The following is a 55,338-nucleotide window of genomic DNA, read 5'->3' on the forward strand; positions in this document are numbered from 1 at the left end:
GTGGGGAGTTAACACGCAACTAATATTACTAACATTTAAAGGGGAGGTGAATGACATGAAAAAATGGATTAGCCCAAAAATGGACGCGCTACAAATCACAAAGTTCGATAATAAAATTTTATCAATCGAATCAGCTCTATACGCAAGCGGAGGACACCGTGGGGAGTTAACACGCAACTAGTTTTACATCCTAAATGAAGTAGAACTTTGTTTGTAAAATTAGTTGATTTAATTGAGGTGATCAAATGAAGAAATGGATCAGTCCTGAAATAAAAACTTTATCAGTTAAAAAGTTTGATAATAGGATGTCGTCAATTGAAACTTCACTATATGCAAGCAGCAGTAGTGATCACCATAGGGAGCTTACAAGAAATTAATGTTATTAAGAAATGGCTGTGTTAAAGGTTATTGTTGATTTTGTGTATTGACTAGTGCAAGAGCGAAACGCCTTTAATACAGCCTATATAATAAAAAAGTGAGGGATTAATATGGAAAAGTATGAGTATATTGAAACTGGAAATACAGCAGTAGTAGATATTGATGGAAAAGATCCAGTATTTTTAAATGAAACGGCATCAACAATAATTAAAATGCATATTAATGGAACATCACTCGAAGAAATAAAAAATAAGTTAATGAAAGAATACTCAATTCCTGAAAATGAAGTTAGAGATTTTGAAAATCAAGTTGAGTTAACAATTAGAGACTTTGACAATATGTTAGAGAGTGATGAGTGAGTCGATAGATGGTGGAGAGTTTAAAGATAAATTTTAACTTTTTCGGTGATGTAATAAATATAAAATGTAACGATTCTTATTTACTAAAGCAATTAGTTTATATTTATAAAGAGTATGTAGATTATCAAGCAACATCTATTGATTATTATATTAAAATTGATAATCGTTCTTCTTATAACATAATGGTTAGTGATATGTTATCTAATGATAAACTAGTAATTCTACACGGATCTAATGAAAATTCACTTGAAAGATGGGTTGATGAGGCTACATTTCTACCTCCAATCACAGTCCCCTTTTTTAGAAAGAAGTATTCATTTTTCCATGGATGTGCAATTAGAGTTAATAATAAAACAATCGCTATTTTTGGTCCGAGCCGTTCGGGTAAGACAACATTAATTATGGAATTACTGGAATATGGTCACCTTTTAATTAGTGATGACTTATTAGTAATTGATAATGAAACAGGAGAGATTCTCCCTTTTAAAAAACCTATAGGTCTTAGAAATACTACAAAAGAGTATTATCAAGATAAATTTAAAAAGATAGTAGAGAAACTTCCTAGCGAAATGCCAACTTTCCACATTGAAAACATTGGATTAACAACAGAGTTAATTCATATTAGTGACGTTCCAGGTTGGAAATATTATGACAATGTAAGTAAAATAGATTCAATATTTTTCGTAGACAAGCAAACTGAACTAGTAGATAATCCATATGATTTTTTTGAATTAATTAGTAATCAAGCTTGTTTATCTGATAACCCCTTTAAAACAGTATTAAAGATTTTTAGAAACTTAAATACGACGTCTATGAGATTGAATATTCGCGACCTTAATGTTAGCTCTCAGATATTACGGAGCATTGAGGATAAATGCTTAAATTAATTAGTAAAACAGATATAAAGCATTGGATGATGAATTTCCCAATGCTCTTTTTTATTTCTAAAATAAAGACATAAATCTAATTTGCGAAAAATAGATTCTAATTTTGGTTTTATAGACATTTAATATATTACCGTATCTTTTGAAAAATAAAGGAGGAGAATGAGATAAATGAGATGCATCTCTTTATAGAGAACGTAAAAGGTGTAACTTTTATAATAATATTACTTTCAAGTTTTATTTATCAAAGACAACTGAAACTAACGAAATGGCAAAGAAAGCTGTCCAAGGGCGAAATGGTAATGTATTTACTTACTTCAATAGCACTTCCTATTTATTTGATTATTTATTGGGTTCAGCTTTTGGGGACGTAATAATAGGTTATTTTTTCTCCTATTTCCAAGCAAACAAGTTCTCGAACTATCTTGCTCAGATAGAACTGTAGCTTTGCTTACTTCCTACAACGGGGGGACATTTCATCAAACAGAAGCATAGGATAATTTTATAATCTGTGAGAGGATTGAGAAAATGTACTATGTTCCTTATTATGTAAATGTACCAATGTATAGCTATGGCAATCAGCCTATTCAATGGCCAGTTCCTCATGAGGTAGTACTTCCTAATCAAGCTGGCTATGGTAATCACAATCAAATGACAACCGATTTTGGACAAAAACCTTTAGTTGTTGATATGGAGGAGGCAACTAAGCTCAACAATATGTACCGCACTGCTATATGGACAGGGAATCATATGCAAATTACGGTCATGAGCCTCAATGTTGGGGAGGATATTGGTTTAGAAATGCATCCACATGTCGATCAGTTTTTATATATTGAACAAGGGCAGGGGGTTGCTCAAATGGGTGCTAGTAAAGATCATTTAAGCTTTACTAGAAATATTCATGATGATTATGCCATCGTGGTACCTGCTGGAACATGGCACAATGTAACCAATATAGGAAATGGACCATTAAAGCTGTTTTCAATCTATGCTCCTCCTAACCACCCATTCGGAACTGTTCATGCTACGAAAGCAGATGCAGTGGCAGCAGAAGAGGGTTATGGTCATTAGCAAATAATAAATTATGAATGATAGGCAGAGTTGTTGATGTATTGCAACTTTGCTTTTTTTATGCCAAGAAAAACAATTGTTAGCAGGACGATTGACGAAATAAAAAATAACGTGTTATAATTATCTCGAATTCAAGATAAATTAATTCGAGATAATAACGAAGCTTTACGAATTGTTTTTTGTTAGCAGTTTGAAGTAGCACATAGTTAGAAAATATAAACAAGAGTAAACAATAAATTATTTACGAAGGAGAATCGTCTTATGAGCAAACATACAGAAGGTATACACCATATCACAGCAATTGTTGGGCATCCACAGGAGAATGTTGATTTTTATACAGGAATTTTAGGTTTACGTTTAGTAAAACAAACGGTCAACTTTGACGACCCAGGAACATATCATCTTTATTTTGGTAACAATGCTGGGAAACCAGGTACCATTATTACATTTTTCCCATGGGCAAACGCTTATAAAGGACGCATCGGTGATGGGCAAGTTGGCGTTACAACATATGTGGTACCAGAGGGGGCATTGCCTTTTTGGATTAATCGGCTTGCGAAATTTTCTATTCCATTCAAAAAAGCCGAACGCTTTGGAGAGCAAGTCGTTCAATTTGATGATCCACATGGACTTCATATTGAATTAGTTGCACGTGCAGAAGGCGAATTAAATAATTGGACATTTGGCGAGGTTACACCAGAGGTTGCAATCAAAGGCTTTGGTGGCGCAACACTTTATTCAAGCCGTCCACAAGAAACCGAGAATGTATTAACAGATGTAATGGGGCTTGAAAAAATAGCAACAGAAGGCGAATATGTACGCTTTCAATCAAGTGCCGATATCGGAAATATTATTGACTTAAAAACTGTACCGGGCATACGTGGTCAAATGGGTGTCGGAACAGTGCATCATATTGCTTGGAGAGCAAAGGACAATGCAGATCACTTAGAGTGGCAAGAGTATGTAATGAATCGTGGGCAACATGTAACGGAAGTAAAGGATCGTAATTATTTTAACGCTATTTATTTCCGTGAAGCAGGTGAAATTTTATTTGAAATTGCGACAGATCCACCAGGATTCGCACATGATGAAACACTTGAAACAATGGGTAGTCAATTAATGTTACCATTGCAGTATGAGCAACATCGTGAACAACTGGAAAGAACATTAATACCAATTAAAGTTCGGTCGGTAGATTGATAAAAAGGGGGACGAATCTTTTGATTTCGATTGATCCTAAGAAAAATACAGAACGTGAAAACTATAAATTATTAACTGGTAGTATTATTCCGAGACCTATTGCTTTTGTGACGACAAAGTCAGAGCAAGGTGTTATTAATGGCGCACCGTTTAGTTATTTCAATATCGTATCATCAAACCCGCCGATGATTTCTTTAGCAATTCAAAGATCGAAAGGGTACTTAAAAGATACTGCTCGTCATATTCAGTATCAAGGGCAATTTGTTGTGCATATTGTAGATGAAGATAATGTTAGCCAGGTTAATGAAACAGCGGCTACTTTGCCTGTAACTGAAAGTGAAATTGAAAAAGCCAACTTTACAGTTATAGACAGTCATTGTATTAACGTTCCTGGTATTAAAGAGGCGAAAGTTCGAATGGAGTGTCGCTTAGTACAGACAATCCCCTTACTAAATGGGAATGAGCAGACAGGTGATTTATTTATCGGTGAGGTCGTACAATTTCATTTAGATGACGCGATTTATTGTGAAGGAAAGATAGATCCAAGAGCACTAAAGGCAGTTAGCAGGCTTGCTGGATCGAGTTATGCTAAAATAGGAGATCTTTTTGAAATAGAACGTCCTAAATAGTCAGATCGAAAAATTCGATAAAAGAAAATACGCTTGTGAATGGAGCGTACGAGAAATCAACGTACCTCCATTCATGAGCAATTATCCTCCTTGATCGGTTAAATTCAACGTCCAATTACCTCTATTATTTCATTTCCTGACATGCCCAAGCATCAATCTCTACCTTGAATGCTGGCGCAGCAAGTGCTACTACATACAACATCGTCATACATGGGACGTGATCGCCAAAAAAGTCATTCATCACTTCTTTTCTTTCTGTTGAATCAAAATCCCCAACTAAGTAAAAAACCACTTTTGTTAAATCATCAACAGTCATGCTAGCACTTTCAAGATTTTTTTTAATATTGTTAAGTGCTAATTTCAATTGAGCGATTGGATTTTCAGGCACAGTGCCATCCACTGTCATCCCTATTTGACCTGATAATGTTAGCCATTTATTTGGACCCGTTATTTCAATCTGGTGAACGTAAGGAGCAACAGGTTGATGAATTTCCTTGGGATTTCTTGAGATTTTCATTTAATCAATCCTTATCTAGACGAATTTAGTGAAACTTCTAAAATATCGTACGAAAATTAACATAAAAACGTTATTTAGATGCTGTTTACCAAAGAAGTTACTTTTGATATCGCAGTTTATAGGGTTATAATAGAATTAATAAAATTCAGGCTTTAACGCTAGTATAGCTTTCAATACACTATGATTAATAGTATTGTCTTTCATATTAATTCGAAAAGAGTAAAAAATCTATTGTATATGGATTTACTCTTGGATTAAGGATTGTTATGAGCAAGATAACGCCATATTGTTATATTTTATGGGGTAATAGAAATAATCTTCTATCCCTTAAGCTCAAATAATGACATGAAAATTATATATATTGATAACTAATATGTTGTCTGCTTGCTTAATATTATCGTATTTTGTAAGTTGGCAGTTGAGGCGAAGCTGTTTTGTGGAAGGAGCGAATGCATGAGTAATTTTTTTCGAAGTAATGGATTTAAACGTTTTATTATTCTAGCTGGGATCGCTGTTGCATTATATTTAATGCGCAGTATGATTAACCTTATTCTTCTCACATTCATTATGACCTACTTAATGAATGAGCTCTCTACTAAGGCGACTAAAGAGTTTAGACGTATTGCGCCAATCAATGAAAAAGCGATGATAGTTACGCTTTATCTGCTACTTGTTGCCGGGATTATTGCTGTCATTTATAAGTATTTGCCAGTTGTGACCCAACAGATTACACAGCTTTTTGATTTGATTGCAGCTTTTAATCTCAACCCGAATGATAACGAGATTGCGAGATATTTAGCTCCGACATTTGAGAAGATTGAACTCGGTAAATATTTGGAGCAAGGCGTAGACATAACGCTTAAAAATTTAACGAACATTGGTAAAGTCATTTTGCACGTTTTCATTGCACTTATTTTGAGTTTGTTCATTCTTCTGGAGAAGAAACGAATTATTGAATTTACTGCAAAATTTAAAGATAGTAAAATTGGTCCGCTTTACGATGAGTTAACGTATTTCTCTAAAATATTTATTCGTTCTTTTGGTAAAGTAATTGAAGCGCAATTTATAATTGCTGCTGTGAATTGTGTTTTATCTGTTATAGCACTCTCAATCATGGGCTTCCCGCATTTAATTGCACTCGGAATAATGCTTTTCATCTTAGGTTTAATTCCTGTAGCAGGGGTTATTATTTCATTGTTTCCGCTTAGCATTATTGCCTATAGTATTGGTGGCCCGATGTACATTGTCTACATTCTTATTATTGTAGTTGTGCTACATGCGATCGAGGCATATTTCTTAAATCCAAAGCTTATGTCTGCCAAAACGAATCTTCCTATTTTTTATACATTTATCGTAATCCTTTTCTCTGAGCAATTTCTCGGGGTATGGGGGCTAATTATCGGGATTCCGTTGTTTATGTTCCTGCTCGATGTTCTAGGTGTTACGTCCACTGAGGGAGAACCTAAACAATCTGTAGCTATAAAAGTAAATAAGTAAAATCAAAAAAAGGAAGCATCGCTTTATGCGTATGCTTCCTTTTTTGGGTGCCAGGCACTCAAACAATTTCCTAGTTAATTGGAGCAGTGGGCGGCGACTCCTGCTCTGAACAGCACAGAATGTAAGACACCTGCACTCCGCGTGTTAGCGAGGGATGCGGCTTACGATGCGCCGCGAAAAGCGCCCGCACGTAGCAGAAATCAACGGCAGTAGATATTATTTTTGTATTCCCGCTTAGTTTGAAAAAACCGCACGTGGCTTTCTTCTGATATATAAGAAAATCAGCAATGCAGTAATACTTTCAGCGACGGGGAAAGTCCACCAAATTGCTTGTGCTCCTAGGAATTTAGGTAGCAATAAGAGCGCTGGAATAAATAAAATAATACTGCGAAGTAACATAATAGTTGTTGCAAGGCGAATTTTTTCAATAGATTGGAAAAACTCTGCAAGTACCATGTTTAAGCCTAAGAAGACATAGCCAATTGCAAATTGAACAAATCCTTGGGTTGCTATATGGCGAATTTCAAATGTACTATCGCCGAATAACGCTATTAACTGTGAAGGGAATAGCATAGCAATAATGGCAATGCTTAATCCTAGAATAAGAGCAGTCGCTAAGCCAATTTTCAATAGCGCTGTTAAACGCTTTGTTAATCTGGCACCATGGTGGTAGCTGACAAGAGGTTGTAGAGCCATACCAATACCTAGGAATACAGTTAATAATACTGTATGAATATAGTTAACCATTGCATATGCTGTTACACCGTTTGCGCCAAGGTAGTGCAAAAATGATACATTATATAAAATAACGATAATCGCCATAGAAGCTTCTACGATAAAGCTTGGTAAACCAATGGCAAATATTTTCTTTAAATCGGATAGGCTGAAAAATGAAGATACAAATTTTAATTCAGACTGTTTTCTGAAGAAATGGAGACATAGCACCGACATGCCAATGATTGTAGAGATTGCTGTAGCTAAAGCGCAACCTTTTACACCGTAATGGAGCACGAAAATAAATACGTAGTTTAATAATATATTTAAAATGGATGTAGTGATTAAGCCCATCATTGCGAGCTTTGGATTTCCATCATTGCGAATAAAAATACTTAATAAGTTTTCAATTGTGTAAAAGACACCAAATATCAAAATCACATGCAAGTATTCTTGCACATAAGGATAAGTAACATCACTTGCCCCAAATATATAGGCAATTTCCTTTAAGTTTACTAAAAGTAATAGCACCAACGTTAAAACTACTGCAAGCATCGTTGTAAATGAGAGTGTGAAAATCTGATGTGCTCGTTTTTTATTGCCTTCTCCAAGTGAAATGGAGTACAAAGTGGCACCTCCCATACCAATCCACAGAGAAATTGATAATAAGATGGAGAAAATTGGAACAGCAATATTGACACCTGCTAGAGCAGTTGGGCCAACCCCATGACTGACAAATATACCATCAACTAAAATGTTTACTGACATGAGTAGCATACCAATCATCGCTGGAAATAAGTAGGATAAAAACAGTGGCTTTAACGGTCTTGTTTCAATTGGATTAATTGTCGTCATGAGTAATTACCTCTCTTACCATGACCTTTTCGCCCTTTTCATCTAGTTCACCGTTAAAGGCGAATCCAAACTTTTTATAGAGCTGAATGGCTACTTTATTGTTGTCATAGACGCTTAAAAATATTTTTTGGCAGTTGTATTTTGTTTGTAAGAAACTGATAAGCTGCTGTAAAAAGTACTTTCCAAGCCCTTTATGCTGATAACGCTCATCAATTAAATAGCGGTCTAGCCAAACGCGTTGTGTATCGTCCTCGTGAGGAAATACACCATACATTGCGAAGCCTACCGGGATATCCTCCTTGTACAAACCAACTGGAATAAATCGTCGATCTTCTTGTGCCTCGTCTAAGCATTGCTGTGTACTTTCAATAAAGTCCTGCTGATTGTCAGCGATGTGTAAAGCTAATACTTCTTCTTTGTTTAAAGCTGTGATGTCACGTATTTCCGTGAACATAATGTCAAAACCTTTCTAAATTTATTGTGAATAGCTACAATCTAAAGTATATAGTAACTATATAGTCAAGGAAGGAAACTTAAAATGCTTAATAAAAACGTAAAATATTTTACAACAGGTGAATTTGCCAAGCTTTGTAAGGTAAATAAACAAACGCTCATTTACTATGATCAAATTGGCCTTCTATCACCAATTATGAAAGATAGTAAGGACTATCGTTATTATTCCATCGCTCAATATGATTTTTTTAGCGTTATTGAATTGTTAAAAACGCTAGGTATGTCTTTAAAAGAAATTCAAAAGTATATGGCAGATAAATCACCAGAAAATTTTTTAGATTTGATGCGTCAGCAAAAGGAACTTGTGGCGAAAAAACGGCAAGAGTTGGAAATGATTGAAAGTATTATTGAGGTAAAAATCGAGACAACAGAAGAAGCGATGCATATAGATTTTGACAGCATTACTATCGGGCATTTCCCGGAAGAGACATTATATTTAAGCAAAAATATCGAAGATTCCACAGAGGAACAGTTTGTAAAGGCTGTCTCGGATTTTATCGATGAATTGGATCGCTCGCAGCTTGATACAGGCTATCCGATTGGGGGCATCACAAAAAGAGAGCAAGTTTTAGCTGGTAACTATGATAATTATTGTTACTTATATATGGAACAACCACATCCTCAAGAAGGGCATCCTTATTTTAAAGCGATTGAAGGAGATTTTATTATTGGTTACCATATAGGATTATCAACGACGCTAGGCCAAACATATGAACGATTATTTAAGGTGATGGATGAAAACGGCTATGAGCTCGGACAGTACGTGTATGAAGAATATATTTATGATGCTGTTATTAAAAATCGTGAGGAGGACTATGTAACGAAAATTATGATGGAAATTGTCAAAAGGGCAAAGTAGTCTTGCAAAAAAGGAGAATCTACGACGTTGCGGCTACTTACGCAATGAGGTAGATTCTTGTGTGCAAAGGTTTATTTGTAATGATAAGTGCTAGCTCTTGAATTATTGCGTTGAATTTTATTAAACCATGCTTGATCTTTTTCTTCTTGCTGTAAGGTATTAACGATGGATGAGGAACAGTTAACGCAAATTTTTGCTTGTGTAATTTTACCGCATCGTTCACATGGCGCACCAAGATTAGGGAAGATTGAGGTTTTTAATTTTCCTGTCTTCACCCATTTAAAAAGTAAGTCCGATGAAATGCCTGTTAATGCAACAATTTCATCATTCGTTAAGTGCCGATTATTTTTTCTTAATAAAAAATGATGTAATTCCGAAAAAATATCCTCTTCTCGAGCGTCTATTTTTTTTCCGAACAGCAGCATTCGATTCCTCTCCCTTCTCAATTATTTAATGATTTCTTGTTTATTTTCAGTGACATTGTTAGGGTATTCATCATATTTATAATTTTCCCAACGATTACGCGCTAATTTGCGATATTTATTGGAAACATTGCGATCTGCGATTAATCTCGAGAAGCCTTTTTTGGCTTCTACAATATCGCCGAGGCGAAGGCTTAATTCGGCATGTAAATATTGAATTCGTTCGCTACCTTCTTGATTGGACGCAAAAGATTTACTGTAAAAGTCTCTTGCTGCATATAAGTAGTGCGTTTCAGATTCGCTTTCATTTTTTAAACGATACAGCCAAGCTATCTTTAGTGCGATATTAGCCATTAAAAGTGCCTCTTCCATTGAGGCCTTTGCTACGAGATAGGCCAATTTATAGCTAACGATAGCATCGTCAATAGTGCGTTCGCGACAGATGTCCATTGGCTTATGTAGTTCTTTAATATACAATTCATCGATCAGTAGCAAGAACGGTCCATACGTTCTCGTCATCGATTTATGGTAAGCATATCCGCAATGCGGGCATACAGCAACTTCATAAAGTAATGGATTCAAGCCTTCATAAACAGGCATAAAATCCGTTTGTTCTTCAACTATTTTAAAACGATTTGGTCGTACCTTATATGTTGTATATTGTTTTTTGCAAAATTTACAATCCACATTACTTTCGTAGTAGTAAATATTAAAACCCATATGAACCAACTCCTCTGTGTCGAGTTTTTAACATTTCTTTAGTTCTATTTAAATTGGGGGAATACTCGTTCAATATATTTAATGGATTTTCTACTATTTTAGCAATTCTATGTTTTTTGGTATACTCCTTCAATATGATTAAAGTAGTAAAAAGAAAATATTAATTTTTTTATGTAAAGGGAATGCTTGCTTTAAATATACTGGCAATAGTATTTATCGGTGGTGCAAAGGGAAAAGTTAAATGTTTTAGTTTACTTTATTAAATTAAGTCTGACATATCTAGAATGCTCATTTTTATAAAAAATTTTAGTAGTTTTATTATAATACATATAGGATAAATTTACTATTCAATAATATGTTGATTGATAAGGAATTTTAGGCAGTAGAAAGCTATTGTTTTTTTATTTTCAAAGTATAATAATTACTATATTTTTCTATTTAATTTAAAGGGGCTAGATTGAAATGGACTGTAAAATTATTTTCTTTGATGTGGATGGTACGCTCATCAATTACGGCAATGGTTGTATTGAAAGGAGTACGAAGAACGCTTTACAAATATTAAGAAACAAAGGTATTCGATTAGTTGCTGCAACAGGAAGACCACTATCCATGTGTCATGATTTGCAAGAACTAGGGATTGATACATTTATAACTGCTAATGGTGCTTATACTCGGCATGGTGATCGATTAATCCATACCATCCCCATCGCACAAGAAATCGTACAAAGCGTAAAAGCTTTTGCTGATGACAATAACAATAGTCTGTCATTTTTCACTGATCAACTATCAATGAATAATGTTCGCCATCCTGCAACACTAAAGGCAATGAAGGAGACATTATCTTTAGATGAGTATCCTCCTACTACTAATATTTTAAGCGAGGAAGTCTACTTAATGTGTTTATATGTCGACGAACAAGAAGAGAAAAAGTACATAACACAATTTCCACATTTGAAGTTTGAAAGATGGCATCCGACGATTATGAATGTGCTACAAGACGATGTATCAAAGTCCATCGCTGTTAAAGCAGTGCTAAAATATTTCAACCTACTTCCGAAAGAGGCAATTGCTTTTGGAGATGGAGATAATGATATTGATATGTTAAAGCAAGTTGGATATGGTATTGCGATGGGAAATGGCAGTGTCGCATTAAAAAATATCGCTAATTATATCACGATGAAATCAGATGAGGGTGGCATAGATTATGCATTACGTAAGCTACAGCTTATCTAAGGTAATAAATATGATAAAGAATGAAATAATATCGCCATCGTAATCACGTCTATTGGAGAATATCTCTCGTTTTTTCTTTTTGTTGTCTATTTAAAGATTATTAGTCTACATTAGCTAGCTATAGATGGCTTTTTGCCATAGTATGTGCACAGTATTGATTATATTTTGTTGGATAGACAGGAATGTTATTAGATTGTATGAATAAATTATAGATAATGATTGTGGTAGATGTTCTAGTTGCCATTGTCGTAAGTATTGTTTTTTTAGTCAGCACATCAGTCACTAATGAAATAAGGCGTTTTGACTTGAGCTACAGTAAGGGATATGGAATCATCATAAATAGAAATTAGCGCTGAAAGAGATACGTAGATACGGTAGAGAGGGTTTTTTGTGAAAACTGAATTTAACAAAAATAAAGTTGTGATGATTGTACAATATTGATATACATGCAATAATGATTAAACCTATGCAAAAGTGATTGTTGGAAATAATTGACTTTAAGAGGCTTATGTTAAGCTAAGGTAATGGGAAAATTAAGGCTTTAGGTGGGGTAAAAAATGGTGCATCACGTGCAATCTCTTATTGAACATTACGGGTATTTTGGGATTATTCTTATACTAGTTGGAGGGATTGTCGGGCTGCCACTTCCTGACGAAATTTTTTTAACCTATGTAGGGTATAATGTTTATCGAGAAAATTTAGAGCATATTCCTGCATTAATAAGTGCTGCGGTGGGAGCTGCAGGAGGCATCACTCTCAGCTACTTTGTTGGTCGTCGATTCGGTTTGCCGTTATTACAAAAATATGGGCCGAAAATTCATATAACTGCAAAAAAAATTGAGTTTACGAAAAAATTGTTTGAAAAGATAGGGCCTGTACTATTATTAATTGGATACTTTATACCTGGCGTTCGTCATCTTACAGCATATATTGCAGCAATTAATAATTATCCTTATAAAAAGTTTGCTGTTTATGCGTATGCAGGTGCAATCGTATGGACTTTCACATTTATTACTTTAGGGAAAGTGCTAGGAAATAAGTGGCGTTTTGTTGGTATGTATTTATCTCAATACAGCCTATTCGCAATATTGTTATTTATAATACTAATGCTGATTGTGTACTATTTATTTAAAAAAAGAAATACTATTAAATGAATACAGCCTGTTAAAAGTAGGTCTGCTACAAATGTTTATAATGGCATTTGAGGCAGACCATTTTTGTATAGAATTAAGGCAAAATCGCAAATGAACGTACAGGGAATCCAGATGCTTTTTCAGGCTTTGGCACAATATTGAAAATGACTGCTCCTTTTGCTGGTAGCTTATCTAAATTCGTCATTAGTTCAATTTGATATGTATCCTGATCTAGTACAAAGTATTCGCCATCCAGCGTACCGTTTTTACGGAAATCTGCCGCTGAATCTGTATCGAACGTTTCGTGACCAATTGCATTGATATTTCGTTCTGTAAATAAAAACTGCAACGCTTCTAATCCCCAACCTGGAATATGGTTATGACCGTCTTTATCTTTATTATTAAACAAATCCTTATCTGGCCAACGTTTACTCCAATCAGTTCGCAGTGCAACAAATGTACCTGCTTCAATTTCTCCATATTCTGCTTCGAAATCTAAAATATCTTGTACACGTAACGTGAAGTCATTGTCCAATTCAGCTTCCTTAGACTTATCAATAACAATTAGCGGTAGGACAAGTTCTTTTAATTCTAATTCGTCTAAGTAGCGTGTATCTGAAACAAAGTGGATAGGTGGATCGATATGTGTTCCATATTGCCCGGGAAACGTAAATTGTTGAGCAAGGAAGCCGTCATTATGCGAAAATAGCGTTTCAAATTTGGCATCTTCAAACATAAAGAAATGAGGCGAGTTAGGTCCGAATGTGTGTGTTAAGTCGACCCATTGCTTAGATTTTAATAGCTGCAATGCTTGTAAAAGTTCATTTGTCATTTTTATTCCCTGCTTTCTTTATGATAAGTGGTGAATCAATTTCATCATTAAATACGAACATTGAAGAAAAAAATATGATTATTCCCATCATTACGCTAAAGGCGGATGCTTTTTGCAGGCAGGCACCGAGCCGCATGGGTCGCCGCCTTCCGCTTCCGCTCCATTCAAATGTTCGTGATTTCTCTTATAAAAACTATTATGAAATTAACTCTTGTTTAAAATAAAATAAAAAAAGAGCCCTACTTGTAGAAGAGGACCCTCGTGTAACTGAAGTCAGTCTCCTCATCTTTTTGCGAAGTTCGCAAATTGGAATTAGCACCATGCCTAAGACTGGTTGCTGAGACTTCATAGGGCCAATCCCTCCATCTCTCTTGATAAGAAAAATATATGAATTTTCAGAAATAGTAATACCAAATACTTTAGCATAATTATAAATAGTTTACAAGTTCTATAGGATTGCACGGTTATAAAAAATAAGAAGCCTTCTTTATCACCAATATAAAATTACCGCTATACTACAGCACCCACCTTCTGATAATACAATTCGAATATTATCTGGCGTATATTTCGCTTCAAACTTCGCCGTAACGCCCGCTGAAGAAATGAGTTTTTGCACTTCATCTTGCTTGGAAAGCTGTGCGGCATTCTTAAGATCATGTGCAAATTGATCAGACCCTTCAATTTTCTCTGTCAGTAATTGGGCCTGCTGCATAATTGGCTGAATTTGTTTGGCAGATGTCTTCAACTTCAATGTATTAATAGGCGGGTACGGATTAGGGTTTGGAGATGTGGGCATCGCAAGTTGTCCCGGCAAATGATGCGGTAAAGGCGAATTAGAAATGCCCCAATTTGGATAATGATTTACATAAACATAATACGGATAAGGATTGTAATACAGCAGAATTCCTCCAATCCATAGCTAATATCTTAGTGTATCTTATGTAGCAGCATTATGTTTTGTGTTGAGGGTCATCTTTTATATGGAGCGTGTACCATGGTCGTGGAGATAAAGGGAAATTAACTAAAATAGTAGAATAAGTAATAGATAATGTAGAAAAGGGGCAGATGGGATGAATCGTTTAAATTTAATTACATTGGGTGTAAAAAATATGGTAGAATCGTTGGCATTTTATCGTGATGGCCTTGGGTTTGAAGTAGTCGTCTATGGGGATGAAACAAATCCAGATGTTATTTTTTTCAATAATGCAGGAACAAAAATATCTTTATTCCCAATTGAGCGCTTAGTAAAGGATATTGATGAAGCGAATCCACCCGCTGTAGGCAATGGCTTTAATGGCATTACACTTGCCTATAATGGAAAGTCTAAAGAAGAAGTCGATGAAGTATTTTTGTTAGCAAAAAAAGCTGGGGCGAATATTGTAAAAGAGCCTGAAACAGTGTTTTGGGGAGGCTATAGCGGCTATTTCCAAGATCCAAACGGCTTTTATTGGGAAGTTGCACATGGTGATATGTGGCAATTCGATGAAAATGATATGTTAATTATTAAGGAATAGATTAAAGGCGTGCTTTGATGAAATAGGTCAAAGCACGTTTTATATACTTAGTCTATAGAGGAGATAAGAAAGTGAAACCATTTTGGGAGAAAGATTACTTAGCAGATACGCATTATGCTTTTGGTAATCCTAGTGAGGAAGTGGTTGAATGGGCAAATAGGTTACAAGCAGGTGCACGCATTTTAGATATAGGATGTGGTGATGGTAGGCACGCAGTCTATTTAGCAAAGCTTGGGTTTGAGGTTGAAGCCATCGATATTTCGGAGGCAGGTATTGCTAAAATCAATAGATACAAAGAGTTGCACCAATTACATAACTTACAAGCTATTGTGCAAGATGCTACTACATATGAGTTTAAACATTCCTATGATTGTATTATTTCACATGGCTTGTTCCACTTTTTAGAGCGTGAAGATTGGCATAGCATTATGCATTCCATGCAAAAACATACGAAGATACAGGGCATCAATATTATTACCGTATTTACAGACGAAGTAGATATTCCAGAAGATTTAGCACCATTTATTAAAGGAATATGTAAAGAAGGTGAAATCAAAGATTTATATCATAGTTGGTCAATTCAATATTATCGTTCCTACCAATTTGAAGATCAGCATGATAACAATATTAAACATTGTCACGCAGCAAATAAATTAGTCGCTGTAAGAAAATAATAAGAAAAAACGAGGCATCATTGTTATTTTAGGTTATTTTAAGGTTTTATATTTAAGTTAAGTATTGAAAACTCCTCTTTTGTTAAGGATAACAAAAGAGGAGGTGTGATACGATGGCACAACAGATTCTATGTGAAGTCAATAACTGCACGTATTGGGGCTCTGGTAACAAATGTACTGCAGAAGCTATTTACGTTGTAAGTCAAAAAGGTCAGCATGCATCCAATAGTGAAGAAACAGATTGCAAAACATTTACACCTGAAGAGCATTAATGGCGTTAGGGTAACCCTTTAGGGGGCTACCCTTTTTTTATGTCATAACTGGTACATATCTACTTTGTCTTTCTTGAACAATAGGGTATGAGCATTTTTGACCTTTTCCTCTACATAATCTAATGAATAATTGCCAAAGGCGTCTGTTAAATCACCAATTGCACGAGATAAATTATCAATGACAGGTATTAATGTTTCGAGCTCATTCAATTCTTTTCCTGCGTTCATCTCATCCATAATTTCATGAGCAAGATGTTGAATTTTCCGAAGGCGTTTGTTTTCCGCTTGCATCATATCCTCCTTTAAGCATCATCTTTTATACTGACTAAATATATGATGGTTGCTTGTAGTTCATGAGTGAATACTTTTACTCATATTTGTTATAACTGGTAAAATAAATATAGCGATTTTTTTGAAATGGGAGGGGGAGCGAAATGAAGAGGATTTACGTAATTAGACATTGCGAAGCACAAGGGCAATCTTCAAATGCGCCTTTAACAGAAAAAGGGCACGAGCAGGCAAAGCGTTTAGCTGACTTTTTTCATACTTATAAAATCGACCGAATCATTTCGAGTCCTTTTTTACGTGCCATCCAATCGATAGAACTATTAAGTAAAACAACAAACAAAAAAATTGAGTTAGATGAACGTCTTTCAGAACGTATATTAAGCACGGATACTTTACCAGATTGGTATGAAAAACTAAAAATAACTTTTACTAATTTGGATTTAAAATATGAGGGTGGGGAGTCCAGTCAGGAGGCAATGGAACGCATCAAGAACGTTGTAAAAGAAGTGGCTGAGAGAGGAACTGAACATACGGTTATCGTCAGTCATGGTAATCTCATATCCTTACTATTAAAGAGTTATCAAAGTGATGTAGATTTTCAGTTTTGGCACAGGCTAAGTAATCCAGATGTCTATCAAATAAGCTATATTCATAACGAAGCGGTTATCGAACGTATTTGGGGACGCACAACAATAGAAGACAAGAAGCCGGACTACATTATGATAAATGGAGTCTGGCTTTGTTTGACGTTCCGAAACTATATTTAGTATTGAAATGTAACGCGAACAGTGGCACTAATAGTGATTTGCCCTTGTTCAATAGGTGTTACCATTGACGAATCTGCCATTGCCATCGATTTATATAGCACAGGACCACTTTCGTTTTCTTCAACAATTTCTATCGGCTGAGGATGCACAGATAATTGCATCGTCTGTGCTATCGTGTTAGCTTTCATTTGGGCATTATGAAGTGCCAAGCTAAGTGCCTGCTGGTAATATACATCCGCATTATCAATTTTAAATTGAATAGAGGAAATACGATTTGCTCCATTTTCCACAGCCGTATCAATAACAGCCCCAACAAGATTTGTATCAGGTATTTTTACTGTAATAGCATTTGCCACCTCATAGCCTTTAAATACCTGTTTGCCATCTACATAATCATAAATAGGCGCAATCGTATAGGTGGCAGTTTGTATATTTTCCTTTGGAATAGTTAGTGCCACAATAGATTGAATTACACGATTCATAATACTAGCATTTTCCTGCTGTGCTTGCTGCACATTTTCTCCTTGCGTAGTTACCTCAATTTGAAGCTGAACATAACTTGCATTCGCAACTACTTTTCCATTTCCTGTTACAGTCATAATTCGCGATGCAGGGAGAGAATGTGGATTTGCATGTTGGTAATACATTTAATACCACCCCCCCGACTGGTCTTTAGTAACGTTTTAAATCATTTTTAACAATGCTTCTACTCCAGTCATTCCTGCGAATATGCCTAGTTGCTCTGCCTCAAATGTAACGGATTCAAGTGGGGCTGTTAACAGCTCATCTATTGTTTTCACTCCAACCGCTCGACCTGCGATGATTTTTCGATCTAATAAGCGACTATTTAAAAGACCGACATCTAATGCACCACACATGATGTAGCCCGTATCATTCGAAATAGTTAGTAGTGTCGTTTTTGGTAAATGTACAATTACAGCAGTGAAAAAATGACCTTTAATCATAATAGGTTCAATTGTCACCATGAACATCACACTCCTTTTCTCTCTATACATATGGCAATAGATAAAAAGGTGTTCGGTATTTCCACTAAAAAAGTGTGTGTGACGTTAATTGTTTGAGAATTGTTTGTGTGCCTGGCACTTATTTTGTATAAGAAAGCAATGCAGTTTGTTGTATATTTTTTAACGCTAATTTAGCCTCATCTTGCGTAGTGTACTCGAACATACGGTATGAATCTTGTTCAAAAACAGTAATAACCCACATTTTAAAATCCCCTTTGTATGCAAATTTGTAATATAACAGTAATCAAATATATTATCGTTGTTATATATCAGTTTATGCACCTTATTTTACACCGATTTTGTAAAAAATAAAGTGTTAAATGAAAGGTTTCACATTTCGTTCAAAAATTGTCGCTACGTTTGTGGAAATTATTTAAAAATAAGGATGTTGAAAAAAGTTTAATTAAACAAGTTATTAAAGTATGGAGAAACAGTTTATTAAATGATTTTTCAATATAATGTTATAGAGGGTTTAAGTAAAATCCGGCAGTCTTTTTGAAGTATAATTCAACGTGTTTCGTAAATAGTAAGATGAGCTGTAATATGCAATAAAATGTGGGAGGTGATACTGTGATACGTAAAAATGTATTGTTTTTGACGGCTTGCTTTTTATTCATTTCTATATGTTTTACAGGAATGAATACCTCTGCAGAAAAAGGGCGTAGTGAATATGAGGAGACTGGTGAGGTTGTGTGGGATATTAACACAAAGGATAAAATTGTTGCCTTAACCTTTGATGATGGCCCAGATCCGAAGTATACCTCACAGGTGCTAGATATTTTAGCTAAATATGAAGCAAAGGGGACCTTTTTTATTATTGGTCAAAATGCAGAAAAGTATCCAGATGTTGTTTCAAGAACTTATAAAGAGGGTCATGAACTTGCCAACCATACTTACACACACCCATTCAAAGTTTCCGTATCTAAATTACAGGAGGAACTACAGCGGACAAACGAAATGATTAATAATATTACTGGTTTTTCACCTGTATTATTTCGTCCTGTAGGTGGTAATTATAACGATAAAATAATCAATACTGCCGTAAAAAATGGTTATCAGGTCGTAATGTGGTCTTGGCATCAAGATACACAAGATTGGAAAGAACCAGGAGTAAATAAAATTGTCCATAAGGTGCTTGATGGAACAAAGCCAGGGGATGTTATTTTATTTCATGACGGAGGCGGCAACCGCACACAAACAATTAAAGCCCTAGAAGAAATAATACCTACATTAAAAAAACAGGGCTATACATTTGTAACTGTATCGGAATTAATTGAAAGAAAACAGCAACAAGAGAAAATCCAATAAAAAATAAGCCATTTCAATATATTGAAATGGCTTATTTTTCTTTATAAGAAAAGAATATTCTACGTATTTAAACTAGAAAAATAATAAAGGTGCTAATGCAATTCCGGCAATTGCGCCAAGGGCAATTCCAACGCCAAACCCGCCAAACCCTGGTCCTCCGAAACCCCAACCCCAAAAACCTAAACCATATCCTCTGTTTTGTCTATCAGGTAGAATCCATACCTGTCTTCTATCCACTCTAGTTATTTCTCCGACATGAACATTCCCAGATGTATCAGTAATTTTTACACGTTTACCGTGATATTTACAGCAAAGATTATAGCATTCAGCTGGATTCACAGAATCTCCTCCTTTCTTAGTCCTTACAAGACAATATATGCCGTTGGATACAACTATCACTAGCCGAATGTCTATTGGAAACATAAGCTATTGCAAGGGGGTGAACGTATGTCAGTCATATCAACTGATGATTGGCTTTACGAGTTAAAGACTAGTCAAAAGTTAAACAACAGTAGAGATTTTGAAGATTTGCAACGTACTATTCTTTGTAGCCGATTAGTAGAACATTTTAATGGTGGAACACCACATGAAATACAGTTTGAATTACAGCAACAAGGGCTATTTCGAGCACATGAAAAAATTGATATTAAGAAGCTACAAGATCAAAATACTTGGGAAATTGTTCGGGAAGAATATTTTTATTTAAAGAAACGTTGGGGCGGGCCAGATATACCAATCTATATTTTCCCACTAACACAGGAGCAAAATATTACAAACAAAAATGGTGTTGCATATCCAGATGCTTTATTTTTATTTATAGGAGAGCTAGAAAAGGAAGAACTTAAAGCTTTATTTGCACATGAATACAATCATGTTTGCCGACTGCACTACTTAAACAAATCGTTACGGGAAGTAACGCTATTAGATTCATTAATTTTAGAAGGTTTAGCAGAATGTGCAGTAGAGGAAATTTACGGGTCTAAATGGTTAGCGTCTTGGTTGAGCAATTATTCATTGGAAAAAATGCTAGCCATTTGGAAGACTCAGTTTTTGCCCAATATTAATGTTCAAGGCTTAAATAATCATGTTGAATTTTTATATGGTGGAAAACTGCCACCCTGGATTGGGTATTGTATTGGTTATGAAATTGTAAGGACATATATTGAAAATCACTCGGCTAAAGAGCTTCTTAAAAAAAGTTCAAAAAATATACTTACGGGCTCTGCATTTCCTTTATAGCTACGAAAAACCAGTTGTCGATATTTGAATTGACAACTGGTTTTGGTCTTTAGATAGAGATTATATCCATTGCTATAGCAATGCCAAGTAAAACAATACTTAACCCCCACATCCAAAAGAAAGAGTATTTTAAGTGTCTCCCCATTTCTAATCCTGATAAGCCTAACGCTAACCAGACAGCTGGGGCAAGTGGCGATACAAATGTACCTACAATATTACCAATAACCATTGCATAAGCAGTTGAAAGGGAATCAATATTGAAAGATAGGCCAATCTGTTCAACTACAGGGAATAAGGCAAAATAGTAGGCATCAGTACTTAACAACAAATCAAATGGTACGCCTAATACACCGATAATAATATGTAAATACGATGATAGGGCTGACGGTAAAATAGTTACGGCATTGTTGGCAATAGCCGTTAACATTCCAGAGCCATTGAGGATGCCTAAAAATAAGCCAGCGGCAATAATAATGGACGCCATCGTTAAAGCACTTGGGGCATGTGTTCGTACCCGCTCAATTTGTTCATTCGGTGTACGATAGTTAATTGGCAGAGCGATGGCCACGCCGATTAAAAAGGCTAATCCTGCTGGTACAATACCTGCCACTAAAATCCCTATTACTAAAATAGTAATTAACGCATTAACCCATAATAATTTTGGCCGACGTAAGGCTATGTCTACTTCTGCTGACCCAACTACTTGATTTAAATTAGAATCATCGTGCGTAACATCGAGTGTGCCATACTGTTTCAGAATGCGTTTTTTTTCTCTAAAGCCTAGGTATAGTGCTAAAACTAGCATTAGTCCAATACCAATAATTTGAATTGTAATTAACGGATACCATAGTTCAGTAACATCCACTTCCAATACTGATGCAACACGACCTAACGGACCTCCCCAAGGTACCATATTTACAACGGCTGCAGCTCCAGCAATTAATAAAAGTAATAAGTATGGATTCATTCGTAATCTTAAATATAAAGGTAATAATGCAGGGATCGTAATTAAAAACGTAGAAGCACCGGAACCATCTAATTGAGCTACTACAGCAATAAGTACTGTAACAACAGCAACGATAACAATATTTCCTTTTGAAAGCGCAATCATTTTGTTGATCAATGGTTCAAACAGTCCTACATCTTGCATAATACCAAAGAAAATAATTGCAAAGATAAACATAACAGCGACACTCATCACAGAGCTTAGTCCGGAATTAAAGAATTCGCCTAGTTCATCAAAATTAAAACCAGCGATTAATGCAGCTATTATCGGTGGAATAACCATTGCTACAAGTGGCGATACACGACCACTGATGAGTAGAGCAATAATAATCATAATGGTGAAAAAGCCAATTACACTTAAGCTCAAAAAAAGCCCCTCCCTTTTAATTGAGTATTCTGACTATTTAAAGTTAGCATGGTGCTGGTGGGAAGGGAATAATATGGCCATATGTTAAATAAGAATCAAACTATTCATTTTGTTCATAAGTTCCATGATAAATATATTTCCTTTCAGGTCTGCCAATCGTTCCGTAAATGGGCTTTATGTGCAAAAATTGTTCGCCAACTAAGTATTCTAAATAGCGGCGAGCTGTTGAACGACTAGAACCGATAAGCTCACTTAATTGTGAAGCAGTAAGCTCCTGCGCTTGAGGATTTTCAAATATACTTTTAACAGTTTGTAACGTATGTAAATCGATTCCTTTTACGAGCTTATCTTCCGTAGTAATGGATTCACGATAGAGTAAGGAATCAAGGTCATATTGCGTGATAGTCATGCTATTTTGAAATAAATGATGTTCATTCAAATATTTTTTAAATGCTTGTTGAAGTCGTTGTTGTTCAAACGGTTTAATTAAATAATCTAAAATCCCCAAATCCACGACGTCTTTGATTAAACTTCTTTCTGTAGCAGCTGAAATAATAATTATTTTAATAGAAGGATAGTGATGACGTATATGGCGTACTAATGAACTGCCTTCAACATCAGGGATATACAAATCCGTTAAAATAATTGCCGGCAAGCTAGAGGTTAGGTTTAGTTTTTTAATCGCCTCTTGTCCTGTACGAAAACTTTCAGTAACACTAAAACCTCCTATTGTATGTACATAATCTGCGTGAATGCTTGCTACTCTAAAGTCATCTTCAATAATCCATACACTTTTGCATGCTGTCATACGAGATTACCTCCTTTAGGAACTATAATTAAAAAACATGCTCCCGATAAATCGCCAGAATCTAATAAAATATCTCCATTTATCTTTTCAAGGGCTTTTTTACTTATCGTCAAGCCATGTCCACGATCTAAGCCTTCTTTTGTGGAAACACCCTTTGTAAAAATTTTATCGTACAAATTGTTATCGATACCGGGTCCATTATCTTGTATTTCAAATAAGTAATGATTTTTAAAATCGTTGATGGAAAGTTGAATCATTTTATCGGAGGCTGGCCAGTTTTTTAAAGAATCAATGGCATTTTGAAGGACATTACCAAGTGCAGTTAAGATAGCATCTTCCTGAGGTTTAGATAATTGAATAGATGGGGAAATTTCCTTTAGCTCAAGTTTAATGCCAAGTTCAGCTGCTTCTGCCATTTTCCCTTGAATTAATGCTAGTAGTATTGGAGCTGTTACATTACTGTTTAAAAAGGCCTGATTTTTAAGTTGTATGTTTCGCTCTTCTTTAATAAAATCGATTGCTTGATCGTAGTGTTTATGAACAAGCAAACCTAAAATAATATGAAGCTTATTTGCAAATTCGTGTGTATAGGCACGTTGTATATTGGCATATTGCTTTACCTGTTTTAGTTCATCGATAACTTTTTGAATGTCCGTTTTTTTTCTAAATGTATACAATGAACCGATTTTTCTTTTCTTTTCAATTAATGGCGCTTTATTTAAGATGATAATATGTTCGTCTAGTGATAGTTCTAAATTGTGAATATGTTCTTGTGCAACAATTTTAGGGGTGAAAAGATGTTCAATTTTTGTCCCCATCCATGTGGAAATGGGTTGATTATGAGTAGAATCTAGCATCTCGTATGCACTTTTATTAATAGTAGTGATTTGATTTAAATGATTGACCGCCAGTATACCTTCTTCTGTTGTCTCTAAAATTACTTTGTTTTGCTGATACAACTTAGCGATGTGCCTGGGCTCCATATTGAACAATAACGCTTTTATATAAATGGATATAGCGATTGCTCCAAGTATGCCTATGAAGAGAATCATAATTGTATATTGTAGCCATTTGTAAATATGTTCCTTGATGGTTGTCTCGATATGAGCCGTTAAAAAACCGACAGAAACAACACCGATAATGTTATCGTCTAAAATAATAGGAGCTTTCCCTCGAATGGATTCACCTAATGACCCTATCGTTTTAGAAGTATAGGCTTGTTTATTTTGTAATGCGGCATCATTGTCTCCACCAACCATTTTATGTCCAATTTTATCTTCTGATGGGTGTGAATAACGAACACCTTCAGCATTACCAACGACAATAAACGCTGCATCAATCTCCTGTCTTAACGGTTCAACAATTAGCTGAATCGTTTCACTTGGATGTTCTTCATCGAAGGCTGTAATAATTTCCTCCATTGAGGCAATGGTTTTTGCAATATTTAATGCTTCTACGCCTATTTGTTTTTCTGTTGTTTCTCGAATGTGTTCTTGCAAAAGATAAATAAACAGCCCACATATGACAAGAATTAGAATAGTCATTAAAAAAATCATTTTAACTGTTAGAGACTGGAACAAATTTTTCATATTTCACCTCTATGTAGTTAGTTTATTTTTTCGATTGTTTCTAAATTCAAGTGATAAAAACCTCGTGAAAGAGCGTATTTGAAATAGTCTATCATAAATCTTCAACAAAATGAGAGTAGATAAACAAGCTCATCATTATGGGAAACGTTCTAAAACTTTACGCTACAATAAAAGAAAGGAGTGATGGCTGTGTCAGATGAAGTGAAAAATGTACTGCCACCTGTTATTGATGTGGCAACAAAGGTGCTCATTGTCGGTTCAATGCCAGGAAAGCTATCATTAGAGAAGCAACAATATTATGGCAATCCACGCAATCACTTTTGGGCTATCATTGGGGAAATTTTAAAGAGAGCGATACCTGTAGATTATGGTCAGCGAATAGAGTTGTTAATGGAAAATCACATTGGGCTATGGGATACAATCGAATCATGTGAACGGAAGGGCAGTTTAGATGCAGCCATTCGAAATGAAAAACCAAATGACTTTAAAACACTTTTTATACATTACCCAAATATTGAACTTGTGCTTTTTAATGGTGGGAAGGCATTTGAAGTGTTTAAAAAACATATTGGCTTTGATGTTTTAGACGGGCGGGCATATCAAAAAATGCCATCGACTAGCCCAATACCTGGTAGAAATATTAAATCCTTCAATGAAAAGCTGGAGGATTGGCGAGTGATGCAATCGTATTTAGCGTAATAAGATGCAACATTCATGAACTGTATTTTTGTGCGAAAAAGTAGTGGACAAGTGGAGACTAAATTGGTGAGTAGGCTAATGGCTCAATCAGCTTTCGCCCCCTTTACATATATTGAATTATGTTAAAGGGGGAGTTTGTATTGAATTTATTTCCAAGCGATGACTTAGGAGAAAGACGTCTACCACCTAACTTTGGCCCACCAAATATGGGTCCACCTAACTTTGGTCCACCTAATTTCGGCCCACCAAATATAGGACCGCCTAACTTTGGCCCACCTAATTTCGGCCCACCAAATATGGGTCCGCCTAATTTCGGTCCACCAAATTACGGTCCGCCATCAACTGGCCAAATGCCGACCAGTGCTCCACCAAGTTTTTCTCCAGCTATGCCTGCTTGGCATGGAGGAGCTAGTGGTATTCAAAGATGTTTATTTAGGAATACGTTTATATGGACGACGAACGGAAGAAGTTTTTGGTTTTTCCCGACGGTTATTGGTAGGGACGTTATTGCAGGATTCCGCTGGAGTAGAAGGTCTGGCTGGCGTTTCAGTACAATTTTGCGAGATAACATACTCGCATTCGAATGTTTTAGATAAGGGACCTTTACGAGGGATTCGTCGATTTACCGCGATGAATCCCCTTTTTATTTTAGTGTACATAGCTCCTTTTTCGAAAATATAGAGAGAAATTTATTATAAATATTCTGTTTTTGAGCAATTGATGTTACAATTATTGTAACTAAAGATGAAGGGACGATGGGTGGCTAATGATTAACTAATCTTATTTTTTGCACATGAAATGTATATTTCAATGAACCAAAAATAGGATTAGTCTGCCCATTTTCCATAAGTGCAACGATATCGGTTTAACCGCCGACGATCGTTAAACGCATACTTAAAACGCATATTTTCCCGCTAGAAGTTCTTTAGTGGGGGATAGCATTTTTTAGTATTGGATCATCTCATAAATAAGGCTCTACGTTGGAGCTTTTTTTATGTATGATATTTCGCGACTAATCCTTCCAAAATAATTGGAGGGATTTTTTTGTCCCTCTATACGGAGAGGAACGGATGTAATGAAAGAACTTTTAAAATTACAAAATGTACAGTATGAAGTGAGTGACACAGTTATTTTTGATAATGCCACCGCTACAGTAAAACAGGGTGAAGTCATTGGCATAATAGGTAAAAATGGAGCTGGAAAATCGACATTGTTACAGCTAATTCAAGGCATACTAACTCCTACAAAAGGGCAGCTATTGTGGTTACAGCAAATCAAAATTGCTTATGTAGAACAAGAGCAAGCAGCTATTGAAAATTGGGAAGTAAGTGCAGAGGAAGCAGATTTACTCGCTAAATGGCATGTGCCAAACACAGAGTTTGTAGCTTTAAGTGGTGGTGAAAAGCTGAAGAGACGACTAGCACGAGGCTTTTCACAACATGCGCAATTACTATTGTTGGATGAACCGACAAATCACTTAGATGAAACAAGTACAGCACTGCTAATCGCCCAAGTAAAAAAATATGGCGGTACAATTATTGTCGTGTCCCATGACCGTTATTTTTTAGACGAAGTTGCTACGAAAATATGGTCACTGGAAGACGGAAAACTGATAGAGCATAGTGGTCATTATACAAGTTATATAGCGGCACGAGAGCAACAAAGGTTAGCGCAGCAACGTGCCTATGATAAACAACAAAAAAATATTGAACGTATTGAAGCACAAATGAGTGAGCTTTCGTCTTGGTCGCATAAGGCACACGCGCAATCGACCAAGCAAGAGAGTTTTAAAGAGTTTTATCGAGTAAAGGCTAAACGAATGGATGCGCAAGTAAAATCAAAGAAAAAACGCTTGGAAAAGGAGCTAGCAAAAACGAAAGTTGAACAACTTAAGCAAGAAGATGAAGTGCGATTTTCAGTAGTGACAAACCAACGGGTAGGAAAACGATTTTTAGAGTGTAAGCATGTAACAAAATCTTTCCAGCATCGTCTTATATTTAAAGATATAAATATGGTAATCAAGTTTGGTGAAAAGATTGCTATTACTGGCCCAAATGGTAGCGGGAAAACGACATTATTGAAAGTACTGACAGGACAAGAAAAAGCGGATGGTGATATATGGATTTCACCTGCTGCCAACATCGGCTATTTAACGCAGGATGTATTTGATTTGCCTCTTGAACTTACACCAGAGCAATACTTTTACAAGGAGACTTTCGAGGAAAGAGGTAAAGTCCGCAATATCATGAAACATTTAGGATTTACAGCGAGTCATTGGACAGCACCTATTGGCAATATGAGTATGGGTGAGCGTGTGAAGTGTAAGCTTATGGCATATATACTAGAGGAAAAAAATGTTCTCATTTTAGATGAGCCAACGAACCATTTAGACTTACCTTCAAGAGAGCAATTGGAGAAAACATTAGAGCTGTATACAGGTACATTGCTCGTTGTATCACACGATCGCTATTTTTTAGAAAAAACGACAAGCACTGTTTGGGAGCTTAAAAATGAAGGCATTGAGAAAAAATGGAGAGAGAGCGCACCGCCACAAGTAAATGATACGAGTGCACTACGACTAAAGCTTGAAAATGAAAGACAAGAAATACTCGGCAAACTTAGCTTTCTAACTGCAAAGGATAAGGAATATGCAGTGCTTGATCGTAAGTTTAATGACTTGACTAAGCAAATTAATAATCTTCGCTAGTTTCACGTTTAAGAGAGACAAGAGTGGGGAAAATAAACTTGATTCAGCAGAAATTCTCCACTTTTATAATGAGGGGGAAACCTGGCTAATGTCACAGGCATTTAGAGCAGGATTGAAAAAACGCCAAAGCAAGGCCAAAAGAGGGGTGTCTACATGAAAAAATTACTTTTTACGAGCTTACTCACGATTAGTATGCTAAGCGCATGTACTACAGATGACGAGAAAGTGAGCGAGCAAGACCATACACAACAAGACCATACGCAAGAAGAGCAACAATCAAATGAAAATCAGAGCACGACAACTGAATCAAATTCTGAAGACACTGTCTCTTCTGTAACACAGGCAGAAGCATTGAAAACGATAAAAGAGCAGCTTGGAACAGAGTTAGCGATTGTTATGCCAAATAATCTTCCGCTAACAAAGGGGAATTTTTTAACGGCAACAACAACAGGTTCAGACAAACAAGCTGAAGTTCTTTTTCTAGAAAGTAAAGAGTATATTCCTGTAAATGATGTGAAACTAAAAAATGCTTCAAATGCAACAGCGATTGCCAAGCTTACTGTAAAGCTATTTGACAGTATAGATGAGGCAAGCAACCAGATTGCTTATGAAGACTTTAGTAAAAATGGCGGGCAACAAGTACCGCTCGGATACAATATTAATGGCTATCAGGATGCAGGAGCTGGCTCGTTATGGACTGGATGGAATGAGGGGAGATGGGCCTTAGCAACCCATACCCGAACAGATAATTCAGCCGCTGGAGTAGACCTAGCGAAACAAGCAGTAGAATATTTAGAATCCCATACGCTTCCGATTCCACATGAAAACGGCATGGTGCATTTAGATGTCTATGAATCAGGAAACTTAATCGTATGGCAGGATGGAAAGCTTGTCTATACACTTGATTCGGTAAAGGACCCAATGAAGGCACTAGCAATTGCATCAGCTTTTAATCAATAAATAAAATTCCTTGAGTGGCAATCCGCTCAGGGAATTTTTTTGCCTGTTTACTTTTCAACTTCATGTATTAGTAGCGTATACTCTGCCAACCATTTTTGCCATGCTTCCATTGGAAATTCCCCATGCACAGAGTCGTTTAACAAATCAGACAGGAGCTCTAAGCAAATATGCCATCCAGCTAAATCTTTAGGCGTATGATCAGTCAGCTGACCGATTTTTTCATGCAACACTAATATTGAACCATCACTAGTCGGTGATAGCTCAAAGCGTACACTATCCTTGCCCCATTCAAACTCCAGTACCTCCTGCTCAATATAATCCGTAATGTCGATGTCTATAAAGGTATCGGTTCCGTCATTCATATTAAAACGCATTTTACCATTTTTCTTAGGCTCAATCATTTCTAAATTGCTCATCCATTTTTGAAGTTTGCCATTCTTTGTTAATACCGCCCAAACTTCACTAATTGAATGTGAAAGTGGCCAAGTAAATTGAGCGCTATAGCCAGATTGATGTTTTTGAATTGTAGCTAGCATAAATATCCTCCTTGAATTTAAGGCTATTTGACCTCTTAGTTATGAAAGATTGCTTGGAATAATCGAGTCACGCCTTCTTGTATTTCATCTTTCTTTAAATGTCCAAATCCTAAAATAATTCGATTGTTATGGTTTCCTTTACAAATTGAATGATCTTCTACTGGATATACTTTTACACCAAATTGTTCAATTTTTTCAAGTAGTGCCTTTGAGAAGTTGATGTTTTGTAGTTCTACCACGAGGTGCAGCCCAGTGGAATAGCCCAAAATCCTAATTTTATTTGAAAAGGTAGTATGTAAACAGTCGATAAGAAAATCTCTATTGTTCCTATAATACTTCTTCATTTTTGCAATATGTCGTTCTAAGTATCCTTCTTTAATAAAACGTGCAAGAATAAGCTGATCTACCGAAGGTGTATGTAAATCTGAAAACCATTTAAGCTGACGGCATTTTTCAACAAGGTCTAATGGAAGAACGAGATAGCCAATTCTTAATGCTGGTGAGAGAATTTTACTAAAAGATCCAACGTAGAGAACACGATTAGGGTCTAATCCTTGTAAAGAGCTTACAGGAGGGCCTTCATATCTAAATTCGCTATCATAGTCATCTTCCACCAAATAACACTCTTTTTGTCTTGCATAGTTTATTAACTGAATCCTGCGTTGGATTGGTAAAGTACCGCCTAATGGAAACTGATGAGAGGGGGTAATAAAGACGAATTTTGGCTGTTGATTATGTGGTAATAAGGATGTTCTCATACCGGATTTATCAACTGGAATTGCATAAATAGAAGCGCCAGAAGATTTAAATATTGTTTGAATATCATTTGTAATCGGGTCTTCCATAATAGCGATATCATTTGCTGATAATAATAATCTAGCAATAATGGTTAATGCCTGAGTAGCACCAGAAGTTATGACTATTTGATCTGGATGGCATTCGACACCCCTTGTCCGCAATAAATAGTTGGCTAATACGTCCCTTAATTCGTATCGACCTTCAGGTAGGTCGTAACCAAAAAGTGTAGGATTCGTATCATTCCATATACTATGAGATAATTTTGCCCATGTTTTACGTGGAAATAAACTTAATGCAGGAATGCCCGAACGAAAATCAATTTTCGTTTCTTCCTTTTTTTCTTCCGTTCTGTTCTTTAATGTAACTTTGTTAGATTGAGTTAATAAGGCACCATCTGCAACAAATGTACCGGAACCTCTATAGGAGACTATAAATCCTTCTGCTATTAGTTGATCATAAGCTTCTAATATTACATTTCTAGACACATTTAACTCGGAACAGAGTTTACGTGTTGATGCCAACCTCTCGCCACCTTGTAAAGTTCCATTTAAAATTTTTTCACGAATTTGTTGATAGACCTGTTTATTTAAAGGTATTTCTAATGCTCTATTTATTGGTATCCACAGCATGTTTATTCGTCTCCTTCTTAAAATTGGTACCGTTAAAAAGTATAGTAAGTGGTTCTATTTTTACCAATATTACCATGATACAGTAACTTTAAATAATGAATAGGAGCTGAAAAAATGAAAAAGCCAGAAGAATTAGTTATTCAAGTATTGAAATCGGCTGCAAGAAACAATCAAATGAAAAATGAATTTCAACAATCGAAAGAACTTTATCCATTATTATCGAAGGCTGCAAGACGGTATGTAGCAGGGGAAGAAAGAGCGGAAGCCATTTCCGTAGCAAAAAATTTATTTGCTAAAGATTATCAAATTTCACTTGAGTTTATTGGAGAAAATACTGTGAATCTTGAGGAATGCCAAAAGGCTACAAACGAATTTATGGAGTTGATCGAAGAGCTTGGTACTTTAGCTATGGAGCAAACCGTATCATTTGATTTATCGCATATTGGATTGTCTATAAACAAAGAGATTGCTTATAAACACCTACTTCAACTTGTTCAGCAGGCAAAAAAATACGGCATTATTTTAATGATTAGTATGGAAGAATCTTCAAAGACGGACGATATTCTTAACATATATAAAAAGATAGCTACCGAATACAACAATATCGGCATCACGTTACAAGCTCATTTATACCGAACTGAGTTGGATATACAGGAGCTTGTTCAATATCCTGGGAAGATACGAATGGTGAAAGGTGCTTTTCAAGAGCCAAATACGATTGCATTTAAGCGATCAGAAGAGTTGAATAGTCGCTATCTTCAATATGTAGATCAATTAATAAAATTAAATCATCCTATTTCAATAGCTACGCATGATGAATCCATTATACAAGTGATGGAACATCGACAATATTTTAAGCAAACTAATGTAGAAATTGAGACGCTTTATGGAATTCGACCGGATTTAATTCGGAGTTTAAAAGAAAAAGGATATAACTGTAAAGTATATTTGCCGTATGGTCATGATTGGTATTTATATTTGTGTCATCGTCTTGCCGAAAACCCGAAGAACCTATATTTAGCAGTAACGGACATGTTAAGTACATCATTAGTAGATAGTAGTGAAGATTATTGAAGATTCAAATCATTCCTATTATAAATATTTGCCTTGCTATGAGTATAGTAGGAAGCTCTGTTGTTGCGGGTAAACTCATTGTTCAAAGTTTCCCTGTATTTCTTGCCTCTGAACTGAGGTTTTTAGTCGCAACAATCATTTTAGTACCGATATTATTAATAGTTGAAGGTATGCCTTCAATGCGAAAAAAAGACTATCTCTTCTTATTTTTACAAGCATTATCAGGTGTGTTTTTATTTAATATTTTTATGCTTTATGGACTGACGCAAACGACAGCAACTGAAGCAGGTTTAATTACAAGTACTATCCCTGCCTGTACGGGGTTACTGTCACTATTTTTATTGAAAGAAAAATTAACAAAGAATGTTGTATTGGGCATATGCATTGCAATGATGGGAATTACGACGATGAATGCTCCTGGGATGTTTGGTATTTCTAATGCTACTCATATATCAGTAGTTGGTAATCTACTTGTATTTGGTGCAATTATGTGCGAGTCATTGTTTATTATATTTGGAAAATTTATTTCTCAACGTGTTAGTGCGTTAGCTATTTCTACAATTGTTAGCTGTTTTGGATCAATATTATTTCTACCATTTGCTTTATATGAAAGTAGGCAGTTTGCATATGAAAAAGTGTCATTTGCTGAATGGGGCTTAATCCTTTATTTTGGAATCGTTGTAACTGTCATCGCGTTTATTTTGATGCATCTTGGGATAGCAAAAGTGTCAGCAAATATGGCTGGCATTTTAACGGGCATTTTGCCAATCAGTAGTATTGCGTTATCTTCTTTGTTATTAGGAGAAGCTATTACTTCTGTTCAATTAATTGGATTTGTATTAATTTTAGTTGCAATATTTTATCTATCAAGACAACCAGCATCAAAATAAGTGTTTTGAAGAGCTGAAAAGAGGAGGAATGTAAATGGATTATCAACAAGCTTTAACATGTTACATTGATGCAACAAATACTCATGATTTTAACAACGTCAAAGCGCTATTACACCCACAAGCAGTTTATTGGTTTACTGATCAAACATGCACAACGCTAGAAGAGATAGAGGTTTATTTCAATCATGCATGGCATGTCATAAAAGATGAAGTTTATCGTGCGGAAAATGTTCAGTGGCTTACTGCGGATGCAACTACCGCTACCTGTATTTATACATACCATTACGAAGGGTATCATAATGGCACATTTGTATCAGGGAGCGGGAGAGCGACAAATGTTTTTACTGTAGTAAATAATGAATGGAAGCTTATTCACGAACATTTAAGTAGCTAACGCAGTTGGCATAGGCGCACCCTTATTATTCTAACTTTGCCGCATAAATGCGTGAACTTTCCCCCCAAGGATGGTAGCCAGTCCCGATATGAGAATAGCCATAGCGTTCATATAAACCAATATGATCTGTACAAAGATAAAGGTGTGAAAATCCGTGTCGCTGGGCATCCTTTTTAGCTTGCTCTAATAGCAATGCTCCATATGCATGCCCGCGATGGCTTTCTTCAATATAAACCGCACATACCCAAGGATATAAATCCATACGACTAATAAAATCATTAGTTATTAAACCTGCACAGCCAATAATTTCATCATTGTCCATTAATAAATACCACTGCGGAAGTGGTGCCTGCGCAGTGATGCAATGTGAAATGCAATCCTCATAGAGCATCATACTTTCCTCACTGGCCCATTTGCTTTGTATGTAGCGGGTCGCCAATTCAGCATAGTAAGGCTCCTCACGTACAGAAATAATTTTCATACTTACACCCCTTTGAAAAATAAATGCATACAGTTATTATTGTAATAAATGGAAACGTTAATAAGCAATAATAAACCTATGGGAGAGGCAACAATGGTGCAAATTAGACCGCTGATATACATGATATCAGAGCTTTAACTGTGTTAATGGAGCAACGTGGGTATCCAACGACAGAGGAGCAAATGATGTTAAGATTGCAAGCTTTAGCAGCAAATCCAAGTTATCATACATTAGTTGCTGAAATGGATGGCCACGTAGTTGGGATGGCAGGATTGTGCCATAGCTTATTTTATGAGCATGATGGATGTTATGTACGGATTCAAGTCTTTGTCGTAGATCATAATTATCGTAGAAAGGGCATTGGACATAAGCTGCTCGAAGCGATAGAATACTGGGCAGCGGAACAGGGTGAGGCTGCACTTGTTTTGAATAGCGGTAATCGTGAAGAACGCAATGCCGCTCAACAATTTTACCAACGGAAAAGTATCGGTTTTAGCAAGCAATTAAAATAGGGATATATCAAGGGGCTTGATTGAATGAAGCGGTTACTAACAGAAAGAGATTTAATAACTTTAATAGAGTCAGATCCGTGGATGATGGAAATATTACGCTGTGTCGAGCAACTACAATTATCGGACAGTTGGGTATGTGCTGGATTTATTCGTTCAAAGGTGTGGGATTATATGCATGATTATCAAGAGAGAACGCCATTAGGTGATATTGATGTCATTTATTTCGATAAACAGCATATTTCAGAACAACTAGAGAAGCAATATGAGCAGCGATTATTAGAACTCTTACCTAAAGAACCATGGTCTGTGAAAAACCAAGCTAGAATGCATGTCGTAAACGATTGTAATCCGTATCAATCCTCTGTTGATGGAATTGCACACTTTCCTGAAATACCTACAGCGATTGGCGTAAGGCTTACACAAGGTGCATTGGAAATTGCAGCGCCTTATGGCATACAACAATTGCTGTCGGGTATTGTTGCGCCTACACCTTATTTTGATGAAAATACACAATTGCATGACATTTATCAAAAGAGGATACATAACAAACGATGGCATAATAACTGGCCAAAATTAGTATTTGTAACATCAGTATAGCTAAAGGAGCTGAAAGAATTGCATCCAGAAAAGAAGCAAATACTTATGCATTATGAAAAATCTATACAGTGGCTAGAGCAACTTTCGCATGTTACAGACAAGCAGTGGCGTTCACCAATACAACAAGGGAAGTGGACAGTTGCCGAAGTGATTGGACATTTAATTCAATGGGATGAATTTGTATTGCATGAGCGCATTCCATTTCTATTTTCAAAAGAGCAGTTACCTAAGGGGCCCAATGTGGAACAGATGAATGCTGAAGCAGCGAGTAGTAGTCATTTACAAAGTATGGAGCAAACATTGCAAGCGTTACTTAATAGTAGGCGTTTACTGTTAGATGCCCTTTCGCGTTTACCAGATGAATTGTGGCAGCAGAGCTTTAAAATCGCGCACTCTGAGCTTACACTTTACAGTTATTTTTCTGGCTTAGTAGAACATGATTTGCATCATTTTTCACAAGTCCAAAATGTTATAGGTGAGATGGAATGGAGATAAATATAAATCAAATCATTGATTATTATGCACAGGCAACAGTGAATTTTGTTGATATTTTTACGAATAAAATGGAACCAGATCGAAAGGATATCGGGCGTACAACAGCGCCGGGGAAATGTGGTCTAGTCTTTCCACTAGCAGGCAGTGCGTCTTTTAGCTTTAATGGTACGCCCTATCTCATGGAGCCAGGAATGGTTGTTCATGCGGGGCCACAAATGCCAATAGAGATACATACGATCGGTGATAAAGTGTGGGAGTATGCGGTAGTCCATTATCATATACCTGCAGAAGAGGCGGCTATTAATCCATTAGCAGCACAGCATTTCTTAATCAATACAGGAGAAAACTCAAAAATTATTAATCTCATACAACAGCTAATAGAAAGTTATGCAATGCCAGGTAGTATGGCAACATTTAAATCAAAGTCGATATTTATGAATTTAGTGGAAACAATTTTAATTTCGGCAAAAATGAAGGTTCTTGATACAGCAAATGAAATGATGGAGCAGGTTATACAATACATTCACGAGCATTATTCGAAACCACTATCAGTGTCTAAAATTGCACAGGAATTTGGTATGGAGCGTCGAAGATTTGCCTATCTTTTTGAACAGCATACAGGTATGAATCCTAGTAGCTATTTAACAGAATATCGCATGCGACGGGCAAAGGACTTGCTACGATATTGCGATTCTACAGTAACTGAAATTGCAGAATGTGTAGGCTATGTTGATAGCTTTTACTTTAGCAGGGTATTTAAAAAAAGCACTGGAATGTCTCCAACAGCATATCGAAAAATAATGATGGAAGAAGCTTGATATATTTAAAGGTAACGAGAGAAATCGCCGATAAAAACTCGTAAATCGCCAGTAAGATAAAAAAATCGCTGGTAAACCTGAGGAAAGCATCCTCTATAGCTGACGACACCGATATAGAAAAAAAGTGTTAGATTGATTGCGGTCAATCTAACACTTTTTTTCTTATGAATCAGCATCTTTTTTTACAATAATTTCGGCAAAAGTCCATATAGAAAATAAAATTGTCCATTCACAACTATTTTTCTCTTTGGTAGGATAGAGTTCGTAAATGATAATGGCTATCAATTAAATAGCAAATTCCTATTGACTTATAAATGAAAATGATTATCATTATCATAAGTAGACGAAAATAATGAGGAGAGATTCATTGTGAATAAATATATCAAAATGTGTGCACCTGCACTTTTAGCACTATCCCTTGCGGCGTGTGGTACAGATAAAGAGGAGTCCACACCTGTCAAAAATGAAGCAGCAGAAACAAGTACAACTGAAACACAAACAGACCAAGCAAAAACACAGAGCATTACATATTTAGGTGAAACGTATGAACTACCTGCAAAGGTGGAAAACATTGTAGCTGCAAGCTTAGAATCAATGGAAGATGCTGCAATGCTTGGTATCAAGCCAATTGGTGTACTTGATATTGGTGGCAAAATTCCATCATATCTTTCAAAAGATTTAGAAGGTGCAACGCTTGTCGGAAATAAAATGGAGCCGAATGCAGAGGCAATTTTAGCACTTGATCCAGATGTTATTATCGGTACTTCGAAATTTCCTGAAGAAACTGCTGAAAAATTAAATAAAATTCAAACAATGATTCCTTACTCACATATTTCAACAAATTGGAAAGAAAACTTAACACTTCTTGCGCAGCTTACTGGCAAAGAAGATGATGCTAAAAAAATTATTGCCGACTATGAAGCCAAAGTAGCGGACGCTCAGGTTAAATCTAAAGAGCAACTAGCAGACAAGGAAGTATTAATTATTCGCTTACGTGGCGGTGTTATGTATATCTATCCTGCAGGCGTTTACTTAAATCCAGTTCTTTATGAAGATCTAGGTGCACCAGTACCTGAAATTTTAACAACGACAAAAGCGCAAGCAGAACTTTCACTTGAAACGTTAGCACAGGTCGACCCAGATGCGATTTTCTTACAGTTTGAGGAATCTGAAAATACAGATGCCCCGAAAGCATTAGAAGATCTACAAAAGAATCCGATTTTTGCAAGCTTGAAAGCAGCTAAAAATGAACAGATTTTCGTCAATGCAATTGATCCACTGGCTCAAGGTGGTACTGCTTGGTCTAAGGTGAAATTCCTAGATGTTGCAGCGGAAAAATTACTTAAATAGAAGCAGTAGGCTGGTAGTAGAATTGGTGCAAGCACCGGGCTATTACCAGCCTTTTATAAGATAAAGATTAAATAGAAAAAGGTGTGGCAGTTGAAAAAAACAAACATAGTATCATTTTCTATATTAGTAGCTTCACCTTTCTTAATTGCGATTGTGGCTTTAATTTCTGTCATGTACGGAACAAAGGATATTAGCTCCTTAACTGTATGGCAAGCACTTACGGCATTTGACGCTGGAAATATTGATCATCAAATTGTAAGGACTAGTCGGATTCCTAGAATTTGCGCTGTATTATTAGTAGGTGCGTTTTTGGCAGTAGCCGGTGCGGTTATGCAAGGTATTACTCGAAATTATTTAGCTTCTCCGTCATTGATGGGCGTTAATGATGGTTCCGCATTTGTTATTACATTAGCGATTGTGTTTTTTCCAGGACTTCCAAATTATCAAATGATATTGCTATCTATGCTTGGCTCTGCATTGGGTGCTGGCATCGTTTTCGGTTTTGGCTCTCTAATCCGAAATGGGCTATCCCCAGTTCGTCTAGCCATTATTGGAACAGTAATAGGGACATTTTTGAGTAGTATCGCGACAGCAATAGCAATGTATTTCCAAGTGTCGCAAACGGTTAGCGCTTGGTATAACACTAAGGTACATACGGTAGACAATGATATGCTCGTACTTTCAATACCTTTCGGATTAATTGGCCTTATTCTTGCATTATTATCGGCAAGAGCTATTACAATCACCGCATTAGGCGATGATATTGCCTTAGGTCTTGGACAAAAAACAAAAGCAGTAAAAATTGTTAGTATGCTTGCAGTTGTATGTTTAACAGGTACGGCGGTTGCACTTGTCGGAAAAATAGCTTTTGTCGGGTTAGTCATTCCACATATTACGCGTTTCCTTGTAGGTGTGGATTATCGTTTTATTATTCCATGTGCAGCGGTAATAGGAGCATTTTTCTTAGCACTTTGTGATGTGCTCAGTCGTTATGTAAATTATCCATACGAAACGCCAATTGGTGTATTAACAGCGCTAGTTGGAGTCCCATTCTTCTTATACTTAGTTCGTAAGCACGGAGGTGAAAAGCATGCATAAAAAAACTTCCCGTGTAGTCATTACGACTGTTGCTATCCTTCTATTATTTATTTTAGGGGCAAGCTACCTCCATATTACCAATGGCGTTTTTGATATGTCAGTATTAGATGTACTAAAAACACTCTTACGTATTGAGCCAAACCCAAAATATGATCTTGTCATTTTTGAATTTCGTTTACCTCGAATTGTAATAGCAGCACTTGTTGGTGTGGGGCTAGGCATGGCAGGGGTTGTGCTACAGGGCATTACACGAAATGGCTTAGCAGATCCAGGGATTTTAGGTATTAATGCTGGTGCGGGTGCAGCAGTAGTCATTTTTATGTTTTTTTTCCAATTCCGTGTAGTGACGGCGGATGTCAGTAGCTGGTTATCTATTTTAATCATGCCGATTTTCGGTTTTGTGGGCGGTACGTTGGCCGCAGCTTTAATTTTTTCTTTTGCCATGAAAAATGGCCACCTAGATATGCAACGACTGATCTTAACAGGGATTGCTATTAATAGTGGATTTGGTGCATTATCGCTGTTTCTATCGTTGAAAATGAATGCGCAAGATTATGAATCGGCCGCAGTTTGGATGGCTGGTTCGATTTATAACGCCAATTGGATTTTTGTTGTGTCGATGTTGCCATGGCTCCTATTGCTAGGTTTTTATGTATATCGTAAATCGTATTTACTCGATTATTTTCAATTAGAAGAAGACAGTATTACAAGCTTAGGCATAGCGCTAGAAAAAGAGAAAATTAAATTATTATTGGCGAGTGTAGGCTTAGTAAGCGCCTGTGTATCAGTCTCCGGAAGTATTGGTTTTATTGGATTAATGGCGCCACATATTGCTAAACAGCTTGTCGGTATTCAACATCGTTATGTAATGCCGGTGAGTGCCCTAATAGGTGCATGCCTGCTTGTATTCGCTGACTTTATCGGTAAAACTGTCTTTGCACCTTCAGAGCTAGCAGTTGGTATTGTTGTTTCAATTATTGGTATTCCGTACTTCTTGTATTTACTAGTGAAGTCAAAAGCATAGGAGGAAGTAGTGTGCAAACTGCATTTAGAATGGAAAATTTGTCCTCAGGTTATGAGCATGTTCGTGTATTTGAAGGATTGAATTTAACGATCGAAGAGGGAAAAGTGACAACTATTATAGGTCCTAATGGTTGTGGAAAATCGACTTTATTAAAGACAATAGGACGCATTTTAAAGAAACAACAGGGAACGGTTTATTTACAGGAACAAAATATGCAGAATTTGTCGACGAAAGAAATTGCGAAAAAGTTAGCAATCTTATCACAGACGCCCATTGCACCAGGACAGTTAAAGGTAGAGGAGCTGATTGCATACGGTCGTTATCCACATCGTAATAATGTCAATCGCTTAACGAAGAAGGATGGAGAAATGATTGAATGGGCCTTAACGGTCACAAATACATTGGAGTATCGCAATCGAGAGCTTGCACAGCTTTCTGGAGGTCAACGTCAGCGTGTTTGGCTAGCAATGGCATTAGCACAAGAAACGAGCATTTTGTTGTTAGACGAGCCAACGACTTATTTAGATATGGCGCATCAGTTAGAGGTTTTAGATATCGTAAAAAATTTAAATGAACAACATGGCTGTACGATTGTCATGGTTTTGCATGATATTAACCATGCAGCAAGATATTCAGATCATTTAATTGCGATGCGTCAAGGTGTTGTGATGGAAACGGGAACACCACAGGAAATTTTATGTGCAGACGTCATGCGTAAAGTGTTTAATATTACGGCAAGAATTATGGAAGATCCAGCAACAAACACCCCGGTATGTTATGGCTATGATGTTTTAAAGGAGGAAGATAAATGACTGTAGAACAAGCAATTAACGTAACAGATTTTATAGCTTATGAAATGACTTCGAAGTTTACTGATTATACGTATACGATAAACATTTATGTACCTCAAGGGGAAATACCTCAAGGTGGCTTTCCTGTTTTATATGTATTAGACGGATCGTCATACTTCAATTTAGTAAAGGAAGCAATTCGCCTGCAAAGTCGTAATGCGCCCAAAACAGGCATAGTACCTGCCATTGTCGTCGGTGTAGGACATGGGGCTGATATGCATGAACGACGTTTTTATGATTTTACAGCACCAGCCGAAACGTATAGCTATCCTGCAAGATTTAAAGGAAATGGATATGATAAGCATGGAGGTGCGGTGAGTTTTAGTCGCTTTTTACAGGAGGAATTAAAGCCAAAAATTCAGCAACAATTCCATGCGAATGAACAGCATCAAACTTTATTTGGTCACTCTTTAGCAGGTTATTTTGTGTTGTGGCAATTATTTAATGAAAAACATAGTTTCCAACGTTATATAGCCATAAGCCCTTCCATCTGGTGGAATGAACATGAATTGTTCCAGAAGGCAAGCGTGTTTATGGAAGAGTACAAGCAAGTGAACGAACAATTATTTATCGGTGTAGGGGAACTTGAAACCTTTATGGTAGATGACGGACAACAAATGGCTAATGAGCTATTGCAAGTAATGGGTATTGAATTTTATGAAGCATTGCACGAAAATCATGCGTCTGTCGTACCCACTGTAATGAGTAGAGCAATACGTTTTGTGAATAAATATTAATTCAGTAACCGCATTATCTTTGGTAATGCGGTTTACTTATGGATATAAATACAATATTATGTATTTACAATCATAAAGGGTGTGACTTAAATGGGAATTATTTTGGCAGATAGTAAGGATGCACAAGTAGTGCATAAATTAATGCTTCAGGCTTTTAAAGAATATGAACATGCAACGCCACCATCCAGTGCATTAAGTGAAACAGTTGAATCAATTGAACAGGCACTAAATAATGGCGAGCAAGCGTTTATAAGTTATATGGAAGATCAACCTGTAGCGATGGTTCGATTTACGTTGAGTAATCAAGGCATTTATTTCTTTCGATTATCTGTAATTCCTGAAAAGCAGGGGCAAGGTTTGGCAAAAGCATTAATAGTGGAACTTGAAAATTATGCACGTGCACATGGGAAAAGGATTAGTGAATGTAAAGTTCGTATGAATGTACCACGTAATATTGAGTTATACCGCTCGTTAGGATATGTTATCACTAAAGAAACGATAGGAGAAAATCGTAATGGCTTTTCTCTTCCGATTGTAACAATGGAAAAGAAACTCTAGGGGGAGTGCATTTGAAGAAAAGAATAGGCTGTTTGCACGCACATTATTCAAATATAGACTACATAGAGCAGGCATTTAATAGTTATCATGAAACAGAGCTTGAGCATTTTGTTGATCCGGGACTTATTCAGCATGTGGCAAAGGGTACTGGCGGTTTGTCATTAAAGGTGAAGGAGCAAGTGGAATGGATAGCAAGCTGTAATGTCGATGCAATTTTAATTACATGCACAAATTATATTGCGTTGTTAAAGGAAGAAGAAATGTCATTATCCTTACCAATTATAAAAATAGATGAACCTTTTTTTCAATCACTTTGCGAAGTGACGCAACCACAAATAATACTTTTTACAAACCCTGCAACGGTGGAGGGAACGATGGAGAGACTCTACCAATATGCTAAGCTTCATGATAAAGCGATAAACGTTCAGGCGAAGGTAATAGACAATACATTTGAACTTATTATGCAGGGGAAAAAGCAATTGTATAATAATGCAATTATGCAATATTTCCGGGAAATAATGGGCGAAGGTCGGTTAATTTCTGTTGCCCAGCTTTCGATGGTCGAAGCGGCACAACAATTTGAAAAGGAGTTCGACATTGCGATTAAACATCCATTGCAATCATTAGTTGGATTTGTTATGAAATAGGGCAATCGCCGGTAAAAGTGCCAGAATCGCCCGCAAAAGTCGAGTAATCAGCGATAGAAATGCCAAAACGCCGATAAAACTCACACAATCGCCGATAGAATTTTAAATTTAAATGAAATGAAACTTCTAAATTGGTAGTATAATGAAATTAGAAAGAGAAACGGGGGCGAGCTAAATGAACGATTTACGATATCCGATTGGACAATTTCAATTTCCAGAAGTAGTGACCGCACAGCAAGTACAGAAATGGATTGATGATATCCGTCTATTGCCAAGGCAATTAGCGGAGGCATTAAGTGGAGCAAGTGAACAATCATTAGCGAAATCCTACCGAGAGAATGGTTGGACTGTAACGCAACTGGTCCATCATCTGGCGGATAGTCACATGAATAGTTTTATTCGCTTTAAATTAGCTTTAACCGAAGATACACCGACTATTAAGCCATATAATGAAGAGGATTGGGCAGTGCTTCCGGATTCTGATATGCCTGTTGCCACTTCCTATAAGTTACTTGAAAGTTTACATGAACGATGGGTTTATTTGCTGACAAGTTTAACGGATAAGCAATTACAACGGGCTTTTCAGCATCCAGACAACGGGCTAATGACGCTTGAAAAAGCACTCGCTCTGTATGCATGGCATGGAAAGCATCATCTTGCTCATATACAAAATGCTCTTGCAAAATAAAATAAAAAAGGCGACTTATCCTCACTTCTGAGGAAAGTCGCCTTATTTTATTTTGACTATTCAAATGTGTGTGGATTTTTAGCCGAATAAACTGGGACGTTAAAAATTTAATTTATTGAATTGTAATGCCAGCACTTGCTGTACCAGTAAGTACTTGAGCAACAGCTACACCAGCTGTAGTAATAGAGTACACCATAACTAGTTTGTCACCAGCAGTCACTGGAACAGGTGCAAAACTGCCTGAACCAAATGCTGTAGTACCTAGTGCTATAATGCCTGTAAATGGCGGAGCTAAATTAACAGTTGCAGTTGTAGCTGTATAAACCGTGCTTCCAGCAGGTGCACGATAGATTGTAGCAGTAACTGTAGTACTACCAACTAGAGTAACGGCAAGCGTAGTAGAGAATGATGCAGAAAGGCCTGTAATATTACCTGCGCGTGGTACCGTAAATGCTTCCGTTACTACGCCAGATAAATCAAGTGTTTCTCCAACGAGCGTAACACCAGGAACTGCAGTACCGAATCCAATAAGGGATGGTGTAGCGATTAAACCTGTTACTAAAGAAGTTAACACAACAGGTGTAACCCCAGAAGAGAATGGGATAATGGAACCTTCAGTAACTGGTTGTAGTGGTGGAATACATGCAGCATCAATCGCTAAAAATGGGCCGAAATTTTGGCATTCCATATTACCAGATCTAGATGAGCAACCACATCCACTATTAGACATAGAATTATTTAAGAACATATTTACACCTCCTTTCTTCATTATTCTATTCATAGAAGAATAAAGAAAAAGGGCTATTAACTACATACATAAAGCTATTTTGACAATACAAGAAAAAGAGAAAAATGCCTGTAAGTGATACAGATTAGTCTATTGTCTACTTAAAAAAATTTTAAAGCCACTATTACACGTTCATCATGTGTAAATGTTCTTCAAGGCACTTGAAAGCAGAATTCAAAGATTGGACGTAAAAAAGTCCAATATGTATTTTTGAATACCTATTGGACATTTACCTATAGGAATAATGATGGTTGATTTTATACCGTTGAATTGTTTTTCCTCCGAGGTCTCAAGCTAATTCCGTCTACGAAATAGATTGAAAAATAAAGAATTTTTTTCTTTCTTCACTTCTTCCTCCACTACCTCTTTTATATCTATATCTTCACTTTGGTTATTGAACTCCATTTGTGCAATGCTTTCTTCCCTTACTAGTTCTATGTTTTCATTCGATACGCTTAAAGGAGAAGGATCAGTCTGAATAATTGAAGATGTATGAACTATAGAAGTAGAGGTTTCTGTTATCTCTAATTCATTTGCGGTAGGAGCAGAGGCTTCTGTTATCTCTAATTCATTTGCGGTAGGAGCAGAGGCTTCTGTTATCTCTAATTCATTTGCGGTAGGAGCAGAGGCTTCTATAATCTCCAAATCATTTGCGTTAGGAGTAGAGGCTTCTATTTTCTCTAATTCATTTGTAGTAGGAGCAGCAGCTTCTGTTATGTCCAAGCCATTTGTGATAGGAGCAGCAGCTTCTGTTATGTCCAAATCATTTGTGGTAGGAGCAGAGACCTCTGTTATGCCCAAGTCATTAGCAGTAGGAGCAATAGCTTCCGTTTTCTCCTCATTTGCTATAGGAGCTGTTAAACTATTTGCTTCTACAACGCTTACTGGGATTCCTTGCGTGTCGGCTGCATTTTTAAAATGAAAAGTTGATTCAGCTGTGGTGTTTCTATATAAACCGTTATAAATCTGACTTGGGTGTGTATTGATGGATTGAAAATAGTGCTGGTTAAAATGGCGTTCTTCTTGTTTTTGTACAGGATTATCATTAGGAGCAAATGGTATTCCATTGTTCATATTAAAAGCTTTACCAGCCAAATCTTGAAGGAATTTATAACTTGGTTCAGTAGTAGGTAATGGTGGTTGTACAGTAGTTTGCTCTATTTTTTCTAAAAGTTTTCTTGAAGGAAGGGCTATACTTTTTACTGAGCTTTCATCAACATTTGTTGGAAAATTGTCTTTTGGTATATTGTTTTCAACGGTTATTAATTTATTTAATACGGCTAAAATTTCTTGATTCATTTCCTCAATTGCTTGATTGAGGGATTCAATATGAATCGAAAGCTGCTTGACTTGCTCTTCATATTCTTTAATTTGCATACTGTGTTTGCCATCAATTGTTTCTGTGAGTCCTTCTAAATGTACAATTTGTTTTTTTAGATCCTCAAACTCATTTTTCATAAATAAGTAATCTTCGATTGAAGTACCCATTTTTAATGTTGTTAACGTTTCTTTATAGCTATCGATTTTTTCTTTTAATTTTTCAATGTCTTGAGTGGAGTACAACTTTGAATCTTCCATTGCATTTCACCCCTTTCAGTCCATTAGTATTTTATTAAAAACCCCCACTTTCTGTTACAAATCATTTAATCCTAATCGAAAGGGAGAAAAGTGTTCTTTAATAGTAAATAGCAATAACACTTGTTGAATAATTATCATGGTAAATTATTTGTTAGCCCATGCACTTAACGCTAAAAATCATATGCTACAAACGAAAGATAAAAAACTTATGGAGGTGTCAAAAGGATGCAAGATAATATGCCATCCCAGGCGCGCGAACTGATTTGTATAAACGTCGATAAAGTATATGACTGGATTGTAAAGGAAATGTCATTTGATATTTCTCCAACTGGTGCAATTACCTTCCCAGGCATAACACCGGCGACGGTTTTAACAGGTGCAACTGTCACATGTAGAGTAACTCCGGCTGCGACAAACCCAATCGTAATTTTAAATCGTGAGAACCGTCAATTTTCTATTGATGGAGCAACAGTTTGTCTACAGCACTTAAATATTCAGAAGAACTTCATTCTTACGATTGTTGTTACTTTACCAACTGGAGCTGTATTAACAAGTAGTGAGATTCCGGTATCACGTTGTGAACAAGTTACATTATGCGCACCTCAAGGAACAGATGTAGAAATTCTTTATACTGATTTAGATTGCTTCGTGTGTACAACAGGTACGCTTACTGCTGGTACTGGAACAATTACGTTCTCTGCGTTGACAATAACAGTAGCAGTTTGTCAAAGTATTCAGTCCACATTCCCAGTTACTGTGGAATTCTTAGCAAATTACTGCGAGCCAAGAGCAGATTTACCATTCTCATGCCCGTCAACGGTTCGTCCAAAGCAATGCTCTGTTATTTTCCCAACTATGGGTTAAGAGTGCTAACACATAAACATATGTCATACCTTAAAGAGAGGATTATCCTCTCTTTTTTTTATTTTTGTTACATATTATATAGGCAAGGGGGCACTTATTATGAGTATTCATAAAGATTCGGTAGAAGAAAAAATAAAGAATCTTAAAGAGCAAACGACGTTTTATGTCCGTGAAATAAAAAAGCTAGTGGCGGAACAAAATTTTCAAAAAAATGTAAGTGTTATTAGTTATTTCACGACATCTCTTAATATTTCTTATGATTCAGAACAGGAGAGTCTATGTCTTGGTTCTTATCATATTCGCAATATAGGTAATCAGCCAATCACAAATCCTTATTTGTGCATAAAGCTACCTGAAGATTCCCCGTTTTCCTTCTCAGGTAGATATGTATATGAGCATTTTAGTCAAAATTTAAAAACTTCGGGTAGCTGGGAACGCATAAATGATAGCTCTAACAATACAGAATTTTGGCTTAAACCAATTGGCAAAACAACAATTGAGCCGAATGAGACGATTTCATTTACAAATTTCCAAATTAAATGGTCCCATAATTTATCCTATGCTGGTACAATATCGGGCTTTACATATTGTGATGAGCTACAAGACGGTGTCTTCGTGCTAAATCCTATTAATCTCAATGGAATTAACGTTGTACAGGAGGGTCAAGATGAGTGAGATAGAAGAACAAAAACTAGAGGCGGGTTTAGAACAAATCGTTCGTCATTTTATGAAGGATCAACTTAGTAATGTCACGGATTTTAGAAAGGAGGGAGATAATAGTTTTGCATTTCTTGAAAAAAGTACGTTGCATTTACTGCTTTCCTATTTATTATCTGGCGACAAGAGCGCCTCAGAAGAGAATATAACGGGGCAGATTGAATTGCGTCTTATACAAGAACTTGATGATTTAATAGCTGATAATAAAGTGCAATTTGAGGAAATAATAGATTATTTGAAAAGCTAACGTAATAGGAGGTACTAACGTGGATAATCAAAGCGTTAAAAATAACGATCCTATTCAGCTCCAGCAAATGATTATTTTTTTAAGAGCGGAACTTGCTAAATATAAAAATGAAATAAATAGACTTAGAGATAGCGATTATTATTCACTCGTACTTAGACTAGAGCGGGAAAATGTTCAATTGACGAAACGTAATAAAGAGCTTGCGATGGATCGGATGAAATTAAAAAGAACGAATGAAAGGGAATTAAAGGCTTACAATGAGGATATACAGAGAAGGGAAATTCAACGAAAAAAACACATTTCCTCGATAGATACATTATTAAGAGAGATTGAGCATTTACGTTCTGAGAATAAAGAATTACGGCAAACAACAAAGGCAAATAATAATGAACTGCTCACTATTAAAAGAGATTATGAAGCGGAAGAAAAGCAGGCAATTGAAAGTCTCGAAATACAGTTAAGTACATTTACAAAAGCAGCGAATGAAAAAATGAATGCTATCATTGAAGCCATACAGAGAAACGACGAAAATAATGTGTATGATTATTTAGTTAAGGAGTTAGCAGAAAGAGACAATGAAATAAATAGATTGTCCTTTGAGTTAATGGATATTAAAAACAAAAACACAAGTGCTGTAGCCTTAAATGGAGAAAATACGTCTGTAAACTCGAAGGTGCTTTTAAATCTAGATGCGAAGATACAAAAAATAATAGCGCAATCCAATGATTTTGAGGAGCAACTAGAGAAGAAAGTTCGTATCCTTGATGACTTAGAGCACCAATTGACTCAGCTCGCTATAGAGATTAATGTGAATAGATCTATGTAAAAAAACAGGTTGTTTAGAAGGATGGTATAAAGAGAAAAAGTGTTAAATTGACTACAATCAATCTAGCGCTTTTTTGCTGTGACTAACTGTTGCTTCGCTACTGCGAGCGCTTTCCGCTCAGCACAACGTAAGACGCAACACTCGAAAGTTTGCGGTTTGTTGCGTCTTACGTTCTGAGCAGGTCTGCTCCTAACAACTAGTATTCACTTCTAAACTTTATTGATTGCAAAATACCGAAGCTTTCTTTTATCTTACATAGCGGAAAGCGGAACTTTTAAAACCTTTGTCAGGATTGTTTAGCTGACTATAAATATTTTTTATTTTGTTTCTCGGTGTAACGTTACGCGCTTTAAACGAGGAGAATATTTTTTTAACTCCAGTCTTTCTGGATTATTTCGTTTGTTTTTTGTAGTAATGTAGTTTTTATCTCCAGTTTCTGTACAGGCTAATATAATTTGAACACGCATCCTATCAACTCCTTTTAAATAGTAATCATTACGCTTTATACAATATTATTTTTATATTCTATTGTCAATATGGAGCTACACAAAAAGTTAGGCGTTGCATTTTCAGCTTTTCTATGATTAAATTACAAATTGTAAATAGTAATCATTACGATTTAAGGAGGTTGGAATATGACGACAAAGAAAATTCCAGTGACAGTTTTAAGTGGTTATTTAGGTTCAGGTAAAACAACGATGATGAATCATGTTCTACAAAATGAGAAAAATATGCGGGTGGCTGTTATTGTCAATGATATGAGTGAAATTAATATTGATGCAGAACTGATTGCGAGTGGAAGTGGTATTTCTCGAACGGAGGAAAAATTCGTAGAGCTTTCCAATGGCTGTATATGTTGCACATTACGAGAGGATTTATTACAAGAGGTTAAACGCCTCGCGGAGCTAGGAAATATTGATTATATTTTAATTGAGTCGACGGGTATTAGTGAACCTATTCCAGTTGCGCAAACGTTCAGTTATTTGGATGAGGAGCTTGGCATAGATTTAACAAAGTTTTGTCAACTCGATACGATGGTGACTGTAGTAGATGCTCATCGTTTTTGGCATGATTTTCAGTCAGGCGAAAGCTTGTTAGAGCGTAAGGAAGCGGTTGGTGATTTAGATGAACGAGATGTGGCTGACTTATTGATTGATCAGATTGAATTTTGTGATGTTTTAGTATTGAACAAGTGTGACCTCGTGACAGAAGATGAACTTGAACGATTAGAACGTATTTTGCGTGCATTACAACCTGAGGCAACGCTAATACGTACAATTAATGGTGTAATCGAGCCAAGTGAAATTTTAAATACAGGGCGTTTTGATTTTGAGAGCGTATCAGAATCTGCTGGCTGGTTAAAAGAGTTAGAACTCGGGCATGAAAATCATACGCCAGAGACAGAGGAGTATGGCATAACTTCATTCACTTATAAGCGTAAAATGCCCTTCCATCCGATGCGTTTTGTTGAGTGGTGTGATAATATGCCTCAATCCATTGTGCGTGCAAAAGGTATTATTTGGAGCGCAAAACATCAGGAAGTAGCGTTATTATTGTCACAGGCAGGTTCCTCTGTAAAAATTGAACCTGTTTCCTATTGGGTAGCGGCATTACCAACAGCGCAGCAAAAGGATGTTTTTTTACAAAGCCCAGAGGTTTTGGAGGATTGGGATGAGGAATTCGGTGACCGTATGACACAGCTAGTCATTATAGGTATCGATATAGATAAAGAAGCTATTACTAAGGAGCTAGATGCATGCCTGTTGACGACTGATGAATATACAGAGCCATGGGGCAAGCTAGAGGATCCCTTTCAGTGGGAATGGAGTTAAAGTAGTGCTGCGATTGTGAGTTAAGTCACGCTAGCGAAATGTAGTCAATTTAAATTTATAATGAAAATCGATCTTATTTACGATTTACGTAAAAAAGAATCTACCACATTACTTTTGTGGTAGATTCTTTTTAAATACATGATTATAGTTTGTCGCATCACGTAACGCTTTTTCCTCAATGGGAATCCGTACTGAGAGCATTGTAATGTTTAAGAGCGTAAAGCAAAATGCTGTGAAATAAGCTTGAAACATAATTGGTAGTAGAAGAATTTCCAAGCTAACAACGGCATAATTTGGGTGGCGCATAAATGTATATGGGCCTTTGCGTACAACTTCTGCACCAGGCAAAATCAATATTTTTGTATTCCAAAATGGCCCTAGTGACTGGATACACCAAATACGCAAAGCTTGCACCAAAAGAAATAATAAGAAAAATAATGGGAATAAGGCCGATGGACAATTTTTATTGGAAACTACTTCAACTATTAAAAATAGAAAAAAGCTAACATGCATAGCAACCATATATGAATAATGGGAGGCACCAACTTCATAGGCTCCTTTTGCGAGCATCCATTTTTCATGACGTTTTGCTATTAATACCTCTGTTAATCTTTGTAGAATAACAAGAATTAAAATAATGTAAAAAAGCATATTACTCCCTCCATTTAAGTAATACAGCCTCTGCACAGAAGCCTGGACCGAGGGCGACAAGCAATCCAATATCATCTATTTGCCCTTCGTTTAACATAAACTGCTCAAGTACATACAAAACAGTAGGAGAAGACATATTACCGTGTTGACGTAATATTTCCCGAGAAATGTCGGTTTTTTGTTCAGCAAGATATAACGTATCCTCATACGCTTTTAACACTTTTTTTCCCCCAGGATGCGCAATAAAATGATCCAGTTGCTCACTGTAAAGATGTTGTTCAACTAAGAATTGTTCAATGAAAGGGCCAAGCCAATTGGTAATAATGGATGGAATACTTTTCTGGAAAACGACATGAAGACCATTGTTTTTTATATTCCAGCCCATTACATTTTCTGAATCGGGCATCCATTTAGAACCAGTTGAAACAATCGAAGGGATGGCTTTTTTTGTCGGTATTGCAACATCGTCCCCACAAACGAGTATGCATGCTGCGCCGTCAGCAAATAGGGAGGCGCCGATTAAATTACTTTTAGAAAGATCGTTTTGCTGAAAGGTTAGGCTACAAAGTTCGACACATACAACAAGTACCTTTTCTTGAGGATGCGCTTTGCAATAATCATAAGCACGACTAACTCCAGCAGCTCCCCCTGCACAGCCTAACCCCCATAATGGTATGCGCTTTAGCCTATCAGAAAAAGGTAGCTGATTCATGATACGAGCATCTATGCTTGGTGTAGATATGCCCGTACTGCTCACGAAAATAATAGCATCAATATCTTTAGGGGAAATTGGTGCTTCTAAAAAGGATTCATTTTGTAAACAGGCTTGAATGACTTCAACACTATATTGTGTTGCTAGCTCTATATACAGATTGTTACGTTCTTCGAAAGTATGCTCACTGCGGTGCCACTCAGCGGGTACACAGAAATGGCGAGTATCGATGCCACCATTATCAAATACTTTTAAATAACGCTCTAATTTTGGGATTTTTTCATAAAAGAGCTCCTTCGTTAACGCCTCTGCGTTCGCCTGTTGCAATGTGTAAGGTGGTTGATATGTGCTGATAGAAATAATTTTTGACAATACAACATCTCCTTTGCAAATAGTGGTCTCGTACATTGTATGCTGTTAGGAAGGGCGTACATGCTTCAATAAATTTATTTGACAATTTTGAACAATTTAGATATATTGATAACATCTAAATTGGAAGTAGGTGATGTGACATGATGAATAGATCCGTTTTTAACGAACTGCAATTCGGTTTGTTCAATTTCACACGCCTAAACTATGCAATTTGACCTTGCCCGTAGAGTTAACGACTACTATGTGACAATGGCTATTTGTGTATTCCCTTAAACGTGCCTGTGAAACCTTGAAACTGCCGAATTGCAGTTGCAAGGTTTTTTTATGTTCGTTACGCATTTAGAGGCGTAATCGATAGACACATTTAGGAGGAATAACAATTGAAATTAACAACATTAGGATTTTCAACATATTTTGAAGAGCAAGAAACTGCGTTTAAAAAAGAATCAAAGCTAGCGAACTGTGTACCTGCAAGAGTTACTTTGGAGCATAAGCATTCATACCGTGTACTAGCTGAAGAAGGAGAGTGGCTAGCTACAGTCGCTGGACATTTTGCATATACATCGGTAGCAAGAGAGGACTATCCAGCAGTTGGAGATTGGGTATTAGTCGAGAAGATGGCGGGGGAAGAAAAGGCGATAATTCATAAATTATTTAACCGAAAGTCCGTTTTTTCTCGTAAGGTTGCAGGACAGGAAATAAAGGAACAAATTGTAGCATCGAATGTTGATATTGTGCTACTTGTAATGAGCTTAAATGCAGATTTTAATATTCGTCGTTTAGAACGCTATTTAGTGGCCGCTTGGGATTCCGGTGCGAAGCCAGTAATTGTACTGACAAAAGCTGATTTATGTGATGATATTACGAGCATGGTACGGGAAGTTGAGCTTGTAGCTTTTGGTGTGGATGTTTTTGTAACTAGCGCACGATCAGGTGAAGGCATATCAGCTATTCAGAACCTCTTTATAGAAGGGGTGACAGGTGCACTGCTCGGCTCATCGGGTGCAGGGAAATCTACTTTATTGAATGCATTAAGCGGAGAAGAGCTTATGAAAGTTTCAAGTATTCGGGAGGATGATGCCAAAGGGCGCCATACGACAACGCATCGAGAATTAATTGTATTGCCAAGTGGTGGCTGCTTAATCGATACCCCAGGAATGCGTGAGTTGCAATTATGGGATCAAAGTGAAAGTCTATCTTCTAGTTTCCGTGATATTGAAGAATTTGCAGCCGCATGTCGTTACAGAGATTGTACGCATCATATGGAGCCACACTGTGCGGTACAACAAGCTATTATAGATGGAGCACTTGAACAATCGCGTTTGCAAAGCTATTTTAAATTGCAAAAGGAGCTTGCTTTTATTGAGCGAAAAACGAATATGCAGGCAAAGCTGAATGAGCAACGCAAATGGAAGCAAATTGCGAAAGGCATGAAGAAGGGCAAAAAATAGGTAAAAAGCTTTTATTGGCAACTTCGCCATCGTGTTGCGAAGTTGCTATCTGATAAGCGAGTTAATCGTTTAAGGAGATGTACTATGACTATACAAAATATTAACCATTTTTTATTTTCAGTGTCCAATCTAGAGCAATCAATAGCATTTTACCAAAATGTTTTTGATGCCAAGCTTTTAGTAAAGGGGAAAAGCACTGCTTATTTCGATTTAAATGGGCTGTGGCTTGCACTAAATGAGGAAGCAGATATTCCACGTAACGAAATACATCGCTCCTATACACATATTGCTTTTTCTATCGATGAAGACGATTTTGAGAAAATCTTTGACAAGCTTATGCATTACAAGGTCAATATTTTAGAGGGCAGGAAAAGAGATGAACGAGATAAACAATCCGTCTATTTTACCGATCCAGATGGTCATAAATTTGAGTTCCATACAGGTACGTTACAGGATCGCCTAGCGTATTATAAAAATGAAAAAACACATATGGAATTTTTCAATGATTAACAATGACAAAGGGAGTTATATTATGAAAAAAGCAATTATTTTCGATATGGACGGTACTTTATTTCAAACGAATCTTATATTGGAGCCGGCGCTGACGGCGACTTTTGATGTGCTACGTACAAAGGGGTTATGGCAGGGGGACACACCGATTGAGCAATACCGTGAAATTATGGGTGTTTCATTACCTGTTGTATGGGAAACTTTATGTCCTATGCATACTTTAGAGGTGCGTGAAGCAAGTAATGCCCTATTTCATGACAAGCTTATTGAGTTGATAATAAATGGCAAAGGCGCATTATATCCGAATGCAGAGCAAGCACTAGCTACGTTAGCAAATGACTATCATTTATACATTGCGAGCAATGGCCAAAAAGAGTATTTGCAAGCAATCGTAGATACATATAATCTCAAACGTTATATAGAAGGGACGTATAGTATTCAGTCTATCCGTAGTGGTCATAAATCTGATTTAGTAAAAAGTGTAATCGAAGAAAATAACATTCAAGCCGGAGCTGTTGTCGGAGATCGTGCATCTGATATCCAAGCAGCACTGGATAATCATCTGTTTTCCATAGGTGTACGCTTTGATTTTGCGCAGGACTCTGAATTACAAAAGGCACATGTCGTGATAGATAATCTACATGATATTTCAAAGCATCTAACTACTATTTCTCACTTATAATACGAAGCGAATATAAATGTTTACATTGCATTTCATAAGGGGAAAGAGTAAAATAGTGCCAAACTATAACAAAGCGTTGAAAAGGAAAAGTAAATTGGACAAGCATTTAATAGAGAGCCTCTGTTGGTGGAAATGAGGTAAATGAACCCTTTTGAAAATGACCTTTGAGCTTCGTACCGAAAGCATTTTTGTGAGTAGATTACGACGAGATGGGCACTCGTTACAACAGCGGCAGTATCTCTTAAATGAATGCAAGACGTACTGATTGAGGCAAATAGTGTGAGCTATTTGTAAATATAGGTGGTAACACGGGTATACTCGTCCTAATCAGTCATGATTAGGGCGTTTTTTTTATCTTCAAAAACGATGGATGCGAGGAAATATTTCTATTGTCCACTGAATGAAGAGAATGCCACTGATAGCTGTCCAATTTATTTGCGTGACAGCTTAAAAGAGTAGAATTTTATTAATTGAGGGGAGCAACTTAGGATGACAATTGTAATTGGAGGAGCTTGGCCATATGCCAATGGCTCATTGCATTTAGGGCATATTGCCGCATTATTACCAGGTGATATTTTGGCTAGATATTACCGACAAAAAGGTGACAAAGTATTGTATGTTTCAGGTAGTGATTGTAATGGGACACCAATATCGATTCGAGCTGCACAGGAAAATACGACGACAAGTGCAATTGCAGATCGGTATCATCAAGAATTTACGCAATGTTTTCATGATTTAGGATTTACTTACGATTTATATACGAGAACGGATGCTCATCATCACCATGAAGCTGTACAGGCAATTTTTCTACAGCTGATGGCAAATAATTATTTATACAAAAAGAAAATTGAGCAGGCTTATTGTGAAACGGACAAACAGTTTTTACCTGACCGT

67 protein-coding genes, 1 riboswitch and 1 other annotated feature (1 of these 69 only partly in view) are annotated in these 55,338 nt (G+C 36.5%); of the genes, 44 read left to right on the forward strand and 23 right to left on the reverse strand.

The features are described 5' to 3' along the window. From ACIQXJ_RS19430 to ACIQXJ_RS19455, 6 genes are all read left to right on the forward strand, one after another. A partial coding sequence (locus ACIQXJ_RS19430; protein WP_403080886.1) for a hypothetical protein occupies positions 1-181 on the forward strand: 181 nt, incomplete at its 5' end. Positions 182-488: 307 nt separating this feature from the next. Further along, a complete protein-coding gene (locus ACIQXJ_RS19435) occupies positions 489-737 on the forward strand; it encodes a PqqD family peptide modification chaperone (RefSeq protein ID WP_403056617.1) in 249 nt (82 codons plus the stop codon). An 8-nt stretch (positions 738-745) separates the two neighbouring features. Then, positions 746-1,624 carry a phosphoenolpyruvate carboxykinase (ATP) gene (locus tag ACIQXJ_RS19440; protein ID WP_403056620.1) on the forward strand — a complete coding sequence of 293 codons (879 nt, stop codon included), beginning with the start codon at positions 746-748 and terminating at the stop codon, positions 1,622-1,624. Between the two features lie 525 nt (positions 1,625-2,149). Beyond that, positions 2,150-2,692: a cupin domain-containing protein gene (locus tag ACIQXJ_RS19445; RefSeq protein ID WP_403056622.1), complete on the forward strand. Its 543-nt coding sequence runs from the start codon at positions 2,150-2,152 to the stop codon at positions 2,690-2,692. Positions 2,693-2,953: 261 nt separating this feature from the next. Further along, complete coding sequence (locus ACIQXJ_RS19450; protein ID WP_403056624.1) at positions 2,954-3,892, forward strand: ring-cleaving dioxygenase; 939 nt, start codon at positions 2,954-2,956, stop codon at positions 3,890-3,892. Between the two features lie 20 nt (positions 3,893-3,912). Continuing rightward, on the forward strand, positions 3,913-4,521 hold the full coding sequence (locus ACIQXJ_RS19455; protein WP_403056626.1) for a flavin reductase family protein: 609 nt from the start codon (positions 3,913-3,915) through the stop codon (positions 4,519-4,521). A 124-nt stretch (positions 4,522-4,645) separates the two neighbouring features. Here ACIQXJ_RS19455 and ACIQXJ_RS19460 read toward each other — a convergent pair whose 3' ends face one another. Continuing rightward, entirely contained in the window at positions 4,646-5,038 is a 393-nt protein-coding gene (locus tag ACIQXJ_RS19460) for a RidA family protein (protein WP_403056629.1), read from the reverse strand. Between the two features lie 453 nt (positions 5,039-5,491). Between ACIQXJ_RS19460 and ACIQXJ_RS19465 the strand changes: the two genes are divergently transcribed. After that, complete coding sequence (locus ACIQXJ_RS19465) at positions 5,492-6,535, forward strand: AI-2E family transporter (protein ID WP_403056632.1); 1,044 nt, start codon at positions 5,492-5,494, stop codon at positions 6,533-6,535. A gap of 234 nt (positions 6,536-6,769) precedes the next feature. Here ACIQXJ_RS19465 and ACIQXJ_RS19470 read toward each other — a convergent pair whose 3' ends face one another. Next, the gene (locus ACIQXJ_RS19470) at positions 6,770-8,104 is read right to left on the reverse strand and encodes an MATE family efflux transporter (RefSeq protein WP_403056635.1); all 1,335 of its coding nucleotides are present in this window, start codon (positions 8,102-8,104) and stop codon (positions 6,770-6,772) included. Continuing rightward, positions 8,091-8,558 carry a GNAT family N-acetyltransferase gene (locus ACIQXJ_RS19475; RefSeq protein ID WP_403056638.1) on the reverse strand — a complete coding sequence of 156 codons (468 nt, stop codon included), beginning with the start codon at positions 8,556-8,558 and terminating at the stop codon, positions 8,091-8,093. Before ACIQXJ_RS19475 ends, ACIQXJ_RS19470 begins: the two co-directional genes overlap by 14 nt. An 84-nt stretch (positions 8,559-8,642) precedes the next feature. On the opposite strand from ACIQXJ_RS19475, the gene ACIQXJ_RS19480 reads away from it, so the two are divergent. After that, positions 8,643-9,476 carry a MerR family transcriptional regulator gene (locus tag ACIQXJ_RS19480; RefSeq protein WP_403056641.1) on the forward strand — a complete coding sequence of 278 codons (834 nt, stop codon included), beginning with the start codon at positions 8,643-8,645 and terminating at the stop codon, positions 9,474-9,476. Between the two features lie 71 nt (positions 9,477-9,547). On the opposite strand, the gene ACIQXJ_RS19485 is transcribed toward ACIQXJ_RS19480, so the two are convergent. Further along, positions 9,548-9,901 carry a hypothetical protein gene (locus ACIQXJ_RS19485; protein WP_340821849.1) on the reverse strand — a complete coding sequence of 118 codons (354 nt, stop codon included), beginning with the start codon at positions 9,899-9,901 and terminating at the stop codon, positions 9,548-9,550. A 21-nt stretch (positions 9,902-9,922) separates the two neighbouring features. Next, positions 9,923-10,618, reverse strand: coding sequence for a DUF2225 domain-containing protein (locus ACIQXJ_RS19490; RefSeq protein WP_403056644.1), 696 nt, complete (start codon positions 10,616-10,618; stop codon positions 9,923-9,925). 462 nt (positions 10,619-11,080) lie between these two features. On the opposite strand from ACIQXJ_RS19490, the gene ACIQXJ_RS19495 reads away from it, so the two are divergent. Together ACIQXJ_RS19495 and ACIQXJ_RS19500 are read left to right on the forward strand one after the other, a co-directional pair. Further along, positions 11,081-11,851: a Cof-type HAD-IIB family hydrolase gene (locus ACIQXJ_RS19495; protein ID WP_403056647.1), complete on the forward strand. Its 771-nt coding sequence runs from the start codon at positions 11,081-11,083 to the stop codon at positions 11,849-11,851. A gap of 557 nt (positions 11,852-12,408) precedes the next feature. Beyond that, positions 12,409-13,005, forward strand: coding sequence for a DedA family protein (locus ACIQXJ_RS19500; protein ID WP_403056650.1), 597 nt, complete (start codon positions 12,409-12,411; stop codon positions 13,003-13,005). A gap of 73 nt (positions 13,006-13,078) precedes the next feature. On the opposite strand, the gene ACIQXJ_RS19505 is transcribed toward ACIQXJ_RS19500, so the two are convergent. Both ACIQXJ_RS19505 and ACIQXJ_RS19510 read right to left on the reverse strand, forming a co-directional pair. Then, positions 13,079-13,816 (reverse strand): cyclase family protein, encoded by a 738-nt coding sequence (locus ACIQXJ_RS19505; protein ID WP_403056653.1) that lies wholly within the window; start codon positions 13,814-13,816, stop codon positions 13,079-13,081. A gap of 279 nt (positions 13,817-14,095) precedes the next feature. Then, a riboswitch (SAM riboswitch) is annotated at positions 14,096-14,197 on the reverse strand. A 109-nt stretch (positions 14,198-14,306) separates the two neighbouring features. Further along, complete coding sequence (locus tag ACIQXJ_RS19510; protein WP_340821855.1) at positions 14,307-14,612, reverse strand: YuzC family spore coat inner layer protein; 306 nt, start codon at positions 14,610-14,612, stop codon at positions 14,307-14,309. Between the two features lie 274 nt (positions 14,613-14,886). On the opposite strand from ACIQXJ_RS19510, the gene ACIQXJ_RS19515 reads away from it, so the two are divergent. From ACIQXJ_RS19515 to ACIQXJ_RS19525, 3 genes are all read left to right on the forward strand, one after another. Next, positions 14,887-15,330: a VOC family protein gene (locus ACIQXJ_RS19515; RefSeq protein WP_403056656.1), complete on the forward strand. Its 444-nt coding sequence runs from the start codon at positions 14,887-14,889 to the stop codon at positions 15,328-15,330. A 71-nt stretch (positions 15,331-15,401) separates the two neighbouring features. Further along, positions 15,402-16,004, forward strand: coding sequence for a methyltransferase domain-containing protein (locus tag ACIQXJ_RS19520; protein ID WP_403056659.1), 603 nt, complete (start codon positions 15,402-15,404; stop codon positions 16,002-16,004). A 113-nt stretch (positions 16,005-16,117) separates the two neighbouring features. Then, positions 16,118-16,276: a DUF1540 domain-containing protein gene (locus ACIQXJ_RS19525; RefSeq protein WP_173479301.1), complete on the forward strand. Its 159-nt coding sequence runs from the start codon at positions 16,118-16,120 to the stop codon at positions 16,274-16,276. 42 nt (positions 16,277-16,318) lie between these two features. Here the strand turns inward: ACIQXJ_RS19525 and ACIQXJ_RS19530 are convergent, their stop codons facing one another. Then, on the reverse strand, positions 16,319-16,567 hold the full coding sequence (locus ACIQXJ_RS19530; protein WP_483869675.1) for a group-specific protein: 249 nt from the start codon (positions 16,565-16,567) through the stop codon (positions 16,319-16,321). 143 nt (positions 16,568-16,710) lie between these two features. On the opposite strand from ACIQXJ_RS19530, the gene ACIQXJ_RS19535 reads away from it, so the two are divergent. After that, positions 16,711-17,331 carry a histidine phosphatase family protein gene (locus tag ACIQXJ_RS19535; RefSeq protein ID WP_403056662.1) on the forward strand — a complete coding sequence of 207 codons (621 nt, stop codon included), beginning with the start codon at positions 16,711-16,713 and terminating at the stop codon, positions 17,329-17,331. On the opposite strand, the gene ACIQXJ_RS19540 is transcribed toward ACIQXJ_RS19535, so the two are convergent. The 3 genes from ACIQXJ_RS19540 to ACIQXJ_RS19550 form a co-directional block, all read right to left on the reverse strand. After that, positions 17,328-17,978: an SIMPL domain-containing protein gene (locus tag ACIQXJ_RS19540; RefSeq protein WP_403056665.1), complete on the reverse strand. Its 651-nt coding sequence runs from the start codon at positions 17,976-17,978 to the stop codon at positions 17,328-17,330. The two genes, ACIQXJ_RS19535 and ACIQXJ_RS19540, sit on opposite strands and share 4 nt — an antisense overlap. 36 nt (positions 17,979-18,014) lie before the next feature. Beyond that, complete coding sequence (locus tag ACIQXJ_RS19545; protein ID WP_173479305.1) at positions 18,015-18,317, reverse strand: YunC family protein; 303 nt, start codon at positions 18,315-18,317, stop codon at positions 18,015-18,017. 118 nt (positions 18,318-18,435) lie between these two features. Further along, the gene (locus tag ACIQXJ_RS19550) at positions 18,436-18,558 is read right to left on the reverse strand and encodes a hypothetical protein (RefSeq protein ID WP_401013313.1); all 123 of its coding nucleotides are present in this window, start codon (positions 18,556-18,558) and stop codon (positions 18,436-18,438) included. Positions 18,559-18,992: 434 nt separating this feature from the next. On the opposite strand from ACIQXJ_RS19550, the gene ACIQXJ_RS19555 reads away from it, so the two are divergent. Next, positions 18,993-19,664: a polysaccharide deacetylase family protein gene (locus ACIQXJ_RS19555; protein WP_403057055.1), complete on the forward strand. Its 672-nt coding sequence runs from the start codon at positions 18,993-18,995 to the stop codon at positions 19,662-19,664. Positions 19,665-19,736: 72 nt separating this feature from the next. On the opposite strand, the gene ACIQXJ_RS19560 is transcribed toward ACIQXJ_RS19555, so the two are convergent. Then, entirely contained in the window at positions 19,737-20,003 is a 267-nt protein-coding gene (locus ACIQXJ_RS19560; protein WP_403056668.1) for a hypothetical protein, read from the reverse strand. Positions 20,004-20,111: 108 nt separating this feature from the next. On the opposite strand from ACIQXJ_RS19560, the gene ACIQXJ_RS19565 reads away from it, so the two are divergent. Continuing rightward, positions 20,112-20,903 (forward strand): DUF2268 domain-containing putative Zn-dependent protease, encoded by a 792-nt coding sequence (locus tag ACIQXJ_RS19565; protein ID WP_403056671.1) that lies wholly within the window; start codon positions 20,112-20,114, stop codon positions 20,901-20,903. A gap of 49 nt (positions 20,904-20,952) precedes the next feature. Here the strand turns inward: ACIQXJ_RS19565 and ACIQXJ_RS19570 are convergent, their stop codons facing one another. From ACIQXJ_RS19570 to ACIQXJ_RS19580, 3 genes are all read right to left on the reverse strand, one after another. Continuing rightward, positions 20,953-22,275 (reverse strand): CitMHS family transporter, encoded by a 1,323-nt coding sequence (locus ACIQXJ_RS19570; RefSeq protein ID WP_403056674.1) that lies wholly within the window; start codon positions 22,273-22,275, stop codon positions 20,953-20,955. A gap of 100 nt (positions 22,276-22,375) precedes the next feature. Next, on the reverse strand, positions 22,376-23,083 hold the full coding sequence (locus tag ACIQXJ_RS19575; RefSeq protein WP_403056677.1) for a response regulator: 708 nt from the start codon (positions 23,081-23,083) through the stop codon (positions 22,376-22,378). Further along, positions 23,080-24,672 (reverse strand): ATP-binding protein, encoded by a 1,593-nt coding sequence (locus tag ACIQXJ_RS19580; protein ID WP_403056680.1) that lies wholly within the window; start codon positions 24,670-24,672, stop codon positions 23,080-23,082. The genes ACIQXJ_RS19575 and ACIQXJ_RS19580 overlap by 4 nt, the downstream gene beginning before the upstream one ends. A gap of 183 nt (positions 24,673-24,855) precedes the next feature. On the opposite strand from ACIQXJ_RS19580, the gene ACIQXJ_RS19585 reads away from it, so the two are divergent. The 4 genes from ACIQXJ_RS19585 (at position 24,856) to ACIQXJ_RS19600 (ending at position 29,038) form a co-directional block, all read left to right on the forward strand. Continuing rightward, positions 24,856-25,371 carry a DNA-deoxyinosine glycosylase gene (locus ACIQXJ_RS19585; protein WP_403056683.1) on the forward strand — a complete coding sequence of 172 codons (516 nt, stop codon included), beginning with the start codon at positions 24,856-24,858 and terminating at the stop codon, positions 25,369-25,371. Between the two features lie 140 nt (positions 25,372-25,511). Next, positions 25,512-25,967, forward strand: coding sequence for a hypothetical protein (locus tag ACIQXJ_RS19590; RefSeq protein ID WP_403056686.1), 456 nt, complete (start codon positions 25,512-25,514; stop codon positions 25,965-25,967). A 479-nt stretch (positions 25,968-26,446) separates the two neighbouring features. Continuing rightward, a complete protein-coding gene (abc-f, locus tag ACIQXJ_RS19595; protein ID WP_403056689.1) occupies positions 26,447-28,078 on the forward strand; it encodes a ribosomal protection-like ABC-F family protein in 1,632 nt (543 codons plus the stop codon). 153 nt (positions 28,079-28,231) lie between these two features. After that, positions 28,232-29,038 (forward strand): hypothetical protein, encoded by an 807-nt coding sequence (locus ACIQXJ_RS19600; RefSeq protein WP_403056692.1) that lies wholly within the window; start codon positions 28,232-28,234, stop codon positions 29,036-29,038. Between the two features lie 47 nt (positions 29,039-29,085). On the opposite strand, the gene ACIQXJ_RS19605 is transcribed toward ACIQXJ_RS19600, so the two are convergent. Next, positions 29,086-29,574 carry an SRPBCC family protein gene (locus ACIQXJ_RS19605; protein ID WP_403056695.1) on the reverse strand — a complete coding sequence of 163 codons (489 nt, stop codon included), beginning with the start codon at positions 29,572-29,574 and terminating at the stop codon, positions 29,086-29,088. A gap of 35 nt (positions 29,575-29,609) precedes the next feature. Next, entirely contained in the window at positions 29,610-31,001 is a 1,392-nt protein-coding gene (pdxR, locus tag ACIQXJ_RS19610; RefSeq protein WP_403056698.1) for a MocR-like pyridoxine biosynthesis transcription factor PdxR, read from the reverse strand. 114 nt (positions 31,002-31,115) lie between these two features. Here pdxR and ACIQXJ_RS19615 point away from each other — a divergent pair, with 114 nt between their 5' ends. Genes ACIQXJ_RS19615 through ACIQXJ_RS19625 form a run of 3 tightly spaced genes read left to right on the forward strand, consistent with a single transcriptional unit; the run spans position 31,116 to position 33,359 of the window. Further along, positions 31,116-32,075 (forward strand): proline dehydrogenase family protein, encoded by a 960-nt coding sequence (locus tag ACIQXJ_RS19615; RefSeq protein WP_403056701.1) that lies wholly within the window; start codon positions 31,116-31,118, stop codon positions 32,073-32,075. Next, positions 32,072-32,965 carry a DMT family transporter gene (locus tag ACIQXJ_RS19620; protein WP_403056704.1) on the forward strand — a complete coding sequence of 298 codons (894 nt, stop codon included), beginning with the start codon at positions 32,072-32,074 and terminating at the stop codon, positions 32,963-32,965. The genes ACIQXJ_RS19615 and ACIQXJ_RS19620 overlap by 4 nt, the downstream gene beginning before the upstream one ends. Positions 32,966-32,999: 34 nt before the next feature. After that, entirely contained in the window at positions 33,000-33,359 is a 360-nt protein-coding gene (locus ACIQXJ_RS19625) for a YybH family protein (protein ID WP_403056707.1), read from the forward strand. Positions 33,360-33,384: 25 nt separating this feature from the next. On the opposite strand, the gene ACIQXJ_RS19630 is transcribed toward ACIQXJ_RS19625, so the two are convergent. Then, positions 33,385-33,840, reverse strand: coding sequence for a GNAT family N-acetyltransferase (locus tag ACIQXJ_RS19630; RefSeq protein ID WP_403056710.1), 456 nt, complete (start codon positions 33,838-33,840; stop codon positions 33,385-33,387). 146 nt (positions 33,841-33,986) lie between these two features. On the opposite strand from ACIQXJ_RS19630, the gene ACIQXJ_RS19635 reads away from it, so the two are divergent. The 12 genes from ACIQXJ_RS19635 to ACIQXJ_RS19690 all read left to right on the forward strand — a co-directional run bounded on the left by ACIQXJ_RS19635 (position 33,987) and on the right by ACIQXJ_RS19690 (position 43,215). Next, entirely contained in the window at positions 33,987-34,352 is a 366-nt protein-coding gene (locus tag ACIQXJ_RS19635) for a GNAT family N-acetyltransferase (protein WP_403057058.1), read from the forward strand. Between the two features lie 24 nt (positions 34,353-34,376). Then, positions 34,377-34,949, forward strand: coding sequence for a nucleotidyltransferase family protein (locus ACIQXJ_RS19640; RefSeq protein WP_403056713.1), 573 nt, complete (start codon positions 34,377-34,379; stop codon positions 34,947-34,949). 18 nt (positions 34,950-34,967) lie between these two features. Beyond that, the gene (locus tag ACIQXJ_RS19645; RefSeq protein ID WP_403056716.1) at positions 34,968-35,444 is read left to right on the forward strand and encodes a DinB family protein; all 477 of its coding nucleotides are present in this window, start codon (positions 34,968-34,970) and stop codon (positions 35,442-35,444) included. Continuing rightward, positions 35,435-36,262 (forward strand): helix-turn-helix domain-containing protein, encoded by an 828-nt coding sequence (locus ACIQXJ_RS19650; RefSeq protein WP_403056719.1) that lies wholly within the window; start codon positions 35,435-35,437, stop codon positions 36,260-36,262. The genes ACIQXJ_RS19645 and ACIQXJ_RS19650 overlap by 10 nt, the downstream gene beginning before the upstream one ends. Positions 36,263-36,631: 369 nt before the next feature. Then, positions 36,632-37,612: an ABC transporter substrate-binding protein gene (locus tag ACIQXJ_RS19655; RefSeq protein ID WP_401013270.1), complete on the forward strand. Its 981-nt coding sequence runs from the start codon at positions 36,632-36,634 to the stop codon at positions 37,610-37,612. A 90-nt stretch (positions 37,613-37,702) separates the two neighbouring features. Then, positions 37,703-38,710 carry a FecCD family ABC transporter permease gene (locus ACIQXJ_RS19660; RefSeq protein ID WP_403056723.1) on the forward strand — a complete coding sequence of 336 codons (1,008 nt, stop codon included), beginning with the start codon at positions 37,703-37,705 and terminating at the stop codon, positions 38,708-38,710. Further along, a complete protein-coding gene (locus ACIQXJ_RS19665; protein ID WP_403056726.1) occupies positions 38,703-39,734 on the forward strand; it encodes a FecCD family ABC transporter permease in 1,032 nt (343 codons plus the stop codon). Before ACIQXJ_RS19660 ends, ACIQXJ_RS19665 begins: the two co-directional genes overlap by 8 nt. A gap of 29 nt (positions 39,735-39,763) precedes the next feature. After that, complete coding sequence (locus tag ACIQXJ_RS19670; RefSeq protein ID WP_403057061.1) at positions 39,764-40,546, forward strand: ABC transporter ATP-binding protein; 783 nt, start codon at positions 39,764-39,766, stop codon at positions 40,544-40,546. A 14-nt stretch (positions 40,547-40,560) separates the two neighbouring features. Beyond that, positions 40,561-41,322 carry an alpha/beta hydrolase gene (locus tag ACIQXJ_RS19675; protein ID WP_403057064.1) on the forward strand — a complete coding sequence of 254 codons (762 nt, stop codon included), beginning with the start codon at positions 40,561-40,563 and terminating at the stop codon, positions 41,320-41,322. 90 nt (positions 41,323-41,412) lie between these two features. After that, the gene (locus ACIQXJ_RS19680) at positions 41,413-41,880 is read left to right on the forward strand and encodes a GNAT family N-acetyltransferase (protein ID WP_403056729.1); all 468 of its coding nucleotides are present in this window, start codon (positions 41,413-41,415) and stop codon (positions 41,878-41,880) included. A 5-nt stretch (positions 41,881-41,885) separates the two neighbouring features. After that, positions 41,886-42,527: a hypothetical protein gene (locus ACIQXJ_RS19685; RefSeq protein WP_403056732.1), complete on the forward strand. Its 642-nt coding sequence runs from the start codon at positions 41,886-41,888 to the stop codon at positions 42,525-42,527. 175 nt (positions 42,528-42,702) lie between these two features. Then, a complete protein-coding gene (locus ACIQXJ_RS19690; RefSeq protein WP_403056735.1) occupies positions 42,703-43,215 on the forward strand; it encodes a YfiT family bacillithiol transferase in 513 nt (170 codons plus the stop codon). 112 nt (positions 43,216-43,327) lie between these two features. On the opposite strand, the gene ACIQXJ_RS19695 is transcribed toward ACIQXJ_RS19690, so the two are convergent. Together ACIQXJ_RS19695 and ACIQXJ_RS19700 are read right to left on the reverse strand one after the other, a co-directional pair. Further along, positions 43,328-43,963 carry an exosporium glycoprotein BclB-related protein gene (locus tag ACIQXJ_RS19695; RefSeq protein ID WP_340821886.1) on the reverse strand — a complete coding sequence of 212 codons (636 nt, stop codon included), beginning with the start codon at positions 43,961-43,963 and terminating at the stop codon, positions 43,328-43,330. Between the two features lie 333 nt (positions 43,964-44,296). After that, on the reverse strand, positions 44,297-45,580 hold the full coding sequence (locus ACIQXJ_RS19700) for a hypothetical protein (RefSeq protein ID WP_403056738.1): 1,284 nt from the start codon (positions 45,578-45,580) through the stop codon (positions 44,297-44,299). Positions 45,581-45,805: 225 nt separating this feature from the next. Between ACIQXJ_RS19700 and ACIQXJ_RS19705 the strand changes: the two genes are divergently transcribed. The 4 genes from ACIQXJ_RS19705 to ACIQXJ_RS19720 all read left to right on the forward strand — a co-directional run bounded on the left by ACIQXJ_RS19705 (position 45,806) and on the right by ACIQXJ_RS19720 (position 48,234). Continuing rightward, the gene (locus tag ACIQXJ_RS19705; protein ID WP_401013247.1) at positions 45,806-46,444 is read left to right on the forward strand and encodes a BMQ_0737 family morphogenetic spore coat protein; all 639 of its coding nucleotides are present in this window, start codon (positions 45,806-45,808) and stop codon (positions 46,442-46,444) included. A 99-nt stretch (positions 46,445-46,543) separates the two neighbouring features. Continuing rightward, entirely contained in the window at positions 46,544-47,119 is a 576-nt protein-coding gene (locus ACIQXJ_RS19710) for a hypothetical protein (RefSeq protein ID WP_403056741.1), read from the forward strand. After that, a complete protein-coding gene (locus ACIQXJ_RS19715; protein WP_403056744.1) occupies positions 47,112-47,408 on the forward strand; it encodes a hypothetical protein in 297 nt (98 codons plus the stop codon). Before ACIQXJ_RS19710 ends, ACIQXJ_RS19715 begins: the two co-directional genes overlap by 8 nt. Before the next feature lie 19 nt (positions 47,409-47,427). Continuing rightward, positions 47,428-48,234 (forward strand): hypothetical protein, encoded by an 807-nt coding sequence (locus tag ACIQXJ_RS19720; protein ID WP_403056747.1) that lies wholly within the window; start codon positions 47,428-47,430, stop codon positions 48,232-48,234. 317 nt (positions 48,235-48,551) lie between these two features. Here the strand turns inward: ACIQXJ_RS19720 and rpmG are convergent, their stop codons facing one another. Next, positions 48,552-48,701, reverse strand: a complete 150-nt coding sequence (gene rpmG, locus ACIQXJ_RS19725) for a 50S ribosomal protein L33 (protein ID WP_193833306.1) — start codon at positions 48,699-48,701, stop codon at positions 48,552-48,554. Positions 48,702-48,869: 168 nt separating this feature from the next. Here rpmG and ACIQXJ_RS19730 point away from each other — a divergent pair, with 168 nt between their 5' ends. Continuing rightward, the gene (locus ACIQXJ_RS19730; protein ID WP_403056750.1) at positions 48,870-50,066 is read left to right on the forward strand and encodes a GTP-binding protein; all 1,197 of its coding nucleotides are present in this window, start codon (positions 48,870-48,872) and stop codon (positions 50,064-50,066) included. 108 nt (positions 50,067-50,174) lie between these two features. On the opposite strand, the gene ACIQXJ_RS19735 is transcribed toward ACIQXJ_RS19730, so the two are convergent. Both ACIQXJ_RS19735 and ACIQXJ_RS19740 read right to left on the reverse strand, forming a co-directional pair. Beyond that, positions 50,175-50,717 carry an isoprenylcysteine carboxyl methyltransferase family protein gene (locus tag ACIQXJ_RS19735; protein ID WP_403056753.1) on the reverse strand — a complete coding sequence of 181 codons (543 nt, stop codon included), beginning with the start codon at positions 50,715-50,717 and terminating at the stop codon, positions 50,175-50,177. Position 50,718: 1 nt separating this feature from the next. Further along, positions 50,719-51,801, reverse strand: coding sequence for a type III polyketide synthase (locus ACIQXJ_RS19740; protein ID WP_403056756.1), 1,083 nt, complete (start codon positions 51,799-51,801; stop codon positions 50,719-50,721). Positions 51,802-52,181: 380 nt separating this feature from the next. Between ACIQXJ_RS19740 and rsgA the strand changes: the two genes are divergently transcribed. From rsgA to metG, 4 genes are all read left to right on the forward strand, one after another. Next, positions 52,182-53,252 (forward strand): ribosome small subunit-dependent GTPase A, encoded by a 1,071-nt coding sequence (rsgA, locus tag ACIQXJ_RS19745; protein WP_403056759.1) that lies wholly within the window; start codon positions 52,182-52,184, stop codon positions 53,250-53,252. Positions 53,253-53,336: 84 nt separating this feature from the next. After that, entirely contained in the window at positions 53,337-53,762 is a 426-nt protein-coding gene (fosM, locus tag ACIQXJ_RS19750; protein ID WP_403056762.1) for a FosM family fosfomycin resistance protein, read from the forward strand. Between the two features lie 22 nt (positions 53,763-53,784). After that, entirely contained in the window at positions 53,785-54,444 is a 660-nt protein-coding gene (locus ACIQXJ_RS19755; protein ID WP_403056765.1) for an HAD family hydrolase, read from the forward strand. 67 nt (positions 54,445-54,511) lie between these two features. Beyond that, positions 54,512-54,773, forward strand: a binding site (T-box leader). Between the two features lie 160 nt (positions 54,774-54,933). Beyond that, positions 54,934-55,338, forward strand: the 5' end (the start) of a protein-coding gene (gene metG, locus ACIQXJ_RS19760; RefSeq protein ID WP_403056768.1) for a methionine--tRNA ligase. Its footprint extends 1,230 nt past the window's final position; 405 of the gene's 1,635 nt are visible here — the first part of the coding sequence; its start codon is at positions 54,934-54,936; its stop codon lies off the right edge, out of view.

Source organism: Lysinibacillus sp. NPDC097868 (assembly GCF_044761135.1).
Classification (GTDB): Bacteria; Bacillota; Bacilli; order Bacillales_A; family Planococcaceae; genus Lysinibacillus.

What these genes read in the sequence shown, in the direction of transcription:
- pdxR (WP_403056698.1), bottom strand. Translation starts at nt 31,001, where the DNA reads ATGCTGTGGATACCAATAAATAGAGCATTAGAAATACCTTTAAATAAA.
- ACIQXJ_RS19640 (WP_403056713.1), top strand. Translation starts at nt 34,377, where the DNA reads ATGAAGCGGTTACTAACAGAAAGAGATTTAATAACTTTAATAGAGTCA.
- fosM (WP_403056762.1), top strand. Translation starts at nt 53,337, where the DNA reads ATGACTATACAAAATATTAACCATTTTTTATTTTCAGTGTCCAATCTA.
- ACIQXJ_RS19515 (WP_403056656.1), top strand. Translation starts at nt 14,887, where the DNA reads ATGAATCGTTTAAATTTAATTACATTGGGTGTAAAAAATATGGTAGAA.
- ACIQXJ_RS19625 (WP_403056707.1), top strand. Translation starts at nt 33,000, where the DNA reads ATGGATTATCAACAAGCTTTAACATGTTACATTGATGCAACAAATACT.
- ACIQXJ_RS19505 (WP_403056653.1), bottom strand. Translation starts at nt 13,816, where the DNA reads ATGACAAATGAACTTTTACAAGCATTGCAGCTATTAAAATCTAAGCAA.
- ACIQXJ_RS19650 (WP_403056719.1), top strand. Translation starts at nt 35,435, where the DNA reads ATGGAGATAAATATAAATCAAATCATTGATTATTATGCACAGGCAACA.
- ACIQXJ_RS19535 (WP_403056662.1), top strand. Translation starts at nt 16,711, where the DNA reads ATGAAGAGGATTTACGTAATTAGACATTGCGAAGCACAAGGGCAATCT.
- ACIQXJ_RS19465 (WP_403056632.1), top strand. Translation starts at nt 5,492, where the DNA reads ATGAGTAATTTTTTTCGAAGTAATGGATTTAAACGTTTTATTATTCTA.
- ACIQXJ_RS19480 (WP_403056641.1), top strand. Translation starts at nt 8,643, where the DNA reads ATGCTTAATAAAAACGTAAAATATTTTACAACAGGTGAATTTGCCAAG.
- ACIQXJ_RS19710 (WP_403056741.1), top strand. Translation starts at nt 46,544, where the DNA reads ATGAGTATTCATAAAGATTCGGTAGAAGAAAAAATAAAGAATCTTAAA.
- rpmG (WP_193833306.1), bottom strand. Translation starts at nt 48,701, where the DNA reads ATGCGTGTTCAAATTATATTAGCCTGTACAGAAACTGGAGATAAAAAC.
- ACIQXJ_RS19435 (WP_403056617.1), top strand. Translation starts at nt 489, where the DNA reads ATGGAAAAGTATGAGTATATTGAAACTGGAAATACAGCAGTAGTAGAT.
- ACIQXJ_RS19705 (WP_401013247.1), top strand. Translation starts at nt 45,806, where the DNA reads ATGCAAGATAATATGCCATCCCAGGCGCGCGAACTGATTTGTATAAAC.
- ACIQXJ_RS19585 (WP_403056683.1), top strand. Translation starts at nt 24,856, where the DNA reads ATGGCTGTGTCAGATGAAGTGAAAAATGTACTGCCACCTGTTATTGAT.
- ACIQXJ_RS19700 (WP_403056738.1), bottom strand. Translation starts at nt 45,580, where the DNA reads ATGGAAGATTCAAAGTTGTACTCCACTCAAGACATTGAAAAATTAAAA.
- ACIQXJ_RS19600 (WP_403056692.1), top strand. Translation starts at nt 28,232, where the DNA reads ATGAAAAAATTACTTTTTACGAGCTTACTCACGATTAGTATGCTAAGC.
- ACIQXJ_RS19580 (WP_403056680.1), bottom strand. Translation starts at nt 24,672, where the DNA reads ATGAAAAATTTGTTCCAGTCTCTAACAGTTAAAATGATTTTTTTAATG.
- ACIQXJ_RS19460 (WP_403056629.1), bottom strand. Translation starts at nt 5,038, where the DNA reads ATGAAAATCTCAAGAAATCCCAAGGAAATTCATCAACCTGTTGCTCCT.
- ACIQXJ_RS19670 (WP_403057061.1), top strand. Translation starts at nt 39,764, where the DNA reads ATGGAAAATTTGTCCTCAGGTTATGAGCATGTTCGTGTATTTGAAGGA.
- ACIQXJ_RS19495 (WP_403056647.1), top strand. Translation starts at nt 11,081, where the DNA reads ATGGACTGTAAAATTATTTTCTTTGATGTGGATGGTACGCTCATCAAT.
- ACIQXJ_RS19530 (WP_483869675.1), bottom strand. Translation starts at nt 16,567, where the DNA reads ATGCAAGCGGAAAACAAACGCCTTCGGAAAATTCAACATCTTGCTCAT.
- ACIQXJ_RS19695 (WP_340821886.1), bottom strand. Translation starts at nt 43,963, where the DNA reads ATGTTCTTAAATAATTCTATGTCTAATAGTGGATGTGGTTGCTCATCT.
- ACIQXJ_RS19605 (WP_403056695.1), bottom strand. Translation starts at nt 29,574, where the DNA reads ATGCTAGCTACAATTCAAAAACATCAATCTGGCTATAGCGCTCAATTT.
- ACIQXJ_RS19500 (WP_403056650.1), top strand. Translation starts at nt 12,409, where the DNA reads ATGGTGCATCACGTGCAATCTCTTATTGAACATTACGGGTATTTTGGG.
- ACIQXJ_RS19735 (WP_403056753.1), bottom strand. Translation starts at nt 50,717, where the DNA reads ATGCTTTTTTACATTATTTTAATTCTTGTTATTCTACAAAGATTAACA.
- ACIQXJ_RS19445 (WP_403056622.1), top strand. Translation starts at nt 2,150, where the DNA reads ATGTACTATGTTCCTTATTATGTAAATGTACCAATGTATAGCTATGGC.
- ACIQXJ_RS19540 (WP_403056665.1), bottom strand. Translation starts at nt 17,978, where the DNA reads ATGTATTACCAACATGCAAATCCACATTCTCTCCCTGCATCGCGAATT.
- ACIQXJ_RS19680 (WP_403056729.1), top strand. Translation starts at nt 41,413, where the DNA reads ATGGGAATTATTTTGGCAGATAGTAAGGATGCACAAGTAGTGCATAAA.
- ACIQXJ_RS19575 (WP_403056677.1), bottom strand. Translation starts at nt 23,083, where the DNA reads ATGACAGCATGCAAAAGTGTATGGATTATTGAAGATGACTTTAGAGTA.
- ACIQXJ_RS19555 (WP_403057055.1), top strand. Translation starts at nt 18,993, where the DNA reads ATGAATACCTCTGCAGAAAAAGGGCGTAGTGAATATGAGGAGACTGGT.
- ACIQXJ_RS19630 (WP_403056710.1), bottom strand. Translation starts at nt 33,840, where the DNA reads ATGAAAATTATTTCTGTACGTGAGGAGCCTTACTATGCTGAATTGGCG.
- ACIQXJ_RS19715 (WP_403056744.1), top strand. Translation starts at nt 47,112, where the DNA reads ATGAGTGAGATAGAAGAACAAAAACTAGAGGCGGGTTTAGAACAAATC.
- ACIQXJ_RS19475 (WP_403056638.1), bottom strand. Translation starts at nt 8,558, where the DNA reads ATGTTCACGGAAATACGTGACATCACAGCTTTAAACAAAGAAGAAGTA.
- ACIQXJ_RS19510 (WP_340821855.1), bottom strand. Translation starts at nt 14,612, where the DNA reads ATGCCCACATCTCCAAACCCTAATCCGTACCCGCCTATTAATACATTG.
- ACIQXJ_RS19690 (WP_403056735.1), top strand. Translation starts at nt 42,703, where the DNA reads ATGAACGATTTACGATATCCGATTGGACAATTTCAATTTCCAGAAGTA.
- ACIQXJ_RS19755 (WP_403056765.1), top strand. Translation starts at nt 53,785, where the DNA reads ATGAAAAAAGCAATTATTTTCGATATGGACGGTACTTTATTTCAAACG.
- ACIQXJ_RS19470 (WP_403056635.1), bottom strand. Translation starts at nt 8,104, where the DNA reads ATGACGACAATTAATCCAATTGAAACAAGACCGTTAAAGCCACTGTTT.
- abc-f (WP_403056689.1), top strand. Translation starts at nt 26,447, where the DNA reads ATGAAAGAACTTTTAAAATTACAAAATGTACAGTATGAAGTGAGTGAC.
- ACIQXJ_RS19730 (WP_403056750.1), top strand. Translation starts at nt 48,870, where the DNA reads ATGACGACAAAGAAAATTCCAGTGACAGTTTTAAGTGGTTATTTAGGT.
- ACIQXJ_RS19440 (WP_403056620.1), top strand. Translation starts at nt 746, where the DNA reads ATGGTGGAGAGTTTAAAGATAAATTTTAACTTTTTCGGTGATGTAATA.
- ACIQXJ_RS19565 (WP_403056671.1), top strand. Translation starts at nt 20,112, where the DNA reads ATGTCAGTCATATCAACTGATGATTGGCTTTACGAGTTAAAGACTAGT.
- ACIQXJ_RS19635 (WP_403057058.1), top strand. Translation starts at nt 33,987, where the DNA reads ATGGAGCAACGTGGGTATCCAACGACAGAGGAGCAAATGATGTTAAGA.
- ACIQXJ_RS19490 (WP_403056644.1), bottom strand. Translation starts at nt 10,618, where the DNA reads ATGGGTTTTAATATTTACTACTACGAAAGTAATGTGGATTGTAAATTT.
- ACIQXJ_RS19665 (WP_403056726.1), top strand. Translation starts at nt 38,703, where the DNA reads ATGCATAAAAAAACTTCCCGTGTAGTCATTACGACTGTTGCTATCCTT.
- ACIQXJ_RS19550 (WP_401013313.1), bottom strand. Translation starts at nt 18,558, where the DNA reads ATGTGGGTTATTACTGTTTTTGAACAAGATTCATACCGTATGTTCGAG.
- ACIQXJ_RS19450 (WP_403056624.1), top strand. Translation starts at nt 2,954, where the DNA reads ATGAGCAAACATACAGAAGGTATACACCATATCACAGCAATTGTTGGG.
- ACIQXJ_RS19525 (WP_173479301.1), top strand. Translation starts at nt 16,118, where the DNA reads ATGGCACAACAGATTCTATGTGAAGTCAATAACTGCACGTATTGGGGC.
- ACIQXJ_RS19545 (WP_173479305.1), bottom strand. Translation starts at nt 18,317, where the DNA reads ATGGTGACAATTGAACCTATTATGATTAAAGGTCATTTTTTCACTGCT.
- ACIQXJ_RS19615 (WP_403056701.1), top strand. Translation starts at nt 31,116, where the DNA reads ATGAAAAAGCCAGAAGAATTAGTTATTCAAGTATTGAAATCGGCTGCA.
- ACIQXJ_RS19485 (WP_340821849.1), bottom strand. Translation starts at nt 9,901, where the DNA reads ATGCTGCTGTTCGGAAAAAAAATAGACGCTCGAGAAGAGGATATTTTT.